The following is a 55,677-nucleotide window of genomic DNA, read 5'->3' as shown; positions in this document are numbered from 1 at the left end:
TTCTGTCATTTCATTATCAATCATATCATTCTCCCCCATTATTCCTTTTTCGCACCATTATCTATTAAAAACTCTGCTATGTCATAGTATCCAAGTTCTAAAGCTTTTGCCAATGCAGTTTTACCATTATCGTCTTTGATATTTACATCCGCACCTTTGGATACCAGCCATTTTACTTCATCTAATCTTCTATGATTATGCCATTCTATGATTTTTATTAGAGCGGTTTTGCCTTTGCATTTAGCATTTATATCAGCCCCATTATCTAGCAGAAATTGCTTCATATTGTCATCTCTATGCAATTGAGCACTTATATTCATTAAAAGATTTTCCCTATTGTCGTCAAAACATTCGTTAATGTTTGCTTTATTATTTTTGATTAGGGGCTTTACTATTGTTTCATCAAATGTCATCAGTTCTTGTTTAGTCTTAGTATCTCTTCGTCTATCATAAATAACAGAAATAAGCTGATTCGTTGCCCCCACACTTGCACCTTTGGATATAAGATATTGCAATATATCTATATCGCGATAACGAGCACTATATAGCACATCCGCATTTACAACCGCACCTTTAGATACTAGCAATTTTATCATTTCAAGCGATTCTCCTTCCGCAGCTATCATCAAAGGCGTGTAGCCGTTGCGTTTTTTAATAGCATTTACATCCGCACCTTTGGATATGAGATATTTTACTATCTCCAAATTAGAATAATCAACAGCTCCAAATAAAGCATCATTGAGCCCATCAGCACCCAACTTTATTAGTCGTTTAACGCCTTCTAGATTGGGATCTTTTGTAGCATATCTATATAGCTCATCATTTAGTTTTTTATCCGCTCCAATCGCCTGTGTCGCCATTACCCCAAGTAATAAGCTTACACATATTTTTCTAAAGATTTTCATCTTTGTTCTCCTTTTTTGTATTTAATTTAATATTTTTGCCTTTTTAAGGCACTCTCTAAAATCGCCTACCTATCCCGCGCAAATCTTAGCGCAAATAAAAATCAAATCATATTTTGCCTCCTTTGCAGATTCATATCTATTGAATCGCACTTAAGATTTTTCGCAGGTTTTGCATTCGCACCTTTTTGCCTACGATAAACAAATCTATTACCCACCATAACATTGAAATAGAAACACACGCTTCGCCTATCGTGCTACCACGAAAAGTAACACCCACGCCAAATAATATAAAGCGAATCAAGCCAAGCATATAATCTCCTATCATAAACCGCCCTATGCCAAAATTGCCAAATGCAAAACTGCCAATCCAAAACACTAGCGCAGGACTTTTTAGTCGCAATGAAGGTAGCTTTACCATAAAGTCATATATTTGGGATTCGCTCATATTAAACACCATTTGCTTTACTCTCTCCCTAACCTCATCATCTAATGGAAGTTTGCCTTGTATGGCTGATAGCACATCATAAGCATTCATTTTTGCCTCCTTTTGTTATAAAAATTATCGCACACATTGAGCCAATGCACTTTGTATGAGCAATTTAGATTGCATTTTGGAATTTATGGAGTAAAATTTGACATTCGCCTCTGTCATTCTTTTGTCTGACATTGTTAGCTGTCCCCACGATGCGTTATATATGGTTGCAAGTTCATCATCGCTAAAAAAGCTAGACATTACGCGCCCAGCGCATTTAAGCTCATCTTTTGAAAATCTGCCCCTAAATCCATCTAAAAACATATTTTCCATTTTCTTATCAAAATCCGCTCTCATTTCTTGTGGCGTTTTCTCGCCACACGCTACGAATCCTAACGCTATAAACGCTAGGACAGCCATTTTTAAAAATGAATGTTTCATTTTTTCTCCTTAATTTTAAATTTCTGCGAATAATACAAAAAAAAAAAAAAACGCAAGTCAATAAAAAAGTGAAAAAAGTTTTTGGAGTGATTTGGGCAAATCTACGATTCACCCCGCAATGACGGGATTTTTCGTGTGAGATTCTGCGTTTTTCGTGCGAAATCGCAGAATCTAATGCAAAAAAGCGCGAATTTCGCAGAATCTGCTTTGATTTTTTATAGATTCTGCGGAGTTTAGATTCTGCGAATCGGCAAAAAATGCCAAATCTTACGCTAGATTCTGCGATTTTGGCGTGATTTGCAGAATCTAACAATGACGAATTTTTTTCGTGTGAGATTCTGCGTTTTTCGCACAAAATTCGCAGAATCTAATGCAAAAAAGCACACATTTCGCAGAATCTCGCCCAAATCCGCAAAATCTACAATTTTCACTCTGCGTTTTTATCAAAAAACTTCGTGCGGTATTTTAGCTCCCTATTTAGCGTATCTAATCCATATTTTTCAACTAGCGTTTGCGAATACAGCGGATTGCGCCCCAGCCCAAATGCCTCCACGCGAAATCCTAGCGCATCCATCATCAGCGCAGTGAAGTCATAGTTCGTAAGGGAGCGGTTTTTCACATAGTTACGCGTGGGAGTCTTGCTAAAATTGGGATTTATAAATACATTATACACGAATCGATGCGCATCCTGCGGGATAAAGTCCGGCTGCATTGTGAGATGGTCGCCCAAAATCACAATCGTAGTCCTATCCCCAAAGCGCGACTTTTTCACAAACTCCACAAAATCGCCGATGATTTTATCCCCACAGCGGATGGCATTTTCATACAGCGCGCCACCACTGCCACTATCAAGCCCTGCAAAGGGTAGCTCCGCGCAAAACTCCCCATCGACAAAGCCCGGAAAGTGCGTATCGATGGTGCTGATAAAAAGCGCGAAAGGTTTATCTTTATCATAATCGCGCAAAAAGTCCTTTGTCAGCGCGAAAAGTTTAGCATCCTCCAATCCCCAATGCCCCTCATAATCGCTTGCCACCAAGCCATTTTCTTTGAAATAGCGCACATCAAAGGCTTCTAAATTATGCTCTTTTGCAAAGTCATCATACCCACCAAAAATGATTCGTGCGCCCGTAAAAATGGCATTAAAATATCCATTTGCATTCAAAATATCGCTAATGCAGGTGGTTTGCTTTGGATTTTTCACGCTAAATAGCGCGCGGGGCGGGAAACCGCACATATACGAAGTGATGGATGGAAAAGTCGGCGTTGCACCTGCGCTCTCCAAATGTCCGCCGACAACAGAATTTACGCTGAAATTCACCCCATCTTGCGCGAATTGCGTGAGATTTGGGATAAGCTCTCCGTGTGGCGAATATCGCAGAATCTCATTGCGCCCCCCCCCAGATGGGATATTTTTGGAGCTGTAAGTGCTCTCCATAGATTCTGCGAAAATCACAATCAAATTTCTTTTATTTTTTGGTGCTTTAAAATCGCTAATTTTTGGCGTGATATAATGCTCTTCATAAAAGTTTGAATAATGCACTTTTCTAGAAAGTTTTTCTTTGATAGATTCTGCGATTTGAAGCTTGGAATCTGCCATCTCAAAGGCGATTATAAAAAAGCACACACTTACGCAAAGGCTAAATGAAGCACTCCGCAAAAGTAGCGCATTGACAAATAAAATCAATATTTCATAGCATTTTTTCGCCCATCTGCAAAGCAATATCTTTGGCAAAAAACTTATAAAAATCGCCACCAAAATACTTGGCAATACAATATAAGTCACACTATCCAAAACGAGCATTTTGACGACTTTTGGGTCGGTGCCATCGAGTGGCTTTGCGAATAAAAAGATGAGATTATCAATGCTTAATCCAAACTTATAATACTTCGCCCCAAAGAACATTATCCCCGCTACAAGGGCGATTGCAAAGATTAAGATTGCGTAGATTCTGCGCTTCATTTTTACCCTTCCCTTTTAAAATTCCCCAAAAATTCCTCCAAATTGAACTTTTTGCGGTGATTTTCGGTGAAAATATGTATCATTATGTCGCCCAAATCCGCGATTAGCCAATCGCCACTCTCTTCATCAACGCTATAAAATGTCTCGCCACGCGCTTTTAGCTCCGTTTTTAGCGTATCCATCAAAGCAAAGCTATGTTTGTCCGCAAGGCTAGTGGCAATCACAACAAAGCTCGTAATATAGGGTGTTTGGCGCAAGTCAAAAAGCGCGATATTTTCCGCCTTTTTGCTATCAAGTAGATTTACAATCGATTCAAGCCTATTTCGCGCCACTCTGTCATCAATGTCTTTTAAAATTTCCAAATTTTCGCTCCATTTTTTAAGATTTATTTTGCAAGATTCGTGCCATTTTTGCCTTGAATCTTATCGTTGCGAATCGCGGTAGATGAGATATTTTCATCAATTTGAAGTTGCAAAAATTCGCTAGGGATTGGGATATTATCCCGTGTGGCGACTATGAATTGCACATTTTGGCGGATTTCATCAATTTTGTGCCATTTGTCTAACTCGCCCAAAATATCTGCGCCGATTATAAAATACAAGTTTTTTGGCGCGTAAAGCTCTTTAAAATGCAAAATGGAATGAATAGCAAAGTTCGGCTTTTTTTGTGCGGACTCAAAGTTTGATAACAAAATGATTTTTTTGTGATTTTGGGTTAGGTTTTGCGCTAAATTCTGTGGATTTGGCGGATTTTTGTAAAAAGTAGCGTTGGTTGATTTTGCGATTTTTTGCGCCATAGATTCTAATATCTCAAAGCGCGAATCATCGCTTAAAAACGGCGTGGATTCGTGCTTTAAGGGATTTTTAAAATTTGGCAAAATGATTAAAAAATCAATAAATTCACATTCAATCGCGGATTTGATAATCGCGCAATGTCCCTTGTGTGGGGGATTAAAACTACCGCCAAAAATCGCCAAATTTAAATCGCACATTAGATTCGCGCCCATTTTTGCGCTTTGATTCGCACTCACATTCGCGCCAAAATCCCCGTTCACTGCCCAAAACCTTGCGTTAAAATCATATAAGACGCCACACCGCCTAAAATGCTGATGATTGGGACTTTTAGGCTTAAATGCAAAAGCGCAATTACCGCGATACTACTTAGCTCTTTTAGCCCGTAGTTTGGGGCGAAAATGTTTGTGCCTTTTAGGCAGTAAATCACTAGCATTGCGATGATTATGCTAGGCAAAGCGCGTGAAATGTAGGCGATAAAGGGCGGGATTGTGCGTGGCATTAGAAAATATGGCAAAAAGCGCGTGATGAGATTTGCAACTGCGATTGTGGCGATGATTAGCAAAATATTAAAGTCCATTTTGCGCCCTATTTTGCGGTGGATTCGCGCTTTGATTTGTGCGAATCCACGCTAGATTCGCCTGAATCTAAATGCGATTCAATCCCCAAATCCCATTTTTTGCGATAGCAAAGCCACAAAATCGCAATGCTACTTATGAGTGCCACTAGCAAAAAATACTGCTCACCTATTGCAATTAGCCAAAAAAGCGCGGTGGCAATGCCGATGATTGCGGGAGCGTAGCCCTTTTTTGTGCGAATCGCTTTTAGATTATCGATAAAAATCACCACAAAAATCGCCGTCATTATAAACTCTAATCCACGCGTATCAAATGTGATGAATCCGCCCACCACCGCGCCCAAAACGCAGCCAAATCCCCAATAAATATAATTCAAAAACGACACGAAAAATATAAAGTGATTTGCATCTGATTTGGGCTTTTTGGTTTTCAAAATCGCAAAGGTTTCATCGGTTAGCCAAAAGATATTTAAAAACCGCCGAAAGTCCATCGCACGGAACTTTTCAAGCATTATAAGCGTGTAAAAACTCTGCCTAGAATTTAAAATAAGTGTAATTAAAAAAATATTTAGCAACGCTGTAAGCGTGGCAGGTGCGCTAAAAAAGCTGATTGCCAAAAACTGCATAACGCCAGAATACACAAATACGCTCATAATAAGCGCGTAAATCGCGCTAAATCCGCTAGTTTTCAGCAACACGCCACAGCAAAATCCCATAGAAGCGTAGCCAAAGAGAATCTCAATATCCTTTTTAAACGCCTCCCGCAGGGCGATTGAAGCTTCACTCATCACATCCACCAAATCGCAGAATCTGCGCTAATTTTTGCTATAAAATACAATTTCAATGCCAGATTTTACGACATCGCTGAAATTTGCGTCCAAAAAATACACATTTTTCGCGCTTAACGCTTCGGCAATGCTCCCCGCCGTCACGCCGTGATGGCAGTATAAAATGATGTCTTTATCGGCGTTTTCTTGCGCGATAAAGGCGATTCGCGTGGGTGATTCGACATTTATGGCGTCTTTTATGTGGTCGATTAGAAAATATCCCCGCGCGCGGACATCGATGATGATTGCGCTATCCATTTTTTGCTTGAATTCGCCTAAATTGAGTGCTTTTTTCATAATAATCCTTAAAAATAAATTTGTGATTGAAATGTGATTGTAGGCAATAAAAAATTAAAGTTTGATAAAAGTTTGATTTGGTGGGATTTTGTGTGATTCGCAGAATCTATGCAATCTAATTCGCATTTTTGCATAAAATCGTAACTTGATAATTTTTAAACTTGCCTTGCGATGATGGATTGATATTTTATTGCGCTATAATCGCAGAATCTTTGGTTTTTGAAAGCAAAGAAAATTTTAACTTTAAGGATTGCTTTATGAAAAAACTTGTATTTTTATTTTTTATCGCAATAAGTGCGCTGTTTGGCGAGGTAAATGAGGCAAATTTAGATGATGCTATCAAGAAATGTAATGCAAACAATGGGGTTGCCTGTGGTGAAGCCTCTGAAATTTATCGCAAAATAGAGGGGAGAACCCGCGATGAAAAAGATGCAAAACTTTGGGTTGAATATGCAATTAAGGGTTGCGAATTAAGAGATGGTAGCTCTTGCCATACCATAGCATATCAATACGCCGATATGGGTGGCTATCCCAAATTTTTTAAACCAGATGAGGCAAAAAAAGAGGAATACCTTATAAAAGCTTGCGACTACAAACATAGTCATTCTTGCCGTCTGTTAGGCATTATATATAGCGGACAAGCCAATAACAAAAAGGGTGCCGAGAAAAAAGCCGCCAAAATTAAATCAAAGCATTTTTACAAAAAAGCCTGTGATTTGGGATATAGCGGAGCGTGTAAAGAAAAATAAATTATCTTAAATAAAAACACATAAGGCATTTATTTGCCAAATGCGTTTTTTTAAATCGCAGAATCTAGTGGTTTCTGCGACTCGCACGAAAAACGCAGAATCTACGTTCAATATCCACCCACCCCCTTAATCCCCCTCCGCAAGGGAGGGGGACAAAAGGCAGATTCTGCGAATTTAAGTGCGCGGTGTGGATAAAGTTTGAAAAATGAAGTTTTCAATAGTAAAATTAGTGCGTTTTATGGACTTTGCATTGCGATTTATCCCGTGTTTGAAGTGATATTTTCGATTTGGCGGCGCAGGGTGCGTAAATCTAGCGCGATGCAACCTGACTCCATTCACCTACACACGCTCATTTACCGCCGTATCACGCGCTCAAATGCCAAAACTTCGATGATGATTTGGGCATTTAATGTGCCTTTTATTTTTTTGCCTATTTTTTGCTATGATAAAACGGCGATTTTACTCGTGCTCATCGCACTTTTTGCAATCTCATACATTGCGATTTATAGAAAAATTACGCATTTTAAGGCGCACCTTTAAAGCGGATAATTTTAAAATACAAATACAAATACGCCAAAATAAATGCGCAAATTAGGGCGATTAGCACGATAACATCATCGTAAAACACGCTCCCTAGCGCAACAAACGGCAGATTGAATACCCAAATAAAAAGAGAAGTTTTGTGATTTATCTTTGTGATTCGCCTAAAAATCAGCATATGAAAATGGATTGAATCAGGTTTCATCGCCGAGCGATTGCGCCAAAACTTTTTTCGCCAAATCGAAAATATCACTTCAAACACGGGATAAATCGCAATGCAAAGTCCATAAAACGCACTAATTTTACTATTGAAAACTTCATTTTTCAAACTTGTAGAATCCTTCACTAGATTCTGCGCTGAATCTTGCGTCAAAATAACAAGCAAAAATGCGAGTAAAAATCCCACTAAATACGCCCCGCCATCGCCTAAAAAGATTTTTGCCTTTGGAAAATTAAGGACGAAAAATCCCGCAATACACGAAATTATAAGAAGTGAAATCGTGCAAATCTCGCCACGCCCCGCAAGAAATGCAACGATTGCAATGCTACCAAACATCAAAATCGCACATCCGCTTGCAAGTCCGTTGAATCCATCGATGATATTTATCGCATTTACCACGCCCACGATACAAAACAGCGTCCAAACCACGCCAAAGGCGTAAGGCAAGGGAAATCCAATATCCACCAAAACGCAATTTGGGAAAATAAACATCATTACGCAAACGCCAAGCGATTGCACCAAAAGGCGCAGTTTGGGGCTTAAAGGGCGATTTAAATCCTCCCAAAATCCGCTTAAAAAAATAAGGGCACTTGGGATTAAAAGCAAAATATATTTTTGATTTATCACGCCAAGCACGGCGCAAAGCACCACACCTGCGCAAAATGCCACAAATATCCCCACGCCTCCCGCTCGCGGAGTGTCGCCAAAGTGCATTTTTTGGGGCTTTTTTGCAGAATCTAAATCCATCATTTTACCCGTGTGCGTGGCGTATTTGATGATTAAAATCGAAATGACAAACGAAATAAATACACAAAAAATAAAAATCACGCTACGCCTTTAAGCATTTCTCCCATAAATAAGCACTTTTGATGATAAAATCAATATCATCAAACTTTGGACGCCACGAAGTTTGTGCCAAAATTTTTGCGTTATTTGAGATTAGCTCCGCAGGGTCTCCCGCACGGCGCGGGGCAATTATGACTTTAAAATCAACGCCACTAATCTCTTTGACTTTTTCTACAATCTCTTTCACGCTGTAACCTTTGCCATAGCCGACATTAAAAACGCTACTCTCCCCGCCATTTTCTAAAAATTCATAAGCACCTAAATGTGCATTTGCCAAGTCATCAATGTGAATGTAATCCCTAATGCAAGAGCCGTCCTTTGTCGCGTAGTCATCGCCAAAAATGCTCATCGATTCGCGTTTGCCTACCGCGCATTCACACGCGACTTTGATTAAATGCGTGGCGTTTGCGCTTCGTTGCCCTATGCCTTGCTTTTTTGCGTAGTCATTGTTGCGATAAGCCCCCGCCACATTGAAATATCGCAACGCCACAAATCTAAAATCCGCATTTGCAATCGCTGTATCACGCAAAATCATCTCACTCATCATTTTTGACGCACCATAGGGATTTATGGGAAGCAGTGGCGAATCTTCGCTTACCGGCACGATTTTTGGCTCTCCATAAACGGCAGCCGTTGAGCTAAAAATAAAGCGATTGACGCCAGATTTAACGCAATGTGCGATTAGATTTAGCGTATTTTTGGTGTTGTTGCTGTAATATAAAAGCGGTTTTGTGAGCGATTCAGGGACGATTAGGGACGCTGCAAAATGCACCACCGCATCAAATTTGTGCTTTGAAAAAAGATTTGCCACCGCGCCTAAATCGCCCAAATCCATTTGGATAAATTCGATTCGCTCCCCAAAGTCGCGCTCCAAAAACGCCACATTCTCCATAAATCCGCTTTGCAGATTGTCAATAATCGTAATCTTACAATCGCTATTTTGTAAAAACGCCAATGCCGTGTGAGAGCCGATATAACCCGCCGCCCCCGTGAATAAAATGTGTTTCATAAACTCCCTTTGCCAAAATAAAAGTGCAATTATAGTAAAAAATCTTTACAAATTTACAAATTTCCGCATTAAAAAATGCGATTTTAGCAAATCTTAAAGGCACAAAAGATATATTTTTAGATTTTCAATCACAAAGGATAAAAATGGAAAATGTATTTGATAGAAAGTCGCTTAGTATGACGATTTTGATGACGCCTGAGCTGTCGAATTTTAGCGGTGTGGTGCACGGAGGGCATCTTATGCGAATGCTTGACCAAGTGGCGTATGCGTGTGCCACGCGCTATTGTGGCGTGGATGTCGTAACCGTGTATGTGGATAATATCAGCTTTAAGCACCCAATCCCAATCGGCAATTTGGTTACATTCCTTGCAAATGTCAATTACACAGGCAAAAGTTCGATGGAAGTCGGCATAAAAGTCGTCGCAGAGGACATCAAAAATCGCACCGCCACGCACACAAACACGAGCTATTTTACGATGGTGGCACTTGACCCCGATGGCGCGCCTTTTGAGATTGAGAAGCTAGTGCCAGAGACAGATGAGCAAAAAAGGCGATGGGAGGCAGCAGAAAAGCGCAAAAAGGCAAGAATGGGGAAATAAATGAAATAAATGTGGTAGATTCTGCGATTTGTTTGAAACGCAGAATCTCGCATTTAAAAACGCAGAATCTATGAAATAAATAAAGTAGATTCTGCGAATCGCCACAAAAACGCAGAATCCATCAAAAATCAACGCAGATTCTGCGATTTGCGGTGCTTTTTTTGCGCTAGATTCTGCGAAATTCTTGTTTTTTTGCGCTAGATTCTGCGATTTTAAAAAACTTAAAATTCAAAAAAATCTCATTATAATTTCATTTTTTAAATGGGAGTTTGCTATGAATCTAAATCTCTCCAAATCGCAATATTTGCGGGGCGTTCAGTGTGAAAAGTCGCTGTGGCTTTATAAATACAAGCGCGAATTGCAAGATAGCCCAAGCGATTCGCAATTAGCGCGTTTCAAAGGTGGCGTTGAAGTGGGCGCACTTGCGCTAAAACTATTTGACTGCAAGGATAAAATTGACTTTGATTCAAGTGATTTTTCGCAAAAAATCGCGCAGACAGATTCGCTCATCAAAAATGGCGTAAAATCAATCGCAGAGGCGACTTTCGCGCACAATGGCATTTTGGTGATGATAGACATTTTACAAATCACAGAGCGCGGACTAATCATCAACGAAGTCAAAAGTAGCACAGGCGTAAAGCCCGTGCATATCGATGATTTGGCGATTCAATACTTTGTGTTGTCAAATGCGATGCGTGATTTTGAAGTCGTAGGCGCAAATTTGGTGCATATAAATAGGGATTACGAGCGGAGCGGGGATTTGGAGTTAGATAAGCTCTTTTGCAAAATCGACTGCCTAAAATCCGTCCTTGCCAAACAAAGCGAAGTAGAGCAAAATCTAATGCGATTTGAGCAAATCCTAACAAGCGCAAATCCACCACAAATCGCCATCGATTCGCATTGCGACAATCCATATTCGTGCGATTTTAAGGGCGTGTGCTTTGGCGCAATCCCAAAAGAAAATAGCGTTTTTGACATAGCGCGATTAGATTCGCGCAAAAAATTCGCGCTATATCATAGTGGCATTGTGGATTTTAGCGATATTAGGGATTTTGGCGCATTTAATGACAAGCAGCGATTGCAGATTGAGTGCGCTTTGGAGCGCAAGATTCATATCGACAAAGACGCAATTTGCGCATTTTTAGCCACACTGCGCTATCCTATCTATCATTTGGACTTTGAGAGTTTCACGGAAGCCGTGCCTAGCTTTGATGGTGAGCGTCCGTATATGCAAGTGCCGTTTCAATACTCTCTGCATATCGATTATGGCGATTCGCGCTTGGAGCATAGGGAGTTTTTGGCGGACGCAAATGGCGACCCGCGCGGTGCTTTGGCAAAGTCGCTAGTGCAAAATATCCCGCAAGGTGCGTTTATTTTGGCGTATAATGCGAGTTTTGAAAAAGGTGTGATGAAAAATTTGGGTGCAAATTTCGCGCAATATGCGAAGATTTTGGATGGCTTTGTGGCAAATGTGGCGGATTTGATGACGCCATTTGCGCAAAAATCCTACTATCACTACGCGATGAATGGGAGCTATTCGATAAAGGCGGTGCTTCCAGCGTTAGTGCCAGAGATGGCAAATGCGTATAAAGATTTGGATTTGATTCACAATGGAGGCGAGGCAAATGAGGCATTTCCGCGCCTAAAATTTATGGACGAATCCACGCGTAAATCCTATCGTAACGCACTTTTAAAATACTGCGAATTAGACACTTTGGCGATGGCAAAGGTGGTGGAGAAACTAAAAGAAATAGTGGGGTTGTGAGCTAAATCAAATGCGAATCTAAACTCAAAAATCTTTGGCAGATTCTGCGAATTGTGTGCTTTTTTGCACTTTTTTGCATTAGATTCTGCAAATTTTGTGCGAGATTCTGCGATTTTCGTGCTTTTTTTTATTAGATTCTGCGCCAAAGATTCTGCGAATCACGCCAAAAACGCAGAATCTAGCAAATAATTCGTCATTGCGAGGCGCACGAGCAAAGCGAGTGCAACGAAGCAATCCATAAACCAAACGCAAATCTAAACGCAAAAATCTTTGGCAGATTCTGCGAAATGTGTGCTTTTTTGTATTAGATTCTGCGATTTCGCACGAAAAACGCAGAATCTCACACGAAAACATCCCATCATTGCAAGGCGAATCGTAGATTTGCCCAAAGCACTCCAAAAAACTTTTTTCACTTTTTTATTGACTTGCGTTTTTTTTTGTATTATTCGCAGAAATTTAACAAAAGGAAGTAAAGATGAGCGAAAAATACAAGCTAAACCTAAACAATCCCAAAGCATTTTGCGATGACTTGTGGAGCGAAATAGTCGATAGCGCGTTATTTTCACGCCCCAAAAATGACATTTGCGATTATTTGCTGTATTTGTTTAACAAGCACGATTCGGCGCATTTTTTGGATTCAAATAGCAATGAGCAAAACGAGCGATTATTAAAAATGAATGCAAGTAAAATCAAATCCAGCAAAAAGAATATCGCAATTAAATTTATGAATAGCGATGAGTATGACAAAATCTTTGGCGATTTTTTGGATAGACTTGCCATTAGCGTGGAAAATAAGACGATTCGCATAGATGATGACAATGTAAAGCTAGTGATTGAAAATCCCGCTTTGCGCGACATTTTGGCATCAAAGTTAAAGGTTATCACCGATGATACGCTAGATTTTAGTCTAAATAGTGAAAAAGTCTCTATTTCTAGCAAGAATTTTTTGGCAATGCTTCGCAACGAAGTCGCACAGGAAAATTTAGCACAATATGACAATACAATCAAAAGCCTTGAATCTAAATACAAAAAAGCAAAAGTCAAAAGTGTGGCAAGTGCAATTTTAGGCGTTAGCGCAAATATCGCTTCTATCATCAACTTTATAAAATAGCGGGAGGTGGAGCGAATCTAATCTTTTGGCAAAAAGCGTGGCGGATTTAGTAAAAAGGCATAAAGCCTTAAAATTTATTTTTGAAAGGACAAAAAATGAGAAATGGGACATTTAACAAAATAGGCAAAATAGTGGCGGTAGCAAGTGGAATCGTGCTAATGGGCGCGGTGTTTAGTGGGTGTGGATTTTTTGATTCTATGATGGGTGGCGATAGCACAAGCGCACAAAGCTCATCTACCACAAGTAGCGAAAGCAAAAAGAGCGATTCAGGTGTAGTTTCATCGTTTCTTGGCGGACTTTTTGGTGGCAGCGAGAAAGAGAGCGTAAAGCGTGAAAAATGCAGTGGCAGTGGCGAAGTTGAGTTGCAACAAACAAGAAAAGTTTTTAATGGCAGGAGAATTGTTTATGAAAAATACAAAGAAAAAGGCACTTGCAAAAGTGGCGTAAAAGAGGGCGTTTGGAAAAGTTATGATTCGACAGGATATATTGTCTTGCAAGAATCTACCTATAAAAAAGGTATTTTAGATGGCGTTACAAAAATCTATGATGAAGATGAAAATCTTATCAAAGAATTGCCATACAAAAACGGCAAATTAAACGGCACAGCCACAGCATATAAGGCGGAAGGATTAGAATCCTTTACCAAAGTAACTATTGATTATGTAGATGATAAAGCAGTGATTACGCGTGCTTATAAAGATAATAATATTGCTCTTTTTTTGCAAACAAAAATAGAAAATGGCATAGAAATAACTCGCACTTATAATACATTAACGGACATATTAAAAGAGCTAAATAAAACGCTATCACCAAAACTAAAAGCCAAATATGAACAACCATTAAAAGAGGCTATGAAAAAAGATGGGCAGAATTATGATGAGTATATGGAGTGCAATAATGCGCTCAATGAAGTAGGAAAATATAATCGTGGAGAAATACGCATTAAGCCTAGCTATCAAACTATTCAAAAAGCACAAGAATGTCAATCTAAACCTAAAAATATTGGTGAGGCATACGGAGCATATGTAAATTCATTTAACGAAGCTTATGGTATGTTGCCTATGATGCTTGGTGCTGATGGAACTGAAACTAAAAAGGTTAAAGCTCAAATAGGAAAAGAATATGATAATGCTCTAATTGCCGAGTTTAAAAAACATAATTTTAGCGATGATGCCAAAGTTCTAGCTTTTATCAAAGACAAATACCCAGAAAAAGAAACTATCTCAAAGGCAAATTTAAAAATAGATACAACAAGCGAATCTAAAGGTTTGCCTTGGGCGCAACAACAAACCACTACAACCACATTGTATCAAGGTAGCGAAATAGGCACTATAAATTACAACACCCAAAATACACAAAATGCTTGTGTGGCAAAAAATGGTGGTAATTGTCGAGCGTTTTCAAGGCAGTTTAAAGAGCTAATTGACAAAAGCGCATTTAAGGACAAAATCTACAATCTACTACCCAAACCCAAAAATCAATAATTTTTTATGATTTTTTGGGAAACGCGTTAGATTCGGTGCATTTTTCGACATATTGTAAGGCAAATTAAGGCGAATCTAATGCTGTCATTGCGAGGCGAATCTTCGAAGAAGATTCGCCGCGAAGCAATCTATTTAAGAGACTTGTGAATCAAAGGCGAATCGCTTACTTTATAGCGAATTTGTGGTTTAGATTCTAAAAATAATTTATTGATTCATTTTTGAGTCATTGATTTTCATTTTCTTTTAGATTCGCAGGGTTTGGATGATTGCTTCACTGCGTTCGCAAAACAAGGCAAAGCCGAAGTTTCTTTATTCAATCCTGCGGATTGCCACGAAAATGCTGCTCATTTTCTCACAATGACGGAAAATAGCACGATTCGCGTGAAACATTGTCATTGCGAGATTCTGCGATTTTTGGCGAGATTCTGCGATTGCCCGCAAATTTGGATTGCGTTTATAAATCACCTCACTAAAATTATAACTCCGCACAATATTTTGCAACCTACCAAAATACTCATCGCCCACATTCTCCACCAAATCCGTCTTTATCTCATTTGCTTCAAGCAATTTCAGTCGCGCAAACTCGCCTAGCATATACGCAAAATTACGCAACTGCTCATCATTTGAATACCGCCAAAGTTTCATCAGCGAACCCTCTCTTTGGCGGTAGAAATATCGTGCGGAGCGAGTGTAGGCGACTTTATTTGAAAGCGCATTAATGATATTGCCAAAGGTGATATCCTCGCCCAAACGGGCATTTGAGTAGCGCAAATCCCTTAAAAACTCCGCGCGACAGAGCATTAACCACGAAGCGATTTTGCTACCTTTTGCGGTTATGCCACCCTTTGATTTTCTCGCGCGGTAGGCAAAAATCGACTTTTTATAATCGCTATCATTAAAGCGAATCACATTAAAACTCTTTGCCACCGAAATGCCCTTGTGCGCTTCTAAACAAAAGATTAGATTCGCGTAATAGTCGCACGCCACGACATCATCGCTATCTACAAACCCGATATAATCGCTACCTTGCGGATTTAGCGAAGCAAAAACATAATCTAATCCCGTGTTTCGCGCCATCCCTAGACCTTCATTGCGTTGCTTTTGAAGTAAGATAAATCGCTCATCTTTCGTGTATTGCGTGGCGATTTTCGCTGAATCATCGCTACTGCAATCATCCACCATAATCGCCCTAAAATTGCCATAAGTCTGCGCGGCAATCGAGTCTAGGCACTCCCCTAAATACGGCGCAACATTATAAATTGGGATAATGATAAATAGCGTCCCTGTGGGATTTTCGTAGGTTTTATGCTGATTTTTGCTTCGGGGGGGGGGATTATAAGTAGAATTCAAAATGCGTCCTTTTATCTAAAATAAAATTGTAATTGTAGCACGAATCGTAGAATCTAGCGCAGATTCTGCGAATTTTATTTGATTTTTGCGCTAGATTCTGCGAATTTTGTCTTTTATTTATTAGATTCTGCGATTCGCAGAATCTCACACAAAAAGCGCAGAATCTAATTTAACCCACCCCCTTAATCCCCCGCGCACATTTGGGAGGATGGGGAGAATTTTGCATAATTTGTAAAATACAAATTGCACCCAATTAGCACGAATATGTGCTCACAAACTCAAACGGATGCGGTCTCGCCTCCCACGGCCAAATCTCCGCCTTAAACTTATACGCCTTATAAGTTTGCAAAAATTCCTCGCTAAACACGCCACCTTGCTTGTAAAACTCCCTATCAGCAAGCATTTCCTCAATCGCACTTCGCAAAGTGTGCGGAAGCTGTATTATGCCTTTATCGCGGATTTCATCAAGGGTTAGCTTAAATAAATTCACATCCATAGGCTCTCCGGGGTGAATCTTATTTTTCACGCCATCGATTCCGCCCATTAGTAGCGCGGCAAACGCCAAATACGGATTGCTGGAGCTATCAGGGAAGCGAAACTCCACGCGCTTACTTTTTTCGCCACTATTGTATGGGATTCGCACACTTGCGCTACGATTTTGCGCGGAGTAGGCTAAAATGCTGGGTGCTTCAAAGCCCGGTATTAGGCGTTTGTATGAGTTTGTGCTAGCATTTGTAAAAGCGGCAATGCTTCGTGCGTGCTTCAAAACTCCGCCTAAAAAGTAAAGAGAAAAGTCGCTTAAACCTTGATATTTGTCCCCTGCAAAGAGATTTTTCTTGCCTTTCCAAATGCTAATATGCACATGCATTCCGCTTCCATTGTCGCCAAATAGGGGCTTTGGCATAAAAGTCGCGGTTTTGCCATTTAGGTGCGCTACCATTTTTACGACATATTTTAGCTTTTGGACATTGTCGGCAGCTTCTAGCATATCGCCAAATTTCACGCCGATTTCGCACTGCGCCTGTCCTACTTCGTGGTGTTGCAAGTATGCTTCTACGCCCACTTGATTTAGCACTTTTACCATTTCAGCGCGAATGTCATTACTCGAATCAATCGGTGGTAGCGCAAAATATCCGCCCTTTGTCCCGCTTCTATGCCCGATATTTACGCTCCCATCAAACTCTCTATTGCGATTCCACTCGCCCTCTTCGGTGTCAATCTCGTAGTATTGGCAGTTGATTGAATCTTTGATTTTTATGCTATCAAACATAAAAAATTCATTTTCAGGTCCAAAATACACCACATCGCCGATATTTTCCTTTTTCACAAACTCCATCGCCTTTTTGACAATGCTTCGCGGACATTTTTCATAAGGCTCGTTTTTGTAAATATCCCAAATGTCGCAAAACACGATGACCGTGGTATCCGCGCTAAATGGGTCTAAAAAATATCGCACGGGGTCGGGGATAAGAAGCATATCGGATTTATCGATAGGCTGCCACGCCGCCACAGAACTCGCATCGCAGGGGATTCCCTTGAAACTCTCATCATTTACTTCGCTAATGCTAAAAGTGATTTGTCGCCAAGTGCCCTTAATGTCGGTAAATCGAAAGCCCACAAACTCCGCTTCATTGTCCTTGCAAAACTTAAAAAACTCGCTAATCGCGCTAACTCTATTCATATCCATTTCAAATCGCTCCTAGTTTTTAAAATAAAGTCTTGTATTTTACACAAAAATGCTTTAAATGCTATTTTTTTGCATTGACAATTCCATTTTCCAAATTGCTAATATCCGCCCAATTTTCCACACCATAAATACTTTTGCTGACTTTATACGCCCTTTGTATAAACCAAAGATTTGGCTTGTGGATATTAAAATCATCGCCTGGTCGCGCGTGAATTATCTCTCGATTTTTAGGATAATGTTGCAAAATATTTTTGCTAACTTTTGGACATCCATTTGGTAAATTTGCACAAAAAATACTAGCAATGTCATAATTTGCCACCAAACGATTATCAATTTTTAGCGCACCTTTTGCGTTAAAATCTTTAAACAAAAACAGCGTATCAGCACCAATTGCTCTTGGCACCAATCTAGGCATATTAAAGCTATCATCCCCAGCGTGGTCGCTTACAATAAAAATTTGCGTATTATCATAAATATTAAGTTTTTTTAGCATTTCAATATAATGTGTCAAATATTGCAACGCACAAATCTCAGTATCAAAATGCTGGTAGGAATAGCGTCCCTTTTTCATTGAATGGATGTGTGGATTTGTATTTTCCCAAATGGTGTTATTTTGCAAATACTCGCATTCCGTGCCATTAAAATAAACGCCAAAAGGCGCGTGTGTCATATTGCTGTGGATAAATTTAAAAGTCGCTTTGTTTGCATTTGCATTTACTATGTGAGTATTTGCGTAAAATGGCGCAATGTGTGTAATGACCGAATTTTTATCTATCTTGCCTTGTTGTTGTAGCCACAAGCCATCATTATAAATATTTTTGCGAAAAATCTTTGGGGCGAATTTAAACACCCCAAAACTTAACATTTTTACTAAATCATAATGCTTCGCATCATCTAGCAAACGCTCTAAATGCGGATGTTTGCTTAAAAAATATTGCCTAAAAGGCTCATAGTTATCAAACCAAAATAGTTTAGATTCTGCGATTAGCAAATCTCTCTTTGCAATTCCATACATTAGGAAACTAGGCTCATACAAAGCATTTGCAAATGCCAAACCAATATCTTTATACGCTTGCGCTTCGGCTAATGCGTGATTTTCGCCCCGCGCATTCATATTATAGATAGTGTAATGCTCTCCACCAATGATTGAAGGCATCGCATAAATCGTAGCATTTGCGCTGGAAATGGAGTTTGGAAAAAGTGTGAAACCATCTAGTGCATTTTTAAAATGCGGAAATCTCTCCAAAATATAAGGCATATGCGACCCGCTAAACATATCTAACATAAAAATTACGATATTTTTTTGAGTTTTGGAATAGGAAAAAAGAGGAGATTTTGTAAGCGAGTTAGATTCTGCGATTAACAAATTGGGGGGGGGGGGAATCGCAGAATCTACGCTAGATTCTGCGATTTTAGTGTGATTTGCAGAATCTAAAATCCACACCGCATTTATCGCACTTACCACAAAAAGCGTGGCAAAAATTATTTGCATTGGGCGCTTTAAATGTTTTAGCAATAACGCAATTACTGCACTTCCAAACAGCACAACAGCGATAAATTCAAAGATTTGCGCTCCATTATTTGCAGGTGGAATTTGCAAGAAAAATCTATCCATCGCACCATAATCGCCCACCAAAATAAAACTATGCACAATCCCACTAAATAAAATTACACTTAAAACAAACGCCACAGCGTTTAAAAACTGCTTTGGAATAAAACTAATTAAATAAATCGCCGCAAAACTGCAAAGCACAAACACACCAAAAAGAGCACTTAACACCGCCCTCAAAGACGCAGAATCAAACTGCGAAATATCCGTGCTACAAAGCTGATATGGCACAAAAACGCAAATCAAAAAGGCGATTGACAAAATCGCATAATGCGAGATTTGGCGATAGCGCGTAAAATCGCTCTTAATTTTGCATTTATAAATAACGCACATTAAGAGATAAATCCCAAGCACCGCACCCAAAATCGCAAAATAATAAATAACAATATTTTTTAGCAATGGCAAAAAATTCATTTTATAGGTTGCCTCTCCCAAATACGCCCCTTTTGGTGGCATCTTTGCGCTTTCAAAATTTATAAATCGCTTTGCATTGGAAGTAATTTTTATGGCATTTGAATTTATTGCATTTTCCCACGCAACGCTGATTAACTCAACTTTTGAAAGACTGCCTGAGCGAAGCAAAAAATCCCATTTGCCAAACTCGATTTTTGCCCTTCCATAATCATCTAGCGTAATTTGCGAAGTTTTTGCATTATCTTTGGCATAAATGATTAGCGCAAAATTTATCGCTAAAAGCACGACAAAAAGCGCACTTAACGCGACAAACGCAATTTTTATGCTTTTGGTAAAAATAAAAAAATTAGAAAAATCCGCCTTTGTGATTTTCATTTAAAATTCTACTTTTTTGCTTTTTTTATTTGCTTTTTGATTTGCTCTACGCTAACTCCGCCAAATCCTATGTCGCTAGGCTCGATTGATTCAAGGCAGACTACGATTCGCTCTTTTGCCTTGCCGTATTTGGTGGAGAGTAGCTCGGTAATGTCGGCGATTAGTTGCTCTTTTTGCGCTTTGGGCAACTCTGGCTTTGCTAATTTTATCGTTACAAGTGGCATTTTGCGTCCTTTGTTTGAGATTTTAAACGCGAAATTTTAGCATAAATTCGCAGAATCTAACTTGCCAAATTTGCCAAATTTCTCGCTAGATTCTGCGAAAATTACCAAAAAGTGCAGAATCTAGGGCAGATTCTGCGATTTTTATTAGATTTTGTGATTTTATTTAGATTCTGCGATTTTTAGATGTCACAAATTCGCAGAATCTACATTCCGCGCTTCTTACACGCGCAGAAATCGCTTAAAAATTTATCTCTAAATGCTAGAAACGATTAGCTTATTTAGTCGTTCGCTAAATAGATTCGCGTCCTCTATGCTGCCTTTTTCAAGTAGTTTCGCGCTATCAAAAAGCAGGTGAATCAAATCTGCGCGTTTTTGCTCCGAATCTAACGCCTTTAATTTAGCGATAATCTCGTGGTGCGGGTTAATCTCAAAGTTTGGTGCTTCCTCTTTGTATTCCTGCCCCATTTGGCGCATTAGATTTTCCATCATTGGATTTGATTCCTTTGAAATGACGCACACAGGGGATTTATCAAGGCGATTTGAGAGTTTTACTTCGGCGACTTTTTCGCCCAAAATCTTTTTGGTTTCCTCCAAAAAACTTGCAAATTCTGCTTTTGTGGTTTCATCAATCTCATCGTTAGTTTCATTTGCGATATTTTTAAACTGCAATCCCTCAAATTCGCCTACACTTGGCATCACAAAGCTATCAATCTCATCGCTTAAAAGCAGAACTTCAATATCATCTTTTTTGTATTTTTCAAGCAATGGAGAACTTTTTAGTAGCTCCAAATCCGCGCCCATTAGATAATAAATGTTGTCATTTTTGGCATTTGCTTTGTAGTCCGCTAGTGCGACAAAATCGCCCTTTGTGGTGGTGAATCGGCAGAGATTTAGCAATTTTTCTTTGTTTTCAAAATCGCTATAAAGCCCCTCTTTTAGCAGTTTTCCAAACTCTTTGTGAAAAATCTTGTATTTTTCGGTGTCTTTTGATAGTTTTTCAATTTCGCCCAAAATCTTTTTCACACTCGCGCTTTTGATATTTGCCAAAATTTTGTTTTGTTGCAAAATCTCACGGCTCACATTGAGTGGTAAGTCCTCGCTATCGATGATTCCACGCACAAATCGCAAGTATTGCGGGAGCAATTCTTTATCGTTATCCGTGATAAAAACGCGCTTTACATAGAGTTTCACGCCACTTTGATAATCCACGCGAAACAAGTCAAAAGGTGCGCGTGCAGGGATAAAAAAGAGTGTCGTATATTCCAAATTGCCCTCGACTTTGGTGTGAATGTGGGCTAATGGTGCGGTGTTATCGTGGCTTAAATTTTGATAAAACTCCACATAATCCGCCTCTTTTAGCTCTGCTTTGGGGATTTTCCAAAGTGCCTTTGCTTTGTTGATTTGCTCACTTTTTTGCACGATTTTTTCTTTTTTCGCAGAATCTTGCGCAGAATCTTTATTTGAATCTTTCGCAGAATCTTCGTTAGATTCTGCGATAGTTTCGGTTGTTTCGTAGTTTAGCACGATAGGAAATGCGATGTGGTCGGAGTATTTTTTGACTAAGTTTTCGATTCGCCAGCGATTCGCAAACTCTTTGCAGTCATCTTTTAAATAAAGCTCGATTTTTGTGCCAAATGCGTCCTTTACGCATTCGCCGATTTCGTATTCGCCCTTGCCATCGCTAATCCAAGCGAATGCTTTGTCGTCTTTTGCCTTATTTGAAGCCTTTTTGGAGGTTACGATGACTTTGGAAGCCACCATAAAACTTGAATAAAATCCCACGCCAAACTGCCCGATGAGTGCCGAATCTTTCTTTTTGTCGCCACTTAATGCGTTTAAAAAGCTCTTTGTCCCGCTTTTTGCAATCGTGCCTAGATTTTCGACTAGCTCTTTTTCACTCATACCGATGCCATTGTCCTCAACGCTCAAAACGCCCTTTTTTTCATCGAAATTTATCGTAATTTGGGGCTTAAACTCAATGTTTTTAAACTTCTCATCGCTAAGCGTCAAGTAGTTTAGCTTATCAAGCGCGTCAGAGGCGTTGCTGATGAGTTCGCGTAAAAAAATCTCTTTGTTTGAATACAAAGAGTTTATCATCAAGTCCAATAACTGCGTGATTTCCGTTTGAAATGAATGTTTTTTGCTCATATTTGCTCCTTAATTTTAAAAAATACTTAGCAAATATAGCATAGTTTTGATAAAAAATCAAAAAGTTGATAGCAATCTTATAAACTTACTTGCGTTTAGCAATATAAATTTATTTAAGTCAAATCGCCTTAATTTATCCCTAACATTCTGCCCGTGCGTTAAGATTCGCCTTGTATGAATCGCCTTTGTTTAAATCTTTTAGCAGTTGAAGCTGCATATTTTTTAACTCTAACGCCAAAATTTTCAGCTTTGAAAATTCGTCTTTTTTGTTTGTGGATTTGGATTGCGCCTTCGCATTTGCCTTTGAATCTGTCCTTTGCATAGTTTCCCTTTGTGAAATAAAATTAAAAACGCAATTATATTGTTTTAATCTTAATTTTTTCTTAAAATATACTAAAAAGATTATATTATTTTCTTAAAATATAATCAAAAGGGTATAATTTTCGTTAAATTAGGAATATTTTTTGCTGATATGCTTTTCAATGGAAACGCTAGGCGCAAAAGAGTTAAAAATATTGTTAGCACGGGCAAATTTGAGCAAAAAAGAGTTCGCCGAAATGATTGGCATAAGTCAGCAAAGCGTGAATAATTGGGGTTCAAGCAAAAATGTGCCATATTGGGTGAAAAGCTACTTGCAAAACTACATAAAACTGCGCCAATACGAAGCGATTCGCGCCAAAATCGAAGAGCTTGGGATTTTAGATGGGGTGTGATTTTGCGCTAGATTTGTGCGAAGATTCTGCGAAATTTAGGGCAGATTCTGCGATTTTCGTGTGATTCGCAGAATCTGCTTTTTGTTCCCCCTCCCTTGCGGAGGGGGATTAAGGGGGTGGGTATAATTTTAAGATTCTGTAAAATTCGCAGAATCTCACACAAAAAAATCTCACAAAACCTCAAAATTTTCTCCAAAAAATCCAAAACCACCCAAAAATCATTACTAAAAGTTACAAAAATCGTTTTTTTTTTTTTTATTTTGCAAAATTTATTTTGTATTTACTAACTATTTGTCAAAATTCACTCGTTTCATCAAAATTTAATTTTCAGGAGGTTCAAAATGAAACGAAGTGGTTTTAGTATGATTGAGTTAGTATTTGTTATCGTAATACTTGGCGTTTTGGCGGCGGTGGCGGTGCCACGATTTGTCGCAACTAGGACAGATGCGCAGGTAGCAACTGCGAGAAGCGACTTGGCAAGCGCACAAAAGGCGATTGTGGCAAAAGTCTTTGCCGATAATATCGACCCTACGCAGAGCAAAGCACCAGACCCAAATAAACCAGTCGCAGGGCAAACTCCAAGCAAAGAGTGGGGTGATTGGATAATCGAAGTGGCAGGATTGGATGGCGCAAGGTGGAATAAGGGTGGTAATCCTATCTCTACAACAAATGCCGCTCTTTCAGTGGAGCAAGCAAACGGCATTGCGCCCATCGGTAATGTCCAAACAACTAGCGGTGGCAAAAAAGGCGACTGCGGAATGGTGCTAGGTATCAACACAAATGAAGGTATGCTGGTATTCTCGCCAAATAATATTGGTGGCGACCATGTGACAATCTCAAAAGCGACAAACTTCTGCTACGCGCTAAAAGTGTCCTTTGCAAGCTCTGGCGGTCCGGGAAATAAAATCATCCCACTTGCTTCTACAGGAACGGTTGAGTTTTAATTCTTTTTAATTCTACTTTCTCCCCCGCAAGGGGGAATCTAGTGTTCTCACCAAATAATATCGGTGGCGACCACGTGACAGTCTCAAAAGCGACAAACTTCTGCTACGCACTAAAAACATCCTTTGCAAGCTCTGGCGGTCCGGGAAATAAAATCATCCCACTTGCTTCTACGGGCACGGTTGAGTTTTAATTCTTTTTAATTCTACTTTCTCCCCCGCAAGGGGGAATTTAGATTCTGCGAAATTTGTCGCAGAATCTCTCTAAATATCCCACAATCTCTCTAAATCGCAGAATCTACAACGATAATTTCCACAAAATTATTATAAAATCCGCATTTTAATCAAATCGCAGAATCTGCTTTTATTTCTTCATTGCGAACGAGCGGAGCGAAGCAAATCTTGGATTTGAGCAAAGGAGAAGAATCTGTTTTTTTAAAGTTAATAATATTATTAACCTTAATAATTTCTTAAGGTTTTTGTAGGCATAATAGTTGAGTTATGAGTAAAAAGGACGGAGTAGGTGTAAAGGACAGGATATGAGTGTAAAAGAGCGAGTAAAATTTTCATTAGATTTGACAAAGAGTTTTTTATTTGCTCTTTTGACTGCTTTGTTTGGAATTATTGCGTTTGTTGTAATCAATATTGAAACAATTACTAAATTTCAGCTTGTAATCTCAATAATTGGTGCAGTTATAATTGCGATAATGTTTGTTTTTGCAATGCGCTATCTTGTAAAAAAATTAAATGAATTGGAGAGATTGTAATGGTTGGACTAATTGTGGCAATTTGTTTAATGCTTGTATTTGGTGGATTGATTTTATATGCGATAAATTCGTTAGATAACACGACTAATTCAAAAATAGACGATAAATCAAAAATTAAAGGGTTGTAATTGGATAGATTGGCTAATAAAAGCGATATTGAAGTTTTATGTAGGTAACGCCCAATTTATTGGGTTTATGCCATTTTTTTTGTAAATAATCGTTACATTTGCTAAAATGCCCGTAACCTATAAATTTTTCATATCTTTGCCACAAAGGGGACGGGTGTGAAGATTCTAATACTAAATGTTTGTTAGAATCGATTAGTATTTTTTTGCTACGCGCATATTTGCCCCAAAGCATAAATACAAGATTTTCGCGCTTTTCTGATAGGATTTCAATCGCTTTATTTGTAAGAGTTTCCCATCCAAAATCTTTGTGCGATAAAGATTTTTCTAACTACACTTAAAATTGCATTTAATAATAGCACTCCGCTACGCGCCCAAGCAGTTAAGTCGCCATTTTTTTGATATATTTATATTTAAATCGCGCTTGATTTCTTTAAAAAATAGTTCGCAATGACGAATTTTTTGCATTAGATTCTGCGATTCGCCATAAATTCGCAGAATCTTAATAGTTTTTTGGCGCAGATTCTGCGATTTTTGTATTTTTTTATTAGATTTGCGATTTTCGTGCGAATCGCAGAATCTCCCCAAACTTCCCACACACTCCCCAAATCAAACCCTATCCGTGTGCTTTCAGGCGATTCCACTCTCTTTGTGCCATTGTGAATTTGCTTTCAAATAGCGTATCCTCCGCACTTAAATGCGCCTTTAACTTTGCCAAGCAATCCTTACTCACATCTTCGAGCACTTGAATGACTAGCGCATCAAAAACGCTCGTATCATCGCTATACAGCGCGTTTTTAAACTCTGCGAAATATCTCTTAAAGTCCTCTTTGTCCTTTTTGTCATCAATCTCGCGCTGTTTTATCGCATTCAAAATCTCTACCAAATCCCCCTTTGTCATATCATCTAACTGCTTTTTGCTATACGCACTGCTTATTTTTTGCAAGCTAGCGATTAAGTCCTGCTTGTCCTTTGAGTGGTTAAAAAACTGCTTGTAATTTTGCTCCAAATCATCGGGCATAAATTCGCTCAAAATGTATTTTTTAAGGTTGCTGATATTGCGGATAGTTTGGGCGATTTTAGCGTCATTTAACTGCGCCAAAATATTTTTTAATAGCTCCACCTCATCGCGATTTTTCTCAATAAAAAGCATAAAGTCCGCCACCTCTTCATCGGGCATAAAATGCGTCTTTTTGCGGATTTCATCGATGATGATTTCTTGATATTGGCGGTATTTTATCTCCAAAATCAAAAGTGCCTTTTGCACCGCCTCCACTTCTAGTGCATTTGCAATGCACTCATAAATCGCGCCGTAGGGATATTCGACAAGTAGCTCATTAAAAAGTGCATAAAAGTCACTTGCCCCCTTGATTTTTGCCACAATCGCAGAATCTGCCACCTCAATCGTGCTTTGGACGCTCTTAAAATTATGTGAAATAAAGTTTTTGCTCCACTCAATCGTTGCCTTTTTAAACTCGCCTTCTAACTGCGAATCGCTTAATTTCTCAATGTGATTCAGCCCGTGCGCCCTTAACTGCGCTAGTAAAATCTCTCTTCTAGTCACGCACGCCCCCATTTAGCGCACTCCACACTTTTAGCATATCGATGTGCGCGCTAAAATTATGACAGCGAATAATATCTGCGCCGTTATCAAGGGCGATTTGGTGTAATGCAAGCGTGCCAAAAAGGCGATTTTGCGTCTCTTGCTCTGTAAGTGCGCCAATCGTGCGCTTCATACTCGCCCCCACAAGTAGCGCACAACCAAAATGGCGAAAATGCGCTAGATTGCGCGTTAGCGTGATATTTTCGCTGTCAGTTTTACCAAATCCAAATCCAAAATCCAAAATTATCTGCTCTTTTTTTATGCCGAATCTATAAAGCGATTCAAGCTTTTGGGCGAAAAAATCATCGACTGCGTGAATGATATTTTGCGAATCTTTGGGCGGATAAATCCAGCTGTTGTGCATAAGCACAATTTTTTTATCGCTATTTTGCGCGAGTGTCGCAAGGCGCATATCGCGCAGTCCCTCGATGTCATTTATAATGCTAAACCCGCGATTTAGCGCGAATTCTACGCATTCAAAGTTATAGCTATCAAGCGAAAAGTCCGCCCTTTGCGTGAATCCCGCGCTAAAAATGGCGTCTAGTGGCTCTTTTAGTCGCTCTAACTCGACTTTGCCATCCACTCGCTCCGCGCCCGGGCGAGATGAAACCGCGCCGATGTCGATAATCGCCACGCCTTGCGAAATCATCGCTTCGATTTTTTGTAGGATTTTATCGATGTTTTTTAGGCGAGATTCTGCGAAAAATGAGTCGTCATTGATGTTTATGATACCCATAATTTGCGCTAGATTCGGCGGATTTGCGATATTTACATTGTCATTCTGAGTGAGTGAAACGAGCGAAGAATCTCTATTTTTTTGAGATATTTCGCTTCGCTCAATATGACAAAAATGGGAGTCAATATGACAATTTGCGCTAGATTCTGCGTTTTTTATTTGAATCGCAGAATCTGTGTTATTTTCCGTCATTGCGAGATTTTGCGTAGCAAAATCGTGGCAATCCAAATTATTATTTTTTTTGGATTGCTTCGTTGCACTCGCTTCGCTTCGTGCGCCTCGCAATGACGAATCTATTTTAGATTCTGCGTTTTTGGGCGAGATTCTGCGATTCGTAGAATCTAAATGTTCTTGCAAAATTTCGCCTATTTTTTTTAGTCCAAATGGTTGAATCGCGCATTTTTTTACTAACTTTTCTAATTGATGGTGCGTGGCAATCAAAATGCCATCATAGCACCCGCCTTCGCCTAAAATCAGCTCTTTTGGCGTGATGAAATCGCCCCCCACGCTAATTGCCTCTTGCTTTAAAATTAGCGCGGTTGAAACGCCCAAATCGCTGATTTTAAAATAAAACACCCTGCCCTTTTTCGCCCCGCAGAATCGGGCAAATTTTGTCGCACCAATGCCCCCAAAGTCCAAAAATTTCATCCGCCAAATAAACATTTTCGCACTCCAAATTTAAAATTTTTGATTTTTATACACGCGAAGCAACGCGATAAAAAACGCACTCAAAGTCGGTCCAATAATCACTCCCCAAAATCCAAAACTCGCCATCCCCGCCAAAATGGCGATGAAAATTATCATTTCGTTGATTTTCACGGGCTCTTTTAGGGCGAAGTTATTCACAACGCCGATGATTAGCGGTTTTATCACATTATCAATCACAAATCCAATAAATATCATCGAGTAAAGTGCCACAAAAATCGCACTTTTCACTTCGCCCAAATAATACAAATACAGCGCAAAGGGCAGCCACACGATTGCCCCGCCGACAAGTGGCACGATTGACGCCAAACCATAAGCCACGCCAAAAAGCACTCCGCTAAATCCCAAAATACCCGCCACCACGCCAAAACTTAGTCCTTGCAAAATCATCGAAATGATACTTGTGAAAAATACGACTTTTAGCACGCCACCTGTTTCGCTCAAAATCTCAACGCTTGTTTTCTTGCTAAATGGGACAATATCGATGATGTAGTCGCGAATCACAACGCCGTAGTAGTAAAATAAATACAAAAAGATTAGGATAAATCCCAAATCTATGAAAAATTTCACACTTGCCTTGCCAAAAGTCGCACTTAAATTTACCGCGTAGCTCACGCCTTCGCTGATGTTTATGGACTTTATCGCTTCGATTGTGCGCTCTTTTAGGGCGTCTGGGAGATTTTGCAAAAGGGCGATTGCCTTTTCTTGCGTGTCTTTTATGAAGTTTGTAAGGGCGTTTAAATCGATACTTTTAATCTCGTGTAAAATCTCGCTCCCCACGACAAAAAGCGGGATTACAAAAATCGCTAAAAAAATAAATACGGCAAAAAATGATGAGAGAAAATTATATCGCACAAATCTATCGATGTATTTTTTTAGTCCAAAACTCGCAATGCAAAGCAACGCGGCGATTGTGAGATTCATCAAAAAGGGTTTATAAAGATATAAAATGCCATAAAGCGTAGCAAAAAAGATGATAAAAAAGAAGTATTTTGGCTTCATTTGCGTCCCTTAATGTGCGAATATCAATGTGCAAATATCGCAGAATCTAATGCGAAATTTTAAATATCACGCTAGTCGCTTGATAATTTCATCAACCATCAGTATATCTTGCTTGGAAAGCTTCTTTCGCTGTTTTTTGTAGCGATTTGAAAAATCGATTTTGTATTTACTCATTGATTTTAACCAAATATTCCTCAAAGTCCTTGCAGTGAGTTACTTCGCCTCTCTCTACCTCAGCAATCGCCTCCAAAAGCTCATTGCTAGGCTCGTAATTGTAGGATTTGCAAATGGGGCATTCGCTAGATTCGTTGCAAAATTCGGCTGTGAGTGTGGCATTTGTCCCCTCCGCAAGTCCCTTAAACGCGCTTAAATATTCCTCTTTGACATTTTTTATAATCAGTGTCATCCTATACCTCCACAAAGTTTCAAAAATCTCGGCATTATAGCATAATTTGCAAATCTAACTCTTACAGATTTGCACCCTAAAACAGCTCTTTAAATGCCATTTCTAGCAAATCATAGCTCTTTTTTGTGGCTACGCGTCCGCGTGCTGTGCGCTCGATATAGCCATTTGCAAGTAAATACGGCTCGATTATGTCCTCAATCGTGCGCTCATCTTCGCTTAACGCCGCAGCAATGGTATTTAGCCCCAAAGCGCGTCCATTTGCATTACATAGTAAGCGCAAAAACGCCAAATCTAACTCATCAAAGCCCCGCTCATCGACTCCAAGCTCATTTAGAGCCTCAATGGTGCGCTTTATTTCGATTGTGGATTCGTTGTTGAACTCCGCAAAGTCGCGGATTCGCTTCAAAAGTCGCAGTGCCACGCGTGGCGTCCCGCGCGAACGCTTTGCGATTTCTACCGCCGAATCCTCTGTGCAAATCTTATTTAGCTTTTTACTTGCTAGTCGCACGATTTGCGCTAGTTCAGCGACTTCATAAAACTGCATTCTAAAATTTATGCCAAATCTATCACGCAGTGGATTACTAAGCATTCCTGCGCGGGTAGTTGCGCCAATTAGCGTAAAATTCTCAATGTCGATTTTTATCGTTTGTGCCGAAGGTCCCGAGCCTATGATAATATCAAGCCTAAAATCCTCCATCGCCGAATACAATATTTCCTCAATCGCTGAGCTTAGGCGGTGAATCTCATCGATAAACAAAATATCGCCTTTGCTAAGATTCGTAAGAATCGCCGCCAAATCGCCACTTTTTTCAATCATCGGCGCGGAGGTTACCTTGATATTTGCGCCCATTTCATTAGCAATCACATACGCCAAAGTCGTTTTGCCAAGCCCCGGCGGTCCAAAAAGCAAAATATGGTCTAACGCCTCACCACGCTTTTTTGCGGCGTTTATAGAAATGTGGAGATTTTTTTTGATATTTTCCTGCCCGATATACTCGCTAAATTTTGCGGGGCGTAAGCTAGTTTCGTCCTTTTCCTCAAAGCTCACGCGCTCAATCTCTACTAATCGCTCCAAAGTTGCAAATCTCCGTCATTTTTTTAAATTTTAGGCGCGATTGTAGCGAATTTTGGATTAAAATAATGCAGATTCTGCGATTTCGCAGACAAATCAAGCATTTTTACGCCTTAACTTTATTTTAACAAAATAATATTACAATGCGTTTTTATTAAATTTGAAAGGATTGACAATGAAAAAAATAATGGCAGTTTTGGTGCTTTTTGGCATTAGTTTGAGCGTAAATGCCGCTAGTTTTGAGGACAATCTCACGAAACTCATCGAAAAGCAAACGCAAACACAGGTAAAAATCGTAAGCAAAAGCGACTTAAAATCAAGCAAAGATTTGAAATTTGTAATTATCGAATTAGACGGCAGCAAACAGCAAATCCCGCTATTTGCGACAAAAAACGGCGATATGATTATCGGACTATCAAACATATTTCTTACAAACATAAAGGGCGATGAGGACATCATCAGCAAAAAAGTCGCAGAGATTGAAGCGCACAACGAAAGCGCGCAAAGCATCGTAGTAGGCGAGCTCATCAAGCAACTCAAACCCGAGCAGTTCATCACACTCAAATCAAAGGCGAAAAACGCGCCCACGACTTTCATCATCGCAGACCCGAACTGCGGATATTGCAAAGAGGAATTCCGCAAAATCGATGAGCGACTAAAAACGCAAAATGTAAATATGGTGATGGTGGGCATTTTGGGCGAAGATTCGCTGAAAAAGGCGGCGTGGGTGGTTAGCAAAGTCAAATCCGCCGATACCGAAAGGACAAAGTTAAACGCGCTAAAAGAAGTCTTTTCAAACAACTTCAAAGCACCTAAAAACATCGACACAACCGCAGTGAAAGGCACTTCGGAGTTTTTATTCAAAAGTGGCGCAATTCGTGGCGTGCCATATATTTATGAAGTTAAATAAATAAGTTTGCAGATTCTGCGATTTTTTCTCCGTCATTGCGAGGCAGTTTGAGTGAAGCGAAAACAACGAAGCGTCTGTGCGAAGCACCGACCCACACTTGCAAATCCATAAAAAAAATAAAAGAATAGATTGCCACGATTTGGCGTTGCCAAATCTCGCAATGACGGAAACAAATCGCAGATTCTGCGATTTCGCACAAAAATTTTATAAATTTTGCAGAATCTAAACGCATTTTTGCTACAATCGCAATTTTTGATTTTATATTTCAAGGATTCACACAAATGAGACTTACAGCAAAACCTTATAAATCCCCCCCCCCCGAGTTAAAAATCCATTTAGCATAAAAACGCACAAGGCAAAAATCAGCATTTTTCTTTTGCTAAATGCGCTAAATGCGACTTTTTCGCAGAATCTAAATGCGGTTGAACTCTCCACCCTTTGCAAAGACTCATCCGCACCCTGCGTCATCTCTACGCCTTATCAAAATATCGCAAATCACGCCAAAGTCACCACAAAATACATCAACATAAAGTCCGCCACAATAGGCGATTTCATCAACTACGGCGAGATTGTTAGCACTTCGACTTATGGCATTTCAATTTTTCCCCCTTTTTTTTTAAATTTTTTTGGGGTGTCACCACCACCTACCCGCAATCAATCGTGCTTGGTAACAACGGCGAAAGTGCCAAAATAGGGCATTTTGCAAACTACGGCAAAATCACAAGTGGCATAGTCATCGAAAATGGCAGCATCGACACTATCGCAAACTACGACACTATGGGCGGGTTATACAGCAAAACAAGCGGATTTAGCGTAGTTATGGAGAACTACGGCACGATAAATATTTATGATTACAACGACAAAAAGGCGCATTTTGCGGGCAGTAGCGCGGGTTATATGACGCTTATAATAAAAAAATATGCGATGAAAATAGATGAAGGGGCGAACACATTTAATGCTTTTAGTGGCGAGGCGAAGGATAACTCGCATATCGTGCTAAAAGACGCCACTGCAACATTCGCCGATGGCGGGAAGTTGATTTTGGATTTTGGCGAAAATTTTGAGTTAGGAAGTGCGTATAGTTTGGATAAACTTGTGGTAAATAGCGATGGCAAAAATGCGCTTCCTGTGGATATTTCTCGCTTAATCTCAAAAAATGACATTTTTGAAATCTCGCAAAGTGGCAATAAATTTTTCGTCTCTCCAAAACCGCAAAATAGCGCAGTTGCACGACTTTACAGCGCAAATATCCGCACGATGAATAATTTTTCGATGATGACTAATGCGATAATTTTCCCACGAAAATCCGCAGAATCTAATACAAAATCGCAAGTAGATTCTGCGAATCAAAAACTCTCCCCCTCCCTTGCAAGTGGGGATTTACTCGAATCCTCCCCCTCCCTTGCGGAGGGGGATTTAGGGGGTGGGTTAAATCTCGCAGATTCTGCCCCCAAAATCGCAGAATCTACCGCAGAATCTAACACCAAAAACTACCACTTCATTTTCACCCCATTCGTAAATCACAACTCTTTCGCACAGGCAGGAAACTACGCACTAAGCGGATTTGATTATGGTTTCATCACCGCTTTTAGCGTGACACTCGCAGAATCGCACACACTTGGCGCACACTTCGCCCTAACCTACGGCACATTACGCGACAAGCACGATAAAGATTTGCAAATCAAAAACCTAAATTTATTCGGCGGACTGCACTACAAAATCGACTTGCCTTTTGCGCTATTTTTAAAGGCACGCGGGGACTTCTACCACTTCTCAAACGACTTAAAAACGCAATTTTTGGATAGCGTAAAACCGCAAAATTTGGGATTTGGATTTAGCACAAGTTTTGGCAAAACCTTTGATTTTCTCACAGGCGGGGCGTTATCAATCGAAGCAGGATTTGACTACAAGGCACTCAAATCGCAGGAAATCAAAGCAGATTCTGCGATTTATCAAAACGCCCTTTTTAACCTAATCTACGGCGATTTGGGCGTTTTTTACGCGAATTATTTCAGCGGATTTGGGATAAACTTTGGCGCGGGAGCGAAGTTCAATCTCGCCCCAAAACTCGCCAAAAGCAAAGTGTTAGTGCGGAGCAAAAACTTCGATTTTGCCATTGATGGCGACAAAATTTTAGGTTACGCAAACGCGGGAATTTCGTATCTTTTGGAAGCGCGAAACTTCGATATGGAGTTTGGATTGCAGTATTTTGGTGGATTTGGCGACAAGGGAATCTCAAACGGCGGCGGATTTGAATGGCGCGTGCTTTGGTAGGGTGTCGTCTCGTGCGCGTATTCGCGGGAGTTTGAAAAATCCTCGCTCGATGGACGAATTAGTCCTATCTTCGCTCGAATTTTTCGGCACAACCCACGAATCCATCGCACGATACTTCCGCACAGGACGCTTTTTTTTGGTTAATTTTGCTGACGCAAAATCGCCATTACTTCGATTGTTTTAAAAGACAAAAATCGCAGAATCTTGCACGAAATTTGCAGAATCTAGTGTGTTTTTTATTATTAGCGCGAAGCAATGAATCTAAAAAAAATTTGTCATTGCGAGAAAATACGTAGCATTTTCGTGGCAATCCACAACAAAATCAATCGTGCGACAGCACCAAAACTCGCCCGCTTCGTGGTGCAAAAAATCGGGAGCAAACGAGCAGTAGTGCGAGTGCCGATTTTTTGCTAGAAGCGGATTAAGCGAGGCTCTCCCCCTAAAAGCGCAAAGCGTGAGCTTTTGGGGACACAATTTAATAGTCGGGGGGAGCGGGAGCGGGGTGCAGCCCTTTTGCGAGAAGAATCTAGCGAATCAAAATCAAAAAATAGCGCAGATTCTGCGATTCACACAAAAAACGCAAAATCTATGCGAGAATCGCAGAATCTAAAAAGAGATTCTTCGCTCACTTCGTTCGCTCAAAATGACAATTTGATTTGGATTGCCACACTCGCTTCGCTCGTTCGCAATGACGACTTTTTTGGATTGCCACGATTTGACTTCGTCAAATCTCGCAATGACGAAATTCGCAATATCTCACAGCCCTTGCATCATTATCGCTATTAGCGATTCGACTTCGCCTTCACTTAAAAACGCGCTTTTGTTATTTGTCAAAAAATCAAAAAATCGCCCCTTTTCTATCTCAAAATCGCTATTTATGCAATGTGAATGTGCGCTTAAAAATCCCCGTGCCACGCGAATCTTTTCACCCAAAACTTCATCGCAAATAAAGCAACTATCATTAAGCCCTTTGCGCCCCTCATTTTCCAAAATAAGCGCGTATAAATCAAGCAATGCGCGGTTTGGGCTTTGACGCGCCATAATCACAAGTGCGCGATTTAGCAGCTCAAAATAAAAATTTGAAATTTCCTCCGTGCCGTTTAAATGCCTATCCAAAAGGCGCATAAAGCCCTGAAAATAGCGCATTTTGTGATAGTCGCCCTCCCATTCAAAGCCAAGCTGAGTGATTGCGCGGAGGCGTGGCATAAAAATCCCGCTGTAATCGACTTCAAAGTCGATTTTGCGCCCGATTTGAATTATGCTATGCCGAATCCCATAAAATCGATAAAGCGTTAAAAAGTGGCTGTGCGTGATGACATTGACAATAATATCTTCGTTTTTTAGTTTGCGAATCCCGCTGATAAATCCCTGCATTTTGCCCCGAATCTTAAAGATTTTTGATTATAATTGCAAAATTTTAGCTAGATTCACATAAAAAGGTAGGCAAAATGAGAAATTTTATAGAGGCTACGCTAAATGCGGGGCTACAAATCGCGCTAAATCTAAATAGTGGCAAAGCGGAGTTGTTTGCTAAACATTCGCGCGGTGCGGGTGGCGATATAAGCATTGGTGCGGATTTGCTAAGTGAGGGGATTTTGGTTGAGAGTTTGAGTGCGTTTGGCAACATTGACAGCGAGGAAGCGGGATTTATCGACAATGGCAAGGATTGCACGATTATAATCGACCCGCTTGATGGAAGCGATAATTTTCTCTCACAAATCCCATATTACGGCGCAAGTGTGGCAATGCGCGATGAAAATGGCGTAAGCGTGATAGGAATCATTATGAATTTTTGCAATTTAAGCGCGGTGGTGCATTTTAGTGGGCAAAATTTTTATGGAAATTTGGCGCAGGAATTTGAATCATTTAGCAAAATAGCCCCAAACAATCCCGCAAAATGTGGCATTTTTGAGGGTGCGTATAGAAATCCGCACATTTGCAAAATCTTAAATGAAAATAATATCAAATTTCGCGCTACGGGCGCACTTGCGCTATCTTTGGGATTAAGCGAAAAAGTAAATTTTGTGCTTTTTGATGGCAAAAAACGGCATTATGACTATGAAGCGGGATTTTTAATCGCTAAAAATCTGCATAAAATTGAAAAGCAAAATTTGGTGCTTATAAGCAAAGATAAACAAATCTTTGATACAATCGCAAAGATTTTTTTCTAAAATTGTGATTTTAGGAGGACAAAATGGCATTTTTCAAGCGTGGCAATAGTGGCAAAGCCACAAAAGATGGCGAAATCAAAGACGCCCCAAAAGACACTCAAACGCAATGGATAAAGTGCAATCTCTGCGGTGCGCTAATGTATTACAAAGAAGTTTTGGCGCAAAATTCTGTATGTCCAAAATGCAATTATCATTTTCGCATTTCTGCAAATGAGCGAATCAAACTGCTTTTTGATGAGGGTAGCGCGAAAGAATGCGATAGAAATCTCTCCCCCATTGACCCGCTAAATTTCGTAGATAAAAAGAGCTACAAACAGCGCGTGGAGGATTATAGCAAAAAAAGTGGTGGGCGCAAAAGCTCAGCTATCGCATTAGAAGCAAAAATCAACAAAACTCCGATTCAAGCCGTAATCTTTGACTTTGAATTTATGGGCGGGAGTTTGGCAAGTGTGGAGGGCGAAAAAATCACCCGCGCCATAAATCGCGCTATCGAAAAAAATCAAGCCCTAATTATATGCAGCGCAAGTGGTGGGGCGCGAATGCAAGAGAGCACATTTTCGCTAATGCAGATGGCAAAGACAAGCGCGGCTTTGCAAAGACTAGCCGAACACAAACTGCCCTATATCTCCGTGCTAACCGACCCGACAATGGGCGGCGTTAGTGCTAGTTTTGCCTTTTTGGGCGATATAATCATCGCTGAGCCCGGTGCTACGATAGGATTCGCAGGGGCGCGAGTGATAAAGCAAACCATTGGCGAGGATTTGCCAAAAGGCTTTCAAACGGCGGAATTTCTGCTTCAACACGGGCTAATTGATATGGTGGTGCATAGGGGCGAGTTGAAAAAAACCATTAGCGATTTATTAGGAATGCTATTTTATGAAAATAAAAATCTACACGATAAGCAAAAAAGCTCATAACTGCGGGGATTACGAGAAAATGTTAAAATCTTTTGGCGTGGATTTGGAAGTGGTAAATATAATGAATACAAAAATCTTAGGCGCACAAAAGATTTCGCCTGATTCAGCGCGCGAATCTTATAGCGCGGAATTGATGCGATTTGTAGCGACAGATTCGGCGAATTTTGCGTTAGATTGCAAAGGCAAAGAATTAGATTCGATAGGATTTAGCGAAGTTTTGCAAAACTGCGGGACAAACAAAATGAATTTTTTTGTGGGCGGTGCTTATGGATTTGCAAAAGATTTTTTAAGCAAAACGCAGAATCTATCGCTAAGCAAACTAACTTTTAGCCACAAAATCGTGCCCTTAATTTTATGTGAGCAGATTTATCGCGCATTTTGCATTGCCAATCGCCACCCCTATCACAAATAAAATGGAGCAAATTATGAGCGATATTGAAAAATTTAAAGAAAAATTAGAGCATTTAAAAGCGCAAAACATTAGCAACCTCCGCGCCACAAGTGAGAATCTAAACTCACTAAACGCGCTAAATCAAAGCGAGGAAGCAGAGCTAGGAAGCGTGATGAGTATCGCAAAAATCGATGAAAATCTTTTTAGCGCAAGAAATGGCGAGTTAGCCGAAATCAATCACGCATTAGACAAAATCAAACTTGGCACTTATGGGATTTGCGAAATGTGTGGCGAGGCGATTCACAAGGAACGCTTGGAAGTAAAGCCCTTTGCGCGATTTTGCATAAAATGCCGAGAGATTTTTGAAAAACAAAGCAAAAGGAATAAATGATGGTTTTGAAATATTACATTATCACAATGATGGTTTTAGGCGCGCTACTAGGCATTTATGCCTATACTTTAAGTCACGAGACATTTTTGTGGAGCGTGCCTTTTAGCAATGATGCGCTAGATTTGCCTGTGGCGGTGTATATCGCGATGATTTTTTATGGCGTTTTTGCGGTGAGCTTAGTTGCGATTATCGCTGATAGAATGGGCGCATTCATCGAGCAAAACGCGCTAAAAACGGATAAAAAAACGCTTATAAAAAAGCTAAAAAATAAAATAATCCACCGAATCGATGATAAATTAAACCTAAAAACAGATATTTTCAAAGACATTGGCAATATCATCGATAGCGTGGAGCTCACACCGCACCCACACGCAACTTGCGCAAATAATGACATTAAGAAGCTTTTGGCGATGTATGAAAACCTGCAAAATGGCGAGGAAATCGATGTGCATAAGTTTAATATCCCGCAAACTAGCCCACTTTTCACGCTAAATGTCAAAAATAGCATTGCAAAAAATTACAAAAACGGACTGCCGATTCTAAAAAACAAAAATTACATTTATGAGCTAAAAAAATGCGCGTTTTTGGCGTTGCTAAACAATGCCGATTCAAAGGAAATCGAAAAATATAAGGATTCGATAAGCTATGATAGAGAGATTAGCCTAGCGGTGTTTGAGGCGTATTTGGCGGGGAAAATCGAGCTAAATTTGAGCGAATTTGCCACTATTTGCAAAAATGCGAAGTTTAGCAAAGATGATTATTTGGCGTGTGCGAAAAATATGAAGCGCAAACATAGCCCAAATGAGTGGATTCGCCTATTTGAATATTTGGCAGACAATGATGACAGCGCGGAGGAAGCGTATCTTTTTGTGCTTTTGGATTTGGAAATGTTGCAAGAAGCAAAAAATCGCCTAAAAGCGCAACCAAGCTATGAGCATCTCAATGTCCGTGCGTATTTGGATTTAAAGGGTGCGGGGAAGTCTTACCCTACGGAGCTGTTTTTTAGGTAGATTCTGCGAAATTTCGTAGGAAAACGCAGAATCTAGTGCGAAAAAATATTAGATTCTGCGAAAGGTAACAAAGACGCAGAATCTGCGACTGATTTGTCATTGCGAGATTCTGCGTTTTACGCAGAATCGTGGCAATCCAAAAAAAAGATTTGTGGATTGCCACACTCGCTTCGCTCGTTCGCAATGACGGATAAAAATTGCAATTTTGAGCGAGCGAAACGAGCAAAAAACTCTTTTTGGATTCTGCGATTTGCTCCCTGCGGAGGATTTTCTATTTATTCCCCCTCCCTTGCGGAGGGGGATTAGGGGGTGGGTAAAAAATCATAGATTCTGCGAAAGGCACGAATTGTAAATGTTTCGTCATTGCGAGGCGAATCGTAGATTTGCCGAAGCAATCCAAAAACCAAAGCGAATCGCACCCCGCTCGTCATTGCGAGAAAATCCGCAAGATTTTCGTGGCAATCCAAATCACGCGAATCTAAAAGATAAATAAAAATCAATGTCCCAAAAGCGAATCGATAAATTATTTTAGAAATTAACCACAGATTCATTTAAAGTCCGCGTTTCTCGCAAGTTTCACAAGTCCTAAATAGATTGCTTCGTTGCACTCGCTTCGCTTCGTGCGCCTCGCAATGACAAAAAAGCACACATTCGCAGAATCTAGCTCAAAAAGCCAAGTGATTTTGCACCATCAAAGCTTGATTCCATCTCTTTTTTGATTTCGGCGACAAAGTCAGATTCTGCGAAAATTGGCTTTGGCTTTGTGGCGACTTTGTAGGCGGTATTTTTAATCACAATCTTTATTTGTCCGCCTGTGAGTGCGTATTTTGCCAAATTTTTCACGCTAAATCCACTTTCATAGATAGCATTTGAATCTCCAGCACATTTAAGATTTTTTGGCGATTTTTTTGGCAAAAGTTTATTCCAAATCCGCACCCTTTGCGCAAAATCTGGCTTTAAAAATTCTATTTTGTAGTTAAATCGCCTAGAAAACGCCGCGTCAATGTTATCGATAAGATTTGTCGTAGCAATCAAAATCCCATCAAATTTCTCAATCTGCTCCAAAAAAATATTTTGCATTTGATTATACATTTTATCCACGCTACTGCCACCCGCACCGCGTTGCCCCAAAAATTGGTCGGCTTCATCAAGCAACAAAATCGCATCTTTTTTCAAATCCCGCGTGATATTATTGAAGCTATCAAAGATTTTTCGCACATTTTTTTCGCTTTCACCCACATACATTGATAGAATTTTAGAGCAATCCAAACTCAAAATGGGCTTTTTTAGCGCGTTGCCTAGCGCATACGCCGTAATCGTTTTGCCCGTGCCAGAGTGCCCATAAAAGATAATCTTTGCGTCAATCCCCCGCGCCCTATCCTTTATGCCCCAGCTTTTTAGCAGATTTATCACACGCGAATCAAGCTGTTGAATGAGTAGATTTAACCGCTCTTGCGTTTGATTTGGCAAAATGATATTTTTTAAGTCGATTTTTTTATCCACTAACTCAAAAATCTCTTGATTTTTTAGCACCGAATCTAGCGGGATTGATTGTAGATTCTGCGGAGAGACAATGCTTGAAAAGACATCAGGCGGGATAAAAAAGCTCTTTTTAAACGAGCTAAAAAAGTCATCATAGTCAATTAGCCCATTTTGCAAGAGCGTCCCGCCATCATCAAAAATACATTTATTGCGAATCTTACTCATCTCATCTTCGCTTATTAGCTCCAAAAGTGCGTCCATCTCGCGGATTTTCTCATTTTCGGCGTGGTATTCTTCTTTTGCGAGTGCGAAAAATATAATTTTTTCATTCTCATTTAGCGCGTTTGCTCTTATGAAATCTACTACATTTAGCTTTTTGCGAGTTAGCTTTAATCGCTTTTTGATTCGCACTACAAGGGCATTTAGCTGATTTTTATTTTCTTTGTAAATATTTGTATTTTGCTTTTTGATTCTGCGTAAAAATGCAAGTTTTTTGAGAATCTCAATGCGACTAAATTCATCTTTCAAATACGCAAAATCATCGCTATACGCGCTTAATTTTGGCATTTTAAAGTCGCTTTTGCCATTTTCTAGCATTTTTAAAAAGTAAGGCGATAGCGCAATATAGCTATTTAGAAGCTCTAATAGCGTGATTTCGCCACTTTCATTGATTAAATAAACTAGCTCCAAATTTAGAAGCGATTTGATATGGCAAATGTAGTTTGTCGCCTCCACGCCCTTTTTGCCAAAGACGCTCTCAATCACGCCTGCCACCAAAAAATTATTTTGATTTTCTAGCAATTCTTTTGCCAAAAATTGCAAGATTCTGCCCTGCGGTAGGGAGCAATCAAGCGTTTTAAAAAAGCGATTTTGCGAGAGATTTTTTGCATTTATAAAAGTCGTGTAATTTTTCATTTGGCGCACTCTTTTTTGAAATTTAGATAAAATTTTAGCAAAATTTAAATTTATTAAGGACTTAAATGGACTTTTTTGCCCCGCTTGTGCAAAGCGATGAGTTAGAGTGGATTCGCAATGATATAATTTTGGATAGAGATAGTTTGTATTTTGATTTTAGCGCGAGTGGCTTAGAATCGCGTGTGGTGGCAAATCGTATGCAAAGCATTTTGGGGCGATATGCAAACACACATTCGGCAAATTCGCGCAATGCAAATTTTATCAGCGAACTTTACAAAAGCGCAAAGATTCGCCTAAAAGAGCTTTTGGGTTTGGGGGAGGATTTTTTCATTATCCCAAGCGGATATGGCGCAAGTGGCGCGATGAAAAAATATCAAGAAATAAAAGGGCTTTATTTATCGCCAAAATTACGCGCGATTTTGGGTGAATCTCTTAATTGTGCGCCAAAAAAGCGCGTGTTAGTGGGCGGATATGAGCATCATTCAAATGATATTTCTTTGCGTGAGGCGTTTTGTGAAGTAGTGCGAATCCCGCTTGAAAATGGCTTAATGTCGATAGATTCGATTGAATCGCTTTTAGATTCAGGGCAAATCGACTTTGCGTCCATAAATATCGCTTCAAATGTCAGCGGAATCATCGCACCTTATACACAAATATCAAACGCCTTGCGCGCCAAAAATATCGACATTGCCTTTGATTTGGCGGCTCTATCTCCGCATAGCAATGTGGATTGTAGCCTTTTTGATAGTGCGTTTTTATCGCCACACAAGCTAATAGGCGGAATCGGCAGTTGCGGAATCCTTTGCATTCGTAGCCTTGAATCATCGCTCCCACCGACATTTAGCGGGGGCGGAAGTGTGAAATATGTGAGCGCAAATTCACATTATTATATCGATGATATTGAAGAGCGCGAAGATTCGGGCACACCGCCGATTTTGCCACTATTGAAGGCGGTTTTGGCATATCAATATCGCAATGAAATGGGATTAGATTTTATCAAAAAGCGCGAAAAAGTGCTGTATAATTTGCTTTTAAATGAGCTAAAACAAATCACTGGAATCACGCTCTATGGCGTGGATTTGGGGGCGGAGTATATCCCCATTTTGAGTTTTAATATAGAAGGCATCTCGCCCTATGATTTATCGTGGGAGCTATCGCATAACTATGGCATAGAAACCCGCGCGGGGTGCAGTTGTGCTGGGGTTTATGGGCATTATTTGATGGGCGCGGAGGAAATCAAAAATATCGCGCTTTTAGATTCTGGCGAAGCGATGAAACCCGCTTGGCTACGCGTTTCATTGCATTATAGCCACAATATGAATGACATTGAGATTTTTATAAACGCGCTAAAAAAGATTATAAAACGCAGAATCTAGCGGATTTTGCGATTTTTGCACTTAGATTCTGCGAATTTGGGGCAAAATTTAGGGCAAAATTTAGGATAGATTCTGCGAATCGCAGAATCTCGCACAAAAAATCCCACAATTTTCGCAGAATCTGATTTTGGATTGCTTCGCCCTTGCCTTTGGCAAGGACTCGCAATGACGAAAAAATTGCACGAGATTCTGCGATTCGCAGAATCTCAATCCGCAGGATTGGATAAAGAAACTTCGGCTTTGCCTTGTTTTGCGAACGCAGTGAAGCAACAATCGAAGTAATGGCAGTAGTGCTTTGCGTTGTTTTGGCGCGAAATTAGCGAAATAGAACTTGGGGAACACCCGAGCGAAATTTTGTGCCAAAACAACGCAAATGATTACCAAAGACACAAATTGCCAAGCCAAAAAACTCACTTCGCCCATTCTGTGGCGCGTGTTTCGCGAATTACGCTTACTTTTATTTCGCCCGGATATTGCAAAGTCGCTTCGATTTCTTTTGCGATATTTCGCGCGATGATTATTGCCTCTTTGTCATTTATCTTTTCACTCTCCGCGATGATGCGAATCTCCCGCCCCGCGTTGATTGCATAGGCTTGTTTTACGCCAAATTCATTCAATGCGATTTTTTCTAGCTCTTGCACTCGCTTTAAGAAATTTTCTAGCACCTCTCGCCTTGCGCCCGGTCGCGCACTTGATATGGCGTCTGCCGCGCAAACTGCCGCTGCTTCGATGGTTTTCGCCTCTTCGTTGCCGTGATGTGCTAAAATCGCATTTATCACCACAGGATGCTCTTTAAACTTTTTTGCCAAATCATACCCAAGCGAAATGTGATTACCGCCCATCTCTTGCGTTAGCGACTTGCCGATGTCGTGCAAAAGCCCCGCCCTTTTGGCAAGTGCTGAATCGCCATCCAACTCACTTGCGATTAGCCCCGATAAATGCGCAACTTCGATGGAGTGCAAAAGCGCATTTTGCCCAAAACTCGCGCGGTATTTCATCTTGCCGATTAGCTTTTTTAGCTCTACATTCATATATCCTAGCCCTAAATCAAGCACCACACTCTCGCCCTCGCTTAAAATCGTCTGCTCCATTTCGCTCTCGCATTTTTTATAAACCTCTTCGATTTTTGCGGGGTGGATACGCCCATCTTCAATCAGCACATTTATCGTTTTTAGCGCGATGGCACGGCGATAGAGATTAAAGCTACTTAAAACTATCGTATTTGGCGTATCGTCAATCAGCACATCAACGCCTGTAATCATTTCAAGCGAACGGATATTGCGCCCGTCTTTGCCGATGATTCGCCCTTTCATCTCGTCATCTGGCAAATGCACGACATTTATGAGATTTTCCGCACTATACTCCCCTGCGTAGCGCGAAGTGGCAAGTGCGATGATATAATTTGCCCTGCGCTTGGCGTCCTCTTTTGCCTCTTGCTCATATCGGCGAATCAAATTTGCCTTTTCTTTTTTGAGATTTTCCTCTAATTCATTTAGCAAAATCGCCTTTGCCTCGTCCTTTGAGAGTGCTGTGTAGTTTGAGAGTGTGTCAATTAGCTCATTTTGCTTCTCAAATAACCGCTCTTTTGCTGAATCTAAAAAGATTTGCGATTGCAAGATTGCGTTTTTTTGCGCATTTAGCGCGCTTCGCTCATCATCTAATTTGCTTATTTTCTGCGCTAAAAATAGCTCTCTTTTCTCTAAATCAAGCGACTTTTCTTGCAAATCTCTTTTTAGCTTTTTGCTTTCATTTTCATACTTTCGCACTAACTCGATTTCTTGCTCTTTTAGCTTTATTTGCCCGTTGTTGAAGTTGATTTCCGCTTCTTTTTCAATCGCATTTGCTTTGATTTTTGCTTGTTCTATGGCGAGATTCTGCGATTTTGTGTAGAATCTTTTTGTTAGATAAAACGACAGGGCGACTGAAACGCCCACGCAAAGTCCAATTATCAAAAAAATCATATTTTTTACCTTTACTTGCGATTATAAAATCGCCTTTAATATCGTGCCACTCGCTAATTTTGGCATTTGATAAATGTAAGATTCTGCTTACAAAAATTATATTTTTTGGATTGTATTTAGCGCAGAATCTATCATACATTCCTTTGCCAAATCCAATGCGTCTAGCTTCGCAATCTGCGCCCAAAATCGGGATAATCGCAATGTCAATTTTTCGCGCAAAATGCGAATTTCTCGCTTCTAAAATATTAAATTTATTTCTCGCCAAAGGCAAGCGAAACGGCACTATTTTAAAAATCTTATTTGCATTTTTGCCATCTTTCAAAACAAATGGCAGAAATATTTTAATATTTTTTTGCTTTTTTAAATCAAAAATGAGCGAAAAAATATTTGCCTCCAAATCTAGTGGCGCGTAAAGTAGGATATTTTTGGGTTTTTTTGGAGTTTTTAAAAAATATTTTGAAACGCAGAATCTATTAGAATTTATGAAATTTTTTGCGAGATTTTGCGGATTTTTTAGATTTAACGAATCGCACCGAGATTCAGCGAAATTTTGCGAATCTCGCCTAGATTCAGCATTCAAAAGCGCGATTATGATATTTTTTAAAATCATATTTATTTTTTTATCCGCAAGCATTTTATTAGGGCAGTGCGCGAGATTGCGCCGTGATAATGTGCGAAAAGATTTTTTTAACTCACTCATTTTGCAAATCCAAAAATTTTATTTGCTATAATAGCGACTTTATTTTTAAGGATTGATAAATGACAAAACTTCTATTTCTACTCGCATTTGTCGGCGTGGCGCAAATCTCTGCGTTTGAAGTGCCAAATATTCTATCGCTCACCATTTCAAAACAAGCGGATTTTGGGGCAGATTCAGCACTTAAAATCCCCGCGATGGATTTGAAAGTGGGCGAGAGTGGTATCATCACTCGTGAAATAAATGGCAATGAGTTCATCATCGCAAATGCCCTTGTGGGCGAGATAAAAGATGGATTTGCGATTGTTAGCATTAGCGAATTTAGCCAAATGCGCGAAAAATATCTGCCAAAACCGCGTGGCAAGGTGAGCGAAGGCGATAAAATCACATTTCGCATTCTCTATGACAAGGCACTTTTAATTGCGCCAAATCAAAATGTCTATCAAGAAATCAGCGAAAAATTTAGCAAAATCGACTTTTTGCATAGCGATGTTTTTGCGACATTTTTGGCAAAAGAAGGCAAGAATATGCCAGATTCTGCGGACTTTGCGAAGTTTTGCGCGAAGTTTGATTTGGGACTTGTGTTTGTGGCGTTGCAAAATCGCGTGGAGATTTTTAACTGCGAAAGTTTCAAAATGCTAGATTCTACGCCATTTCGCCCCAAAGATAGAAGTGCCAAAAAGCCCTTTTTTACGCGCATAAGCGATGAAAGTATCAATGAAATTTTTAACGCAAAAAAATTGGAGAATTATTTTACATATTTTAATAAATTAAGTGCTGAATCTAGCGCAAAATAGGGAGTTTGCAAATGTATAAAAAGCTAAAAAAAATACTAGGCGATGATGACTATTTTGATGATGAAGCACACCTAAATGCCTATTGCTATGATGCCACAAGAGAACGATATAAGCCCGATTGTGTCGTGTATCCGCGCGATGAAGCAATGGTTAGCAAAATCCTAAAATTTTGCAATGACAACAAAATCGCCGTTACGCCAAGAGGCGCAGGGAGCGGATTTACAGGCGGTGCGCTACCAAAAAATGGTGGCGTGATTTTGGCTATGGAAAAATATTTCAATCAAATTTTAGAAATCGACAAAAAAAATATGTGCGCCCGCGTCCAACCTGCCGTAATAAACAAACATTTGCAAGATGCAGTAGAAGCGGAGGGGCTATTTTACCCGCCAGACCCTGCAAGTGAGAGTTACAGCACCATAGGTGGCAATGTCAGCGAAAACGCAGGTGGAATGCGCGCCGCAAAATACGGCATTACAAAAGATTTTGTCCTTGCACTCCGCGCTGTGCTCCCAAATGGCGACATTATCCGCGCGGGAAAAAAGACGATAAAAGATGTCGCGGGGTTCAATATCGCAGGGATTTTAATCGCAAGTGAGGGCAGTTTGGCGGTGATTACCGAAATCACGCTAAAATTGCTCTCCAAACCAAAACTCAAAAAAACCGCGCTTGGCATTTTTGGCGACATAAATAGCGCGATGGAGGCGGTTTATCAAACGATGTCAAGCGGGATTCAACCCGTTGCAATGGAATTTTTGGATAATCTAAGTATTCGCGCAGTGGAGGAAAAGTTTAAAAAAGGGCTACCCATCGATGCAGGGGCGATTCTCATCACGCAAGTAGATGGCGCATTAGATGCGGAAATCGCCTATCAGTTGGAGGGAATTGAGCGCGTATTTCGCCAAAATGGTTGTGTAGAGTTTAAAATCGCGCAAGATGAAGCACAGGAAGCGGATTTGTGGTTTGCTAGGCGCAATGTGAGTCAAAGTATCAACATTTATGGCACAAAAAAGCTAAATGAGGACATTACGGTGCCACGAAGTGCGTTGCCTACGCTACTAGCGCGAATCGGCGATATTTCTAAAAAATATGGCGTTACAACGCCTTGCTTTGGGCACACGGGGGACGGCAATGTGCATACAAATGTAATGGTAAATGGCGCAGATGAAAATGAAGTGAAAAAGGGTTATGAGGCTATTACGGAGATTTTCAAAGTGGCGGTAGAGCTAGGTGGGACGCTTAGTGGAGAGCACGGCATAGGCATATCCAAAGCTCCGTTTATGAAACTCGCATTTAGCGAAGCGGAGATGAATCTCTTTCGTGCGATAAAAAGGGCATTTGACCCGAATAATATCCTAAACCCAAACAAAATGGGGTTATAAAAAGCGCGTTTGTCTTTTGGCGATAAATCGGGGAGACTAGATAAAGAAACTGCGCTATCGCTTGTTTTGCCACATCGCTTCGTCAATCCGTAGGATTTGCGAGCAAAGCGAAGCAACCATTGACCATTAGTTCTATTTCCTCGCTCGTGGCTTCGCAACCCCGATTTTTCATCCAAAATACTTCCGCGCAAGTCGCTAACTATTTTTTATTTTTGCTAACGCAAAAATCGCCATTACTTCGATTGAGATTCTGCGAATCGCAGAATCTAGTGTTTTTTTGTCATTGCGAGGCGCACGAAGCGAAGCGAGTGCAACGAAGCAATCCAAAAAATTGTCATTTTGAGCGAACGAAGTGAGCGAAAAATCTCAAAAACAAAAAAATTCTGCGAATTGCAGAATCTAATGTTTTCCGTCATTGCGAGGCAGTTTGAGCGATAGCGAAAACAACGAAGCAATCCACAAATTTTGCGCACGAAGCGAAGCAACCATCCAAATCAAGCAAATTCAAATCACAAAACGAATTAATAACCCAAAAGAAAATCAATAAATAATTTGCATTTAGATTCTCCATAAAATCCGCCATTTATTTCAATCCAAAAGTCGCCCAAAATAGATTGCTTCGCCTTGCTATCGCAAGGACTCGCAATGACAAAATAGTCGCAGAATCTAATATAATTTTTGCAGAATCTCGTGCGAAAAAACGCAGAATCTAAATATTTTTTGCAGAATCTAGCATAGATTGCCACGCTCGCTTTGCTCGCTCACAATGACGAATTTAGAGCAGATTCTGCGTTTTTTCGTGCGAGATTCTGCGATTCTCACACAAATTTCGCAGAATCTAATATTTTCGCAGAATCTACACTTTTTGATACCAACAAAATGCCGTAATCATAAGCATCGCAAGGGGTGCTAAAATGCCAAATTCAGGTTGGATAAGTCCGCCGAGTGCGAGTTTTGTCAGCATAAAAAACACGCCCCACACAATCAAACAAAACAGCGTGAAAATAAATCCAAGTTTGGCGAGATTCGTATATCGCGCTAGTGGCGGGACAAAATGCGCCATAATCATAATCACAAGCGGGATAGCAAGCGGTATAGCGAAAAATCCATACAAAATCGCGCGGATTTTCTCTGTGTTGCTATTTTGCGAATGCAATAAATTTAGCGCGGTAAAGGCGTCTAAAATCGAAATGTTTGTGCGATTTTGATAAATCGTATCCAAAATTTTGGGTTTGAAATTTTGCAAAATCTTGTAATTTTGCATAATTTGCGTGGTGAGCTTTGAATCGCTAAAATTAAAATCACTCGGTATTTGCGTAATATTTGCCGAATCTAAAATCCACCACTCGCCATCAAATCTCGCATCTTTCGCTTCGATAAAAGTCCTAATCGCAAAGTCCCTAATCTCAAAAACCTTAATATTTTGCGCCTTTTGAAGCAATGGGAAAACCTTTTGCATATAGACATAATTCTCATTATGCTTTACCAAAAGGTCGCTTTTTGCGTCATTTGCGCTGTTTCGGTAGATGATATTTTGGATATTTTCTTCTGCATAGACAAATGGCGTGGCAAATAGCGCGACATAAGCGGCACTAAACAGCGTGGCGATGATGATTAGCGGGGCGAAAACCTGCTTTTTAGAATATCCAATGGATAAAATCGCCGTTAGATTATTTGTGCGTAAAAGTATAATGTAACTCGCCACAGACGCCAAAATAAGGGCGATTGGCAAGGTGAAATTTAGCGCATACGAAAATATCCACGCAAAAAGTAGCACCACAAGATTCGCAGAATCTGGCATATCATCAGCGTATTTCACAATCTCAACGCACATAAAGAAAAACTGCAAGGATAGGCAGATTGTAAAGATTAGTTTAAGATACAGCGAAGCGATGAAGCGAAATAACATAATGACCTTTTTTGCTTTTGTGAATTTGCGATTTTGCGCTTTGTTTGCGACTTTTTTTATGATTTTTTGCGCTTTTGCGCCGTTTTTGATTTTGCGCTTTTTTCGTGCGCGAATCTTACCACAAAATCCAAGCAAAATTTGTGATTTTTGCAAATCGTGGATTTAAGTTTTAGTTAAGGATTTGTGTGTATTATTTCAAATTTTAAAATGATTGTTATTCTCATATTACTCGTATTGTAAAGGCAAAATAATGAAACGAAGTTTGTATTTTTTAACGCTATGGGCGGTTGTTGCGGTGCAAGGTGTGGCAGATTTGGGCGATTTGAGCGTGGATAAAATTCAAGATTTTGGCGTGAATCAAAGTCAAGATTTAAATAAAATTTCACGCGAATCAAATGCTGATTCAAGCAATTCTGCTTTTGCCCCCCCCAAGAGCGATTTTTGCGAATCGCACAAGTTGATTCAAATAGCAATTCAAATGCCGAATCCACGACAGATTCATACACCGATTCGCAAGATTCGCACGAATCGCACGATGACTACGAAGTCGTAGATATAGGCACTTCTACGATTCGCGCAAGGGCAGAGTATGAAACCTATCAAAGTGGCAGTAGCGTTAGCAAAGATACTTTGGATTCAAGTCCAAATGCCAATGGCGACATTACAAGCATTCTAAAAATCCTCCCAAATGTGCAGTTTGACAACGCGCAGTTAAAATCCACTACGCCGGGCGAAATCGACCCCGCAAATATCAGCATAAGCGGAGGGCTTTTTTATCAAAATAATTTTCAACTTGATGGCTTTAATATGAATAATGATTTAGACCCCGCTGGTGGCAATACAAATGGACCTGACACAATGCGAAGTGGGCGTTCGCAAGGGCTAAATATCGATACTTCTTTGCTTGAATCTATAAATGTGTTGGATAGCAATGTAAGCGCGGCTTATGGTGGATTTAGCGGTGGCGTGGTGGAGGCAAATGTGCGAAAACCACGCACGGACGGATGGCACGCGGATTTTAGCTATCAGCACACGGCAGATTATTTCACGCAATATTATATTGATGAGAGTGTAGAAGCAGAGTTTTATACAAGTGCCGATGAAAACTATCAACCCAAATTTCACAAGCACATAGTCCGCGCAAATACAGAGGGCTATATTACCAAAGATTTAGGACTAGTGGCGAGTTTTATCACAAATCAAAGTTTTATCCCGCTTCAAGCGTATAGTGCAACGGGCATTAAAAAAGGCGGCACCGAGCAGAGCGCCACTCGCACACAAAAACGCCAAAGTTACAACGCTTTTATTAAAGCATATTACAATCCCACTGAAAATCTCGCATTGGAGGCGAATTTCGCCTATATCCCGCAATTTAATACATATTACAACGCAGTGGCAAAAAATAGTTATTATGAAATGCAAAGTGGCGGGATACAAGCGGGGGCAAAGGCACTTTGGCAAAGTAAAATCGGACTTTGGAGCAACTCGCTTGGGTATCAAAGATTGCAAAATTCAAGGCGAAGCGATGCAAATTATTTTATGAGCTGGTATGCAAGCAGTGAGAAAAATTGGGCGATAAATAGCGCAAATCGCGCAAGTGAAGGCGGATATGGCGATATGAATCAAATTCAAAATTCGCTAAATTTAAAAAGCGACTTTGCCTTTGAAAAAATAACTCTTGGGGCATTTAAGCACGATTTACGCGTAGGTGCGGAGCTAAACTATCAAATTTTGCAAAAAAATCGCCTAAATGATTACATTGGATTTAATAATCCACTGCCGATAAAAAATGGCAATTCTTGCCCTAGCGGTGCGGATAGTTTGGGACTTTACACCTGCTCAAATGCAAAACCGACAAATAAACCAAGCGCAAAAGAATGGCAAAGCGATTATAATAACGCAAAAGGGCAGTATTTTGGAGGGATTTCTATTTTTAGAGAGGCAGGGGATGTGGAGTTTGACAATGTCGCCTTTGGCGTTTTTATCGAGGATAATATTACGATTGATTTTGAGCGCACGGGGAGTTTGAGTGCGCGAGTGGGACTGCGCCTTGATGGCGATAACTATATGGACAAAATCACACTTGCACCACGATATGCGATGAACTACACTAGCCCAGCACCGATTGAGTGGCAAAGTGTGGTTACCTTTGGGGCGAATCGCTACTACGGGCGCAATCTCTTTGCATATCGATTTTATGATTATAATCAAAGGGCGACAAAGACTTATTCGCGCAATTCGCCAAACGATGATTGGGTAGCTACGCCAAATACAAATTCTACTTCGCCATATAAATTTAATCAACTAAATGTCCCTTTTAGCGATGAGCTAATGGGCGGAATTACGCAAAATTTGGATATGTTTAGCGTGGGTATAAAATACATTCACCGCAATGGTAAAGATGAGATTATGCGACTACGGCGAAGTGATTTAAATCTACCAAACGAATCGGGCTATGCGACTAACTACACTACTTGGACAAATGATGGGGTAAGCGAATCGCATATCATAAGTCTAATAGTGCAAAACATCAAACCTATCAAAACTTATGGCATAAATCACTACTATCTTTTTGCCTTTGACTATACCAAAACAGAGCGAAGCTACAATCTCTATGCCTATGATGATAACTACTACGAAAATACTGACATAATGTATAATGGGCAGATTATCAAATACCGCGATAGACCTGTGGAAAACTACGCACTGCCATTTACGATTCGCCTAAATACTACACATAGCTTTGATATAGGGCGCACAAAGTGGCTACTAAATAACTTTTTTCGCTATAAAGCGGGGTATGATAGAATGGTGATTATTAGTCGAACACACCCTGATTATGTTGCGACTTTTAATGGCGACCAATATGGCAAAATGCACTTTAAGGGGACATTTGGCTGGGATATGCGAGTGGGCTTTGAAGTGGATTTTTATAAAAGCGAGAAGTGGCGACATACGCTTTATGTAAATGTGGATATTTATAATGTGCTAAATTCTCAGAATCTAAGCGCATTAAGTGGCACAAATGGCGCAATCACAGAAAATGCCTATGCAGGCTCGGCAATCCCCGTGTATGAAGTGGGGCGACAATTTTGGTTACAAATGGGCTATAAATTTTAGGGAGGCGGTTATGAAAAAAATCTTATTTGTAATGTTTGCGTGGGCTATATGTGCGAATATGGGATATGCGCTTAACGAATTTAGCGACTTTGGCAGACTTCAATGGCATAAATGCGAAAATATCATAGATAATAATAAGCAAGGCGAATCAACGCCTAAATGGCGCAAAACAACGCTTCAATGGCGTAAATGTGGGGGTGAATCTAATTCATCTCGTCATACTGAGCTTTCGCAAGAAAGCGAAGTATCCAAATCACACGAATCAAATAAAAATTATGAATTAATGTCGCAAAAGCAAAATAATGAATTAAACAATGATTTGGCTTTGCAAGATTGCGATTCAAGGGATTTGGAGTCTAGTGGTTTGGATTCTTCGCTCGTTTCACTCGCTCAGAATGACGGGGAGGGCGAATCTCATAATGGCAAAAGTGGCGAATCTGTCGAATCTCGCAATAACGATTCGGGTAAATCCCCCGAATCTGCCCTAAATCGCAACGCATTTTTTGCTGGGATTGAGTTAGGTTATATGCGATTTGATTATGCAGAGAGCGGAAAAATTGGCACAAATGCACTTTTAAATCCATCTAGTAATGATGCTTTTAATGCAGGGATTATCGCTGGTTATCGCTACTTTTTTAATGATAGTGTTGGGATTCGCGGATATGCAAATCTAAATTATAATTATGACAAGGCAAATGGTTTTGGTGAGCTAAAAATGCTAAATGTCGGCATAAATGCGGACTTTTTACTGAACTTTTATGCTTCGCAAAGCGTTGATTTTGGTGCGATTGTGGGGCTTGGCTTTGGGGGCGATATTTTTGATGGCGATGGTTTAAAACGAGTGCGTGAGACTATCGATGAGCATAGCGCGAATCTATCTAGCCCAAATGTTAGCATAAATTTGGGATTTCAAATCGTTGCGATAAATAAAATCGGCGTTGAGTTTGTAGCAAAAATCCCGCTTTTGGCGCACTATTTTTTAAATGCGGGTGATGGCAAATTAGATTCGCAAACTAGAAAACTATCGCAAAACTATTCGCTAAATGGGCGAATTATTTATCATTTTTAAAGGGAGGATATTATGAAAAAAATTTTAGTTTTGGCAATGATAAGCGCGATGAATTTAATGAATGCAAGTGGCGCAAATGAGCCTACACGCGATGAAATCATCGAATCTTATAAGCTAGATTCTGCGCTTTGGATAAAGCCACATTTAAGCGATGGCGTAGAGTTTAGAGAAATAGAAGCCTTGCCAAAGACGCCACCATATCCCACGCACAATCCATACTCCAAAGAAAAGCACGAGTTAGGCAAAAAGCTATTTAACGACCCGCGCTTGTCGCTATCAAATCAAATCGCCTGTGCGAACTGCCACGATGAAGAGCTTGGATTTGCCGATGGGCGCAGTGTGAGCTACGGACACGATAGGCAAAAGGGACGGCGAAACGCACCTAGCATTACGATGAGTGCCTTTGGCGTGGAGAAATTTTGGGATGGACGGGCAAAAGATTTGGAGGCACAAGCGATTATGCCGATTGCCGACCCGCTAGAAATGGCGTATAACGCCGATAAAGCCGCGCAAAAGCTAAATCAAATCGCCGAGTATAGAGAGCAATTTAAAGGTGCGTTTGGCACTAGCGAAATCACCGCAGAGCTGCTAGGCAAGGCGATAGCGACTTATGAGCGCGGGACTATGCGCCCCACGCGCTTTGATAGATTTATGAGAGGCGATAAAAGTGCGATGAATGAGAAAGAAATCTATGGAATGCACCTTTTTCGCACAAAGGCGCGGTGCATAAACTGCCACAATGGCGTAGAATTTAGCGATGGCAAATATCATAATTTGGGATTGCACTTCTATGGGCGCGAAAAATATGAGGATTTGGGGCGATATGAGGTTACCAAAAATCCCGCTGATGTGGGAGCGTTTAAAACGCCATCCTTGCGTGGCGTGGCAAAAACTGCGCCCTATATGCATAATGGGCTTTTTCCGCATTTACGGGGCGTAATCAACGCATATAATTTTGGTATGGCAAATCCCACGCCAAAAGAGGGCAGAATCTACAATCCGCCATTTCCAAAAAGTGATGAGATTTTGCGTCCGCTAAATTTAAGCAAAGATGAAATAGAGGCATTGGAGGCGTTTTTGCGGGTGCTGTGATGGGTTGAGATGAGTTTTTGAATCGCAGAATCTCGCACGCAAAATTCGCAGAATCTTGGGTTTTGATTCGCAGAATCTAGCGTAGATTCTGCGAATTTGCAAAGATTCACTCCATCAAAAATTCATATTCATAAATTTTTGGTTCGATTTTCGTGGCAAGGGCGTTTAGGGCGATTCGTAAATTTGCGATTAGCTCATTATAATGTGAATCGGTGCTTTTATTATTCATTTTGCCTTTTTCGCTTCGCCCTTGAAAATACTCTTTTATATCATAAAGACTTGCGTCATTTAGGTAAGATTCGCCACTTTTGGCGCATTTGTGATAATATCGCCAAAGCTCTAATCCCGCGTCAAAAACTGCCTTTGCTTCTATGCTAAAAATTAGTGGCGATTCAGGGATAAAGCAATCATCAAGCGTTCCATTTTTAATCTTGCCATTTATGAATCTAAACATAAAATCGCTTTTAAATGCCTCCTTTGCGCCCACTTGCGATTCGCTAAATGGGATAAAGTGATTTGTAGGTTTTAACCCACCCCCTTTGTCCCCCTCCGCAAGGGAGGGGGAGATAGAGAAAGCCCCTCCCCTTGCGGGAGGGGTTTGGGGTGGGGTATTTATCGCAAGGGAGGGGGAGAGATTCGCACTAATACGATTTTGGGAGTGAAATAGCGTGAATGCTAGGCAATCGCTGTGAAATTCGCTATCACTTCGCCATTTTTTATTTGGATATAAAAATTGGTCTCTATCATTTATCCACGATGCTTTTATAGTTTTACGAACGGCGAAATATACGCACATAGGGATTAGATTGTATTTTGTAAGGTATAATCCCGTGCTGTGCGCTGTTATGACAAAATCTTGCGATTTAATAGAAATGTAGCGTTGATTTTGAAAGTCCAATCCTCGCGTATCTATCAAGGCTACCGCTTCGTTGTTTATGTCGATAAAATTATTTATCCATTGATTTATATTTTTTTTGGCTTTTGCATAAAAATTCTTTTTGCCGATGCGCTTGTTATGTTCATTAAAAATATCTACTTTGACTTTTTTAATGTCTTTTTTTTCGCCTAAATCCCACACCAAAAAGCCGATGGGAAATGCGCCATTTACATTATCAAACGAATATGCGGGTATCATAAATCCTTTCAAAAATTTTGCTTTAAAAGTTTGGCGAAAATGTATGAAATTCGTGGCATTTACATATTTTAGCGTCCCAAAGCTCCCCAAAATGCAATTTGGGATTTCTTTATAGATTCGCATAAAAAATTGCGCAAAAAGCTCGTTATTTGCCTTGCCTAGCTCATCTTTATATCGCTCACAAATCATATTTTCTCTTGCGACTTTTGCT

At 40.1% G+C, this 55,677-nt stretch carries 70 protein-coding genes (2 of these 70 only partly in view); 31 read left to right on the top strand and 39 right to left on the bottom strand.

Annotation, left to right across the window (positions count from 1 at the left end; all coding sequences use genetic code 11):
- The 12 genes from ACWIUE_RS07615 to ACWIUE_RS07560 form a co-directional block, all read right to left on the bottom strand.
- Positions 1-24, bottom strand: the 5' end (the start) of a protein-coding gene (locus tag ACWIUE_RS07615; RefSeq protein ID WP_454136124.1) for a hypothetical protein. Its footprint begins 408 nt before the window's first position; only the first 24 of its 432 coding nucleotides appear in the window; the start codon lies at positions 22-24; its stop codon lies beyond the left edge, outside the window.
- A 14-nt stretch (positions 25-38) separates the two neighbouring features.
- Complete coding sequence (locus ACWIUE_RS07610; protein ID WP_454136123.1) at positions 39-905, bottom strand: ankyrin repeat domain-containing protein; 867 nt, start codon at positions 903-905, stop codon at positions 39-41.
- Between the two features lie 136 nt (positions 906-1,041).
- Positions 1,042-1,440, bottom strand: a complete 399-nt coding sequence (locus ACWIUE_RS07605; protein ID WP_454136122.1) for a hypothetical protein — start codon at positions 1,438-1,440, stop codon at positions 1,042-1,044.
- Between the two features lie 24 nt (positions 1,441-1,464).
- Positions 1,465-1,734 (bottom strand): hypothetical protein, encoded by a 270-nt coding sequence (locus tag ACWIUE_RS07600; protein ID WP_454136121.1) that lies wholly within the window; start codon positions 1,732-1,734, stop codon positions 1,465-1,467.
- Positions 1,718-2,173 (bottom strand): hypothetical protein, encoded by a 456-nt coding sequence (locus tag ACWIUE_RS07595; RefSeq protein ID WP_454136120.1) that lies wholly within the window; start codon positions 2,171-2,173, stop codon positions 1,718-1,720. Before ACWIUE_RS07595 ends, ACWIUE_RS07600 begins: the two co-directional genes overlap by 17 nt.
- 72 nt (positions 2,174-2,245) lie before the next feature.
- On the bottom strand, positions 2,246-3,778 hold the full coding sequence (locus ACWIUE_RS07590; RefSeq protein WP_454136119.1) for an LTA synthase family protein: 1,533 nt from the start codon (positions 3,776-3,778) through the stop codon (positions 2,246-2,248).
- Positions 3,779-3,780: 2 nt separating this feature from the next.
- On the bottom strand, positions 3,781-4,140 hold the full coding sequence (gene rsfS, locus ACWIUE_RS07585) for a ribosome silencing factor (RefSeq protein ID WP_454136118.1): 360 nt from the start codon (positions 4,138-4,140) through the stop codon (positions 3,781-3,783).
- 23 nt (positions 4,141-4,163) lie between these two features.
- Entirely contained in the window at positions 4,164-4,832 is a 669-nt protein-coding gene (locus ACWIUE_RS07580; RefSeq protein ID WP_454136117.1) for a nicotinate-nicotinamide nucleotide adenylyltransferase, read from the bottom strand.
- A complete protein-coding gene (locus ACWIUE_RS07575; RefSeq protein WP_454136116.1) occupies positions 4,829-5,149 on the bottom strand; it encodes a branched-chain amino acid transporter permease in 321 nt (106 codons plus the stop codon). The genes ACWIUE_RS07580 and ACWIUE_RS07575 overlap by 4 nt, the downstream gene beginning before the upstream one ends.
- An 8-nt stretch (positions 5,150-5,157) precedes the next feature.
- Positions 5,158-5,934: an AzlC family ABC transporter permease gene (locus ACWIUE_RS07570; RefSeq protein WP_454136115.1), complete on the bottom strand. Its 777-nt coding sequence runs from the start codon at positions 5,932-5,934 to the stop codon at positions 5,158-5,160.
- Between the two features lie 27 nt (positions 5,935-5,961).
- Positions 5,962-6,270, bottom strand: coding sequence for a rhodanese-like domain-containing protein (locus ACWIUE_RS07565; protein WP_454136114.1), 309 nt, complete (start codon positions 6,268-6,270; stop codon positions 5,962-5,964).
- Between the two features lie 8 nt (positions 6,271-6,278).
- Entirely contained in the window at positions 6,279-6,404 is a 126-nt protein-coding gene (locus ACWIUE_RS07560) for a hypothetical protein (RefSeq protein WP_454136113.1), read from the bottom strand.
- A 45-nt stretch (positions 6,405-6,449) separates the two neighbouring features.
- Between ACWIUE_RS07560 and ACWIUE_RS07555 the strand changes: the two genes are divergently transcribed.
- Complete coding sequence (locus ACWIUE_RS07555) at positions 6,450-7,019, top strand: hypothetical protein (RefSeq protein WP_454136112.1); 570 nt, start codon at positions 6,450-6,452, stop codon at positions 7,017-7,019.
- Between the two features lie 198 nt (positions 7,020-7,217).
- The gene (locus ACWIUE_RS07550; protein ID WP_454136111.1) at positions 7,218-7,559 is read left to right on the top strand and encodes a hypothetical protein; all 342 of its coding nucleotides are present in this window, start codon (positions 7,218-7,220) and stop codon (positions 7,557-7,559) included.
- Here ACWIUE_RS07550 and ACWIUE_RS07545 read toward each other — a convergent pair.
- On the bottom strand, positions 7,543-8,607 hold the full coding sequence (locus ACWIUE_RS07545; RefSeq protein WP_454136110.1) for a glycosyltransferase family 4 protein: 1,065 nt from the start codon (positions 8,605-8,607) through the stop codon (positions 7,543-7,545). The genes ACWIUE_RS07550 and ACWIUE_RS07545 overlap by 17 nt on opposite strands.
- 1 nt (position 8,608) lies before the next feature.
- Positions 8,609-9,634: a UDP-glucose 4-epimerase GalE gene (gene galE / locus ACWIUE_RS07540; protein WP_454136109.1), complete on the bottom strand. Its 1,026-nt coding sequence runs from the start codon at positions 9,632-9,634 to the stop codon at positions 8,609-8,611.
- A gap of 143 nt (positions 9,635-9,777) precedes the next feature.
- Between galE and ACWIUE_RS07535 the strand changes: the two genes are divergently transcribed.
- Both ACWIUE_RS07535 and ACWIUE_RS07530 read left to right on the top strand, forming a co-directional pair.
- Positions 9,778-10,233: an acyl-CoA thioesterase gene (locus ACWIUE_RS07535; protein WP_454136108.1), complete on the top strand. Its 456-nt coding sequence runs from the start codon at positions 9,778-9,780 to the stop codon at positions 10,231-10,233.
- A gap of 274 nt (positions 10,234-10,507) precedes the next feature.
- Positions 10,508-11,998 (top strand): DUF2779 domain-containing protein, encoded by a 1,491-nt coding sequence (locus ACWIUE_RS07530; protein ID WP_454136107.1) that lies wholly within the window; start codon positions 10,508-10,510, stop codon positions 11,996-11,998.
- Between the two features lie 78 nt (positions 11,999-12,076).
- Here ACWIUE_RS07530 and ACWIUE_RS07525 read toward each other — a convergent pair whose 3' ends face one another.
- Positions 12,077-12,397: a hypothetical protein gene (locus tag ACWIUE_RS07525; protein ID WP_454136106.1), complete on the bottom strand. Its 321-nt coding sequence runs from the start codon at positions 12,395-12,397 to the stop codon at positions 12,077-12,079.
- A 76-nt stretch (positions 12,398-12,473) separates the two neighbouring features.
- On the opposite strand from ACWIUE_RS07525, the gene ACWIUE_RS07520 reads away from it, so the two are divergent.
- Positions 12,474-13,109, top strand: a complete 636-nt coding sequence (locus tag ACWIUE_RS07520) for a hypothetical protein (RefSeq protein ID WP_454136105.1) — start codon at positions 12,474-12,476, stop codon at positions 13,107-13,109.
- A gap of 95 nt (positions 13,110-13,204) precedes the next feature.
- Positions 13,205-14,593 carry a toxin-antitoxin system YwqK family antitoxin gene (locus ACWIUE_RS07515; protein WP_454136104.1) on the top strand — a complete coding sequence of 463 codons (1,389 nt, stop codon included), beginning with the start codon at positions 13,205-13,207 and terminating at the stop codon, positions 14,591-14,593.
- A 309-nt stretch (positions 14,594-14,902) separates the two neighbouring features.
- On the opposite strand, the gene ACWIUE_RS07510 is transcribed toward ACWIUE_RS07515, so the two are convergent.
- The 6 genes from ACWIUE_RS07510 to ACWIUE_RS07485 all read right to left on the bottom strand — a co-directional run bounded on the left by ACWIUE_RS07510 (position 14,903) and on the right by ACWIUE_RS07485 (position 22,722).
- A complete protein-coding gene (locus ACWIUE_RS07510; RefSeq protein WP_454136103.1) occupies positions 14,903-15,943 on the bottom strand; it encodes a glycosyltransferase family 2 protein in 1,041 nt (346 codons plus the stop codon).
- A gap of 253 nt (positions 15,944-16,196) precedes the next feature.
- Positions 16,197-17,624, bottom strand: a complete 1,428-nt coding sequence (gene glnA / locus ACWIUE_RS07505; protein WP_454136143.1) for a type I glutamate--ammonia ligase — start codon at positions 17,622-17,624, stop codon at positions 16,197-16,199.
- Between the two features lie 67 nt (positions 17,625-17,691).
- Positions 17,692-20,028 (bottom strand): hypothetical protein, encoded by a 2,337-nt coding sequence (locus ACWIUE_RS07500; RefSeq protein ID WP_454136102.1) that lies wholly within the window; start codon positions 20,026-20,028, stop codon positions 17,692-17,694.
- An 8-nt stretch (positions 20,029-20,036) separates the two neighbouring features.
- The gene (locus ACWIUE_RS07495; RefSeq protein ID WP_454136101.1) at positions 20,037-20,252 is read right to left on the bottom strand and encodes a tautomerase family protein; all 216 of its coding nucleotides are present in this window, start codon (positions 20,250-20,252) and stop codon (positions 20,037-20,039) included.
- A 252-nt stretch (positions 20,253-20,504) separates the two neighbouring features.
- Complete coding sequence (htpG, locus tag ACWIUE_RS07490) at positions 20,505-22,400, bottom strand: molecular chaperone HtpG (RefSeq protein WP_454136100.1); 1,896 nt, start codon at positions 22,398-22,400, stop codon at positions 20,505-20,507.
- Positions 22,401-22,539: 139 nt separating this feature from the next.
- Entirely contained in the window at positions 22,540-22,722 is a 183-nt protein-coding gene (locus tag ACWIUE_RS07485; protein ID WP_454136099.1) for a hypothetical protein, read from the bottom strand.
- Between the two features lie 160 nt (positions 22,723-22,882).
- Here ACWIUE_RS07485 and ACWIUE_RS07480 point away from each other — a divergent pair, with 160 nt between their 5' ends.
- Positions 22,883-23,113 carry a helix-turn-helix domain-containing protein gene (locus ACWIUE_RS07480; RefSeq protein WP_454136098.1) on the top strand — a complete coding sequence of 77 codons (231 nt, stop codon included), beginning with the start codon at positions 22,883-22,885 and terminating at the stop codon, positions 23,111-23,113.
- A gap of 7 nt (positions 23,114-23,120) precedes the next feature.
- Here the strand turns inward: ACWIUE_RS07480 and ACWIUE_RS07475 are convergent, their stop codons facing one another.
- On the bottom strand, positions 23,121-23,318 hold the full coding sequence (locus tag ACWIUE_RS07475) for a hypothetical protein (protein WP_454136097.1): 198 nt from the start codon (positions 23,316-23,318) through the stop codon (positions 23,121-23,123).
- 136 nt (positions 23,319-23,454) lie between these two features.
- Between ACWIUE_RS07475 and ACWIUE_RS07470 the strand changes: the two genes are divergently transcribed.
- The 3 genes from ACWIUE_RS07470 (at position 23,455) to ACWIUE_RS07460 (ending at position 24,821) form a co-directional block, all read left to right on the top strand.
- On the top strand, positions 23,455-24,057 hold the full coding sequence (locus ACWIUE_RS07470; RefSeq protein ID WP_454136096.1) for a type II secretion system protein: 603 nt from the start codon (positions 23,455-23,457) through the stop codon (positions 24,055-24,057).
- A gap of 41 nt (positions 24,058-24,098) precedes the next feature.
- Positions 24,099-24,248 (top strand): hypothetical protein, encoded by a 150-nt coding sequence (locus ACWIUE_RS07465; protein WP_454136095.1) that lies wholly within the window; start codon positions 24,099-24,101, stop codon positions 24,246-24,248.
- A 345-nt stretch (positions 24,249-24,593) separates the two neighbouring features.
- Positions 24,594-24,821, top strand: coding sequence for a hypothetical protein (locus ACWIUE_RS07460; RefSeq protein WP_454136094.1), 228 nt, complete (start codon positions 24,594-24,596; stop codon positions 24,819-24,821).
- 491 nt (positions 24,822-25,312) lie between these two features.
- Here ACWIUE_RS07460 and ACWIUE_RS07455 read toward each other — a convergent pair whose 3' ends face one another.
- The 6 genes from ACWIUE_RS07455 to ruvB all read right to left on the bottom strand — a co-directional run bounded on the left by ACWIUE_RS07455 (position 25,313) and on the right by ruvB (position 30,473).
- Positions 25,313-25,543 (bottom strand): hypothetical protein, encoded by a 231-nt coding sequence (locus tag ACWIUE_RS07455; protein WP_454136093.1) that lies wholly within the window; start codon positions 25,541-25,543, stop codon positions 25,313-25,315.
- Between the two features lie 19 nt (positions 25,544-25,562).
- Positions 25,563-26,510, bottom strand: coding sequence for a hypothetical protein (locus tag ACWIUE_RS07450; RefSeq protein WP_454136092.1), 948 nt, complete (start codon positions 26,508-26,510; stop codon positions 25,563-25,565).
- Complete coding sequence (folP, locus tag ACWIUE_RS07445) at positions 26,503-27,948, bottom strand: dihydropteroate synthase (RefSeq protein ID WP_454136091.1); 1,446 nt, start codon at positions 27,946-27,948, stop codon at positions 26,503-26,505. The genes ACWIUE_RS07450 and folP overlap by 8 nt, the downstream gene beginning before the upstream one ends.
- Before the next feature lie 15 nt (positions 27,949-27,963).
- On the bottom strand, positions 27,964-28,992 hold the full coding sequence (locus ACWIUE_RS07440) for an AI-2E family transporter (protein WP_454136090.1): 1,029 nt from the start codon (positions 28,990-28,992) through the stop codon (positions 27,964-27,966).
- A gap of 166 nt (positions 28,993-29,158) precedes the next feature.
- Entirely contained in the window at positions 29,159-29,398 is a 240-nt protein-coding gene (locus ACWIUE_RS07435) for a hypothetical protein (protein ID WP_454136089.1), read from the bottom strand.
- A gap of 76 nt (positions 29,399-29,474) precedes the next feature.
- Complete coding sequence (gene ruvB, locus ACWIUE_RS07430; RefSeq protein WP_454136088.1) at positions 29,475-30,473, bottom strand: Holliday junction branch migration DNA helicase RuvB; 999 nt, start codon at positions 30,471-30,473, stop codon at positions 29,475-29,477.
- Positions 30,474-30,645: 172 nt separating this feature from the next.
- Between ruvB and ACWIUE_RS07425 the strand changes: the two genes are divergently transcribed.
- Entirely contained in the window at positions 30,646-31,380 is a 735-nt protein-coding gene (locus tag ACWIUE_RS07425) for a hypothetical protein (protein ID WP_454136087.1), read from the top strand.
- On the opposite strand, the gene ACWIUE_RS07420 is transcribed toward ACWIUE_RS07425, so the two are convergent.
- Positions 31,373-31,612 carry a hypothetical protein gene (locus ACWIUE_RS07420; protein ID WP_454136086.1) on the bottom strand — a complete coding sequence of 80 codons (240 nt, stop codon included), beginning with the start codon at positions 31,610-31,612 and terminating at the stop codon, positions 31,373-31,375. The genes ACWIUE_RS07425 and ACWIUE_RS07420 overlap by 8 nt on opposite strands.
- A 144-nt stretch (positions 31,613-31,756) precedes the next feature.
- On the opposite strand from ACWIUE_RS07420, the gene ACWIUE_RS07415 reads away from it, so the two are divergent.
- The 5 genes from ACWIUE_RS07415 (at position 31,757) to ACWIUE_RS07395 (ending at position 34,440) form a co-directional block, all read left to right on the top strand.
- Positions 31,757-32,074, top strand: a complete 318-nt coding sequence (locus ACWIUE_RS07415) for a hypothetical protein (protein ID WP_454136085.1) — start codon at positions 31,757-31,759, stop codon at positions 32,072-32,074.
- Positions 32,041-33,654, top strand: coding sequence for an autotransporter outer membrane beta-barrel domain-containing protein (locus tag ACWIUE_RS07410; RefSeq protein WP_454136084.1), 1,614 nt, complete (start codon positions 32,041-32,043; stop codon positions 33,652-33,654). The genes ACWIUE_RS07415 and ACWIUE_RS07410 overlap by 34 nt, the downstream gene beginning before the upstream one ends.
- Positions 33,575-33,838, top strand: a complete 264-nt coding sequence (locus tag ACWIUE_RS07405; RefSeq protein WP_454136083.1) for a hypothetical protein — start codon at positions 33,575-33,577, stop codon at positions 33,836-33,838. The genes ACWIUE_RS07410 and ACWIUE_RS07405 overlap by 80 nt, the downstream gene beginning before the upstream one ends.
- Before the next feature lie 71 nt (positions 33,839-33,909).
- On the top strand, positions 33,910-34,068 hold the full coding sequence (locus ACWIUE_RS07400) for a hypothetical protein (protein WP_454136082.1): 159 nt from the start codon (positions 33,910-33,912) through the stop codon (positions 34,066-34,068).
- Between the two features lie 48 nt (positions 34,069-34,116).
- Positions 34,117-34,440, top strand: coding sequence for a hypothetical protein (locus ACWIUE_RS07395; protein ID WP_454136081.1), 324 nt, complete (start codon positions 34,117-34,119; stop codon positions 34,438-34,440).
- On the opposite strand, the gene recO is transcribed toward ACWIUE_RS07395, so the two are convergent.
- A complete protein-coding gene (recO, locus tag ACWIUE_RS07390; protein WP_454136080.1) occupies positions 34,411-35,028 on the bottom strand; it encodes a recombination protein RecO in 618 nt (205 codons plus the stop codon). The two genes, ACWIUE_RS07395 and recO, sit on opposite strands and share 30 nt — an antisense overlap.
- 74 nt (positions 35,029-35,102) lie before the next feature.
- Between recO and ACWIUE_RS07385 the strand changes: the two genes are divergently transcribed.
- From ACWIUE_RS07385 to ACWIUE_RS07365, 5 genes are read left to right on the top strand one after another with little or no spacing between them, the layout of a single operon-like run.
- A complete protein-coding gene (locus ACWIUE_RS07385) occupies positions 35,103-35,825 on the top strand; it encodes an inositol monophosphatase family protein (RefSeq protein WP_454136079.1) in 723 nt (240 codons plus the stop codon).
- A 23-nt stretch (positions 35,826-35,848) separates the two neighbouring features.
- Positions 35,849-36,742, top strand: coding sequence for an acetyl-CoA carboxylase, carboxyltransferase subunit beta (gene accD / locus ACWIUE_RS07380; RefSeq protein WP_454136078.1), 894 nt, complete (start codon positions 35,849-35,851; stop codon positions 36,740-36,742).
- Positions 36,702-37,154: a 23S rRNA (pseudouridine(1915)-N(3))-methyltransferase RlmH gene (locus tag ACWIUE_RS07375; RefSeq protein WP_454136077.1), complete on the top strand. Its 453-nt coding sequence runs from the start codon at positions 36,702-36,704 to the stop codon at positions 37,152-37,154. The genes accD and ACWIUE_RS07375 overlap by 41 nt, the downstream gene beginning before the upstream one ends.
- Positions 37,155-37,167: 13 nt before the next feature.
- Complete coding sequence (gene dksA, locus ACWIUE_RS07370) at positions 37,168-37,524, top strand: RNA polymerase-binding protein DksA (RefSeq protein WP_454136076.1); 357 nt, start codon at positions 37,168-37,170, stop codon at positions 37,522-37,524.
- Positions 37,521-38,534: a hypothetical protein gene (locus ACWIUE_RS07365; protein ID WP_454136075.1), complete on the top strand. Its 1,014-nt coding sequence runs from the start codon at positions 37,521-37,523 to the stop codon at positions 38,532-38,534. The genes dksA and ACWIUE_RS07365 overlap by 4 nt, the downstream gene beginning before the upstream one ends.
- On the opposite strand, the gene ACWIUE_RS07360 is transcribed toward ACWIUE_RS07365, so the two are convergent.
- Positions 38,527-38,760 (bottom strand): hypothetical protein, encoded by a 234-nt coding sequence (locus tag ACWIUE_RS07360; protein ID WP_454136074.1) that lies wholly within the window; start codon positions 38,758-38,760, stop codon positions 38,527-38,529. The genes ACWIUE_RS07365 and ACWIUE_RS07360 overlap by 8 nt on opposite strands.
- Between ACWIUE_RS07360 and ACWIUE_RS07355 the strand changes: the two genes are divergently transcribed.
- Together ACWIUE_RS07355 and ACWIUE_RS07350 are read left to right on the top strand one after the other, a co-directional pair.
- Entirely contained in the window at positions 38,740-38,886 is a 147-nt protein-coding gene (locus ACWIUE_RS07355) for a hypothetical protein (RefSeq protein WP_454136073.1), read from the top strand. The genes ACWIUE_RS07360 and ACWIUE_RS07355 overlap by 21 nt on opposite strands.
- Entirely contained in the window at positions 38,887-39,027 is a 141-nt protein-coding gene (locus tag ACWIUE_RS07350) for a hypothetical protein (protein WP_454136072.1), read from the top strand. It abuts the gene before it with no gap.
- 167 nt (positions 39,028-39,194) lie between these two features.
- Here the strand turns inward: ACWIUE_RS07350 and ACWIUE_RS07345 are convergent, their stop codons facing one another.
- Positions 39,195-40,931, bottom strand: a complete 1,737-nt coding sequence (locus ACWIUE_RS07345) for an ATP-binding protein (protein ID WP_454136071.1) — start codon at positions 40,929-40,931, stop codon at positions 39,195-39,197.
- 65 nt (positions 40,932-40,996) lie between these two features.
- Between ACWIUE_RS07345 and ACWIUE_RS07340 the strand changes: the two genes are divergently transcribed.
- Positions 40,997-42,307, top strand: a complete 1,311-nt coding sequence (locus tag ACWIUE_RS07340; protein WP_454136070.1) for an aminotransferase class V-fold PLP-dependent enzyme — start codon at positions 40,997-40,999, stop codon at positions 42,305-42,307.
- On the opposite strand, the gene ACWIUE_RS07335 is transcribed toward ACWIUE_RS07340, so the two are convergent.
- The 3 genes from ACWIUE_RS07335 to ACWIUE_RS07325 form a co-directional block, all read right to left on the bottom strand.
- On the bottom strand, positions 42,288-42,473 hold the full coding sequence (locus ACWIUE_RS07335; protein WP_454136069.1) for a hypothetical protein: 186 nt from the start codon (positions 42,471-42,473) through the stop codon (positions 42,288-42,290). The two genes, ACWIUE_RS07340 and ACWIUE_RS07335, sit on opposite strands and share 20 nt — an antisense overlap.
- Positions 42,474-42,717: 244 nt before the next feature.
- Positions 42,718-44,241, bottom strand: coding sequence for a ribonuclease Y (rny, locus tag ACWIUE_RS07330; protein ID WP_454136142.1), 1,524 nt, complete (start codon positions 44,239-44,241; stop codon positions 42,718-42,720).
- Positions 44,138-44,968, bottom strand: a complete 831-nt coding sequence (locus tag ACWIUE_RS07325) for a 5-formyltetrahydrofolate cyclo-ligase (RefSeq protein WP_454136068.1) — start codon at positions 44,966-44,968, stop codon at positions 44,138-44,140. Before ACWIUE_RS07325 ends, rny begins: the two co-directional genes overlap by 104 nt.
- Positions 44,969-45,027: 59 nt before the next feature.
- Between ACWIUE_RS07325 and ACWIUE_RS07320 the strand changes: the two genes are divergently transcribed.
- A complete protein-coding gene (locus ACWIUE_RS07320) occupies positions 45,028-45,762 on the top strand; it encodes a plasminogen-binding N-terminal domain-containing protein (RefSeq protein WP_454136067.1) in 735 nt (244 codons plus the stop codon).
- An 11-nt stretch (positions 45,763-45,773) separates the two neighbouring features.
- Positions 45,774-47,141, top strand: a complete 1,368-nt coding sequence (locus ACWIUE_RS07315) for an FAD-linked oxidase C-terminal domain-containing protein (RefSeq protein WP_454136066.1) — start codon at positions 45,774-45,776, stop codon at positions 47,139-47,141.
- 195 nt (positions 47,142-47,336) lie between these two features.
- Here the strand turns inward: ACWIUE_RS07315 and ACWIUE_RS07310 are convergent, their stop codons facing one another.
- Complete coding sequence (locus ACWIUE_RS07310; RefSeq protein WP_454136065.1) at positions 47,337-47,468, bottom strand: hypothetical protein; 132 nt, start codon at positions 47,466-47,468, stop codon at positions 47,337-47,339.
- A 194-nt stretch (positions 47,469-47,662) separates the two neighbouring features.
- Positions 47,663-47,887, bottom strand: a complete 225-nt coding sequence (locus ACWIUE_RS07305; protein WP_454136064.1) for a hypothetical protein — start codon at positions 47,885-47,887, stop codon at positions 47,663-47,665.
- A gap of 7 nt (positions 47,888-47,894) precedes the next feature.
- On the opposite strand from ACWIUE_RS07305, the gene ACWIUE_RS07300 reads away from it, so the two are divergent.
- Positions 47,895-48,029: a hypothetical protein gene (locus ACWIUE_RS07300; RefSeq protein WP_454136063.1), complete on the top strand. Its 135-nt coding sequence runs from the start codon at positions 47,895-47,897 to the stop codon at positions 48,027-48,029.
- Here ACWIUE_RS07300 and ACWIUE_RS07295 read toward each other — a convergent pair.
- Positions 47,998-49,203: an LptF/LptG family permease gene (locus ACWIUE_RS07295; RefSeq protein ID WP_454136062.1), complete on the bottom strand. Its 1,206-nt coding sequence runs from the start codon at positions 49,201-49,203 to the stop codon at positions 47,998-48,000. The two genes, ACWIUE_RS07300 and ACWIUE_RS07295, sit on opposite strands and share 32 nt — an antisense overlap.
- 97 nt (positions 49,204-49,300) lie before the next feature.
- Here ACWIUE_RS07295 and ACWIUE_RS07290 point away from each other — a divergent pair, with 97 nt between their 5' ends.
- The 4 genes from ACWIUE_RS07290 to ACWIUE_RS07275 are packed head-to-tail and all read left to right on the top strand — an operon-like array spanning position 49,301 to position 54,331.
- Positions 49,301-49,603: a hypothetical protein gene (locus tag ACWIUE_RS07290; RefSeq protein WP_454136061.1), complete on the top strand. Its 303-nt coding sequence runs from the start codon at positions 49,301-49,303 to the stop codon at positions 49,601-49,603.
- Positions 49,492-52,170: a TonB-dependent receptor plug domain-containing protein gene (locus tag ACWIUE_RS07285; protein ID WP_454136060.1), complete on the top strand. Its 2,679-nt coding sequence runs from the start codon at positions 49,492-49,494 to the stop codon at positions 52,168-52,170. Before ACWIUE_RS07290 ends, ACWIUE_RS07285 begins: the two co-directional genes overlap by 112 nt.
- 10 nt (positions 52,171-52,180) lie before the next feature.
- Positions 52,181-53,239, top strand: coding sequence for an outer membrane beta-barrel protein (locus ACWIUE_RS07280; RefSeq protein WP_454136059.1), 1,059 nt, complete (start codon positions 52,181-52,183; stop codon positions 53,237-53,239).
- 12 nt (positions 53,240-53,251) lie between these two features.
- Complete coding sequence (locus tag ACWIUE_RS07275) at positions 53,252-54,331, top strand: cytochrome-c peroxidase (RefSeq protein ID WP_454136058.1); 1,080 nt, start codon at positions 53,252-53,254, stop codon at positions 54,329-54,331.
- A gap of 106 nt (positions 54,332-54,437) precedes the next feature.
- Here the strand turns inward: ACWIUE_RS07275 and ACWIUE_RS07270 are convergent, their stop codons facing one another.
- Positions 54,438-55,677 carry the 3' portion of a hypothetical protein gene (locus ACWIUE_RS07270; RefSeq protein ID WP_454136057.1) on the bottom strand. It continues 1,358 nt past the right edge of the window, so 1,240 of the gene's 2,598 nt are visible here — the last part of the coding sequence; its start codon lies off the right edge, out of view; it ends in the stop codon at positions 54,438-54,440.

The sequence above is a fragment of the Helicobacter sp. 23-1045 genome, assembly GCF_053654655.1.
Note: the sequence above shows the minus strand (reverse complement) of the source record. Positions and strands in the feature narration are given on the sequence as shown.

Excerpts from the sequence above, each read along its gene's own strand:
- ACWIUE_RS07610 (WP_454136123.1), bottom strand. The coding sequence starts at position 905 with ATGAAAATCTTTAGAAAAATATGTGTAAGCTTATTACTTGGGGTAATG.
- ACWIUE_RS07605 (WP_454136122.1), bottom strand. The coding sequence starts at position 1,440 with ATGAATGCTTATGATGTGCTATCAGCCATACAAGGCAAACTTCCATTA.
- ACWIUE_RS07600 (WP_454136121.1), bottom strand. The coding sequence starts at position 1,734 with ATGAGAGCGGATTTTGATAAGAAAATGGAAAATATGTTTTTAGATGGA.
- ACWIUE_RS07590 (WP_454136119.1), bottom strand. The coding sequence starts at position 3,778 with ATGAAGCGCAGAATCTACGCAATCTTAATCTTTGCAATCGCCCTTGTA.
- ACWIUE_RS07575 (WP_454136116.1), bottom strand. The coding sequence starts at position 5,149 with ATGGACTTTAATATTTTGCTAATCATCGCCACAATCGCAGTTGCAAAT.
- ACWIUE_RS07570 (WP_454136115.1), bottom strand. The coding sequence starts at position 5,934 with ATGAGTGAAGCTTCAATCGCCCTGCGGGAGGCGTTTAAAAAGGATATT.
- ACWIUE_RS07565 (WP_454136114.1), bottom strand. The coding sequence starts at position 6,270 with ATGAAAAAAGCACTCAATTTAGGCGAATTCAAGCAAAAAATGGATAGC.
- ACWIUE_RS07560 (WP_454136113.1), bottom strand. The coding sequence starts at position 6,404 with ATGCAAAAATGCGAATTAGATTGCATAGATTCTGCGAATCACACAAAA.
- galE (WP_454136109.1), bottom strand. The coding sequence starts at position 9,634 with ATGAAACACATTTTATTCACGGGGGCGGCGGGTTATATCGGCTCTCAC.
- ACWIUE_RS07535 (WP_454136108.1), top strand. The coding sequence starts at position 9,778 with ATGGAAAATGTATTTGATAGAAAGTCGCTTAGTATGACGATTTTGATG.
- ACWIUE_RS07530 (WP_454136107.1), top strand. The coding sequence starts at position 10,508 with ATGAATCTAAATCTCTCCAAATCGCAATATTTGCGGGGCGTTCAGTGT.
- ACWIUE_RS07520 (WP_454136105.1), top strand. The coding sequence starts at position 12,474 with ATGAGCGAAAAATACAAGCTAAACCTAAACAATCCCAAAGCATTTTGC.
- ACWIUE_RS07515 (WP_454136104.1), top strand. The coding sequence starts at position 13,205 with ATGAGAAATGGGACATTTAACAAAATAGGCAAAATAGTGGCGGTAGCA.
- glnA (WP_454136143.1), bottom strand. The coding sequence starts at position 17,624 with ATGAATAGAGTTAGCGCGATTAGCGAGTTTTTTAAGTTTTGCAAGGAC.
- ACWIUE_RS07500 (WP_454136102.1), bottom strand. The coding sequence starts at position 20,028 with ATGAAAATCACAAAGGCGGATTTTTCTAATTTTTTTATTTTTACCAAA.
- ACWIUE_RS07495 (WP_454136101.1), bottom strand. The coding sequence starts at position 20,252 with ATGCCACTTGTAACGATAAAATTAGCAAAGCCAGAGTTGCCCAAAGCG.
- htpG (WP_454136100.1), bottom strand. The coding sequence starts at position 22,400 with ATGAGCAAAAAACATTCATTTCAAACGGAAATCACGCAGTTATTGGAC.
- ACWIUE_RS07485 (WP_454136099.1), bottom strand. The coding sequence starts at position 22,722 with ATGCAAAGGACAGATTCAAAGGCAAATGCGAAGGCGCAATCCAAATCC.
- ACWIUE_RS07480 (WP_454136098.1), top strand. The coding sequence starts at position 22,883 with ATGGAAACGCTAGGCGCAAAAGAGTTAAAAATATTGTTAGCACGGGCA.
- ACWIUE_RS07470 (WP_454136096.1), top strand. The coding sequence starts at position 23,455 with ATGAAACGAAGTGGTTTTAGTATGATTGAGTTAGTATTTGTTATCGTA.
- ACWIUE_RS07460 (WP_454136094.1), top strand. The coding sequence starts at position 24,594 with ATGAGTGTAAAAGAGCGAGTAAAATTTTCATTAGATTTGACAAAGAGT.
- folP (WP_454136091.1), bottom strand. The coding sequence starts at position 27,948 with ATGTTTATTTGGCGGATGAAATTTTTGGACTTTGGGGGCATTGGTGCG.
- ACWIUE_RS07440 (WP_454136090.1), bottom strand. The coding sequence starts at position 28,992 with ATGAAGCCAAAATACTTCTTTTTTATCATCTTTTTTGCTACGCTTTAT.
- ACWIUE_RS07435 (WP_454136089.1), bottom strand. The coding sequence starts at position 29,398 with ATGACACTGATTATAAAAAATGTCAAAGAGGAATATTTAAGCGCGTTT.
- ACWIUE_RS07425 (WP_454136087.1), top strand. The coding sequence starts at position 30,646 with ATGAAAAAAATAATGGCAGTTTTGGTGCTTTTTGGCATTAGTTTGAGC.
- ACWIUE_RS07420 (WP_454136086.1), bottom strand. The coding sequence starts at position 31,612 with ATGCGTTTAGATTCTGCAAAATTTATAAAATTTTTGTGCGAAATCGCA.
- ACWIUE_RS07400 (WP_454136082.1), top strand. The coding sequence starts at position 33,910 with ATGAATCTAAAAAAAATTTGTCATTGCGAGAAAATACGTAGCATTTTC.
- recO (WP_454136080.1), bottom strand. The coding sequence starts at position 35,028 with ATGCAGGGATTTATCAGCGGGATTCGCAAACTAAAAAACGAAGATATT.
- ACWIUE_RS07385 (WP_454136079.1), top strand. The coding sequence starts at position 35,103 with ATGAGAAATTTTATAGAGGCTACGCTAAATGCGGGGCTACAAATCGCG.
- accD (WP_454136078.1), top strand. The coding sequence starts at position 35,849 with ATGGCATTTTTCAAGCGTGGCAATAGTGGCAAAGCCACAAAAGATGGC.
- ACWIUE_RS07375 (WP_454136077.1), top strand. The coding sequence starts at position 36,702 with ATGAAAATAAAAATCTACACGATAAGCAAAAAAGCTCATAACTGCGGG.
- dksA (WP_454136076.1), top strand. The coding sequence starts at position 37,168 with ATGAGCGATATTGAAAAATTTAAAGAAAAATTAGAGCATTTAAAAGCG.
- ACWIUE_RS07365 (WP_454136075.1), top strand. The coding sequence starts at position 37,521 with ATGATGGTTTTGAAATATTACATTATCACAATGATGGTTTTAGGCGCG.
- ACWIUE_RS07350 (WP_454136072.1), top strand. The coding sequence starts at position 38,887 with ATGTTTCGTCATTGCGAGGCGAATCGTAGATTTGCCGAAGCAATCCAA.
- ACWIUE_RS07345 (WP_454136071.1), bottom strand. The coding sequence starts at position 40,931 with ATGAAAAATTACACGACTTTTATAAATGCAAAAAATCTCTCGCAAAAT.
- ACWIUE_RS07340 (WP_454136070.1), top strand. The coding sequence starts at position 40,997 with ATGGACTTTTTTGCCCCGCTTGTGCAAAGCGATGAGTTAGAGTGGATT.
- ACWIUE_RS07325 (WP_454136068.1), bottom strand. The coding sequence starts at position 44,968 with ATGAGTGAGTTAAAAAAATCTTTTCGCACATTATCACGGCGCAATCTC.
- ACWIUE_RS07320 (WP_454136067.1), top strand. The coding sequence starts at position 45,028 with ATGACAAAACTTCTATTTCTACTCGCATTTGTCGGCGTGGCGCAAATC.
- ACWIUE_RS07315 (WP_454136066.1), top strand. The coding sequence starts at position 45,774 with ATGTATAAAAAGCTAAAAAAAATACTAGGCGATGATGACTATTTTGAT.
- ACWIUE_RS07290 (WP_454136061.1), top strand. The coding sequence starts at position 49,301 with ATGAAACGAAGTTTGTATTTTTTAACGCTATGGGCGGTTGTTGCGGTG.
- ACWIUE_RS07280 (WP_454136059.1), top strand. The coding sequence starts at position 52,181 with ATGAAAAAAATCTTATTTGTAATGTTTGCGTGGGCTATATGTGCGAAT.
- ACWIUE_RS07275 (WP_454136058.1), top strand. The coding sequence starts at position 53,252 with ATGAAAAAAATTTTAGTTTTGGCAATGATAAGCGCGATGAATTTAATG.